This window comes from Corallococcus exercitus (assembly GCF_003611585.1).
Lineage (GTDB): Bacteria > Myxococcota > Myxococcia > Myxococcales > Myxococcaceae > Corallococcus > Corallococcus exercitus.
Map to the genome: position 1 here is coordinate 1 of NZ_RAVW01000012.1, position 51,968 is coordinate 51,968.

The window sequence follows — 51,968 nt, forward strand, 5'->3', positions numbered from 1 at the left end:
CCCGGCGCACCAGCCGGAAGCTGCCCATCTGGGTGCCCACCAGCGGATCCACCTCCTCCGCCGTGCTCAGGGGGACCGGTGCCTCCACGGCCTTGCCCGCGCCGCCTCCCGCCTGCCGGACGAGCGTGTCGCACGACGTCCCCTCGCCATGTCCCCGCCCGCACGCAGTGCACGTGCGCTCATTCCTCGCGACTTCGGCCATACCGCGCCCCCCTGGCCAATACCCCGCCCAATCTGCACATCCCGGAAGCCCGGCATCCACTGCCGCCAAGGGTGGGTGTCTCAAAGTGAGGGGGATCCCCAGCCCCTGGGCCGGGGTGACGGTTGGGCGGCGGACTGCGACGTGTCAGGAAGGTGTCACGCGGATAGGATGCGCGCATGTCCCGCTCGGCCCGACGCATTCCCACCGTGAACCTGTCCCACTACCGCTCCGGCACTCCCGAGGAGCGGGCCCGCTTCGTCCAGGTGTTTGGCGACGCGCTCAAGGAGTTCGGCTTCGTGACCGTGGAAGGTCACGGCGTCGACGACGCGCTCATCCGCCGCACGTACACGGACGTGGAGCGCTTCTTCCAGCTGCCGGAGTCCACCAAGACGCGCTACGCGGTGCCGGAGCGTCCGGGCCAGCGAGGCTTCATGGCGTTCGGCCAGGAGCACGCGAAGAACCGCAAGGTGGGGGACATGAAGGAGTTCTGGCACGTGGGCCGCGAGCTGCCCGTGGGCCACCCCTACCGCGAGGACTACGGTCCCAACGTGTGGCCGGAAGAGGTCCCCACCTTCCGCACGAACACCCTGACGCTCTACCGGGAGCTGGACGACGCGGCGACGGTGATGCTCCAGGCGCTGGCGGACTACCTGGGCATCGCTCGCAACACGTTCAGCGACATGACGGTGGATGGGAACTCCGTGCTGCGGCTCATCCACTACCCGCCCCTGAAGGACCGCTTCATTCCGGGCGGCGTGCGCGCCGCGGAGCACGAGGACATCAACTTCATCACGCTGCTGTGCGAGGGCACGTCGGGCGGCCTGGAGCTGCTCACGCGCGACGGCGAGTGGATCCCCGTGGACACGCTGCGCGGCCAGATTGTCGTGGACTCGGGCGACATGCTCAGCCGCGTGATGAACGGCGTCATTCCGTCCACCACGCACCGGGTGGTGAACCCGCCCAGCACGGAGCAGGACACCGTGCGCTACTCGATGCCCTTCTTCGTGCACCCGTACTCCGACTGCGTGCTGAAGCCGCTGCCGCAGACGGAGACGCCGGACAACCCCGCGCGCCACCCGCCCATCACCGCGGACGCGTTCCTCAAGCAGCGCCTGCGCGAGCTGGGCTTCCTCAAGTAGCCGCCGGGACGACGTGGTGCCGGAACCTGACGGTCCACCGCCGCGAGGCTCGCGCGTCACGGAGGCCGGTGCCATCCTCGCGGTACCGTGGCCACCTCCCTCGACCTGTTCGCCATCCAGCCGCGCGTCACGCTCGACGACTACGCCTCGCCGGGGACCTTCGCCGCGCACCACCGGGCGCTCGCGGCCCGCGTGGACGCGCTGCGCCCCCGGGACGCTTCAGGCCAGCCGCTGAACCCCGCGCTCGCTGTCTGGCCGGAGATGGTGGGCGCGGCGCTGGGGCTGATGGGGCACCTGTCGCGCGTGCGCCGCCGCAAGACGACGAACGGCGCGATGACGCGGGTGGCGCTCGCGGAGTGGCGGGGCATGCTCCGCACGTGGAGCGCCTTCCATCCACCAACGCTGGAGGAGTGCCTCTACGCCACGGTGGCGCCCCGCGTGCACCGGGCCATGTACGAGACCTTCTCCGGCATCGCCCGCGACTACGGGCTGTGGGTGGTGGCTGGCAGCGCGCTGCTGCCCACGAACCGCCTGGGCCCGGATACCCCCGAGTACGAGCCCGCGGGCGCACGCACCTTCAACACCAGCTACACGTTCTCACCGGACGGGCACTGCGTGGGCGTCACGCGCAAGGTGAACCTGGTGCCTACGCAGGAGGACGTGCTGCACCTGAGCCCGGGCCGCCCGGAGGACCTGCCCGTGCTGGACACGCCATTCGGGAAGCTGGGCACGCTCGTCTGCTACGACGGCTTCCGCGAACCGCACACGTCGAACGAGCCGTACTTCGTCCCGTGCGCGCAGTACCTCGATGCGCTGGGCGTGGACGTGCTCGCGCAGCCCTCCGCCAACGCGTGGAACTGGGACGCGCCCTGGGCCTTCAACGCCCCGGGCGAGACGCAATTGCGCCGCGAGCAGTGGTTCAACGAGGGCCTCTTCACGCAGCTGCGCACCCTGAAGCGCGTGCGCTACGCGGTGAACCCGCAGCTCACCGGCGGCTTCTTCGACAACACCTTCGAGGCGCCCTCCCTCATCCTGGAGCGCCGGGGACCGGACGACGTGCACGTGCTCGCCCAGTCCGCAGATCCGCGCGGCGAGGACGTGCTCCACGTCACCGTGCCCCGCTAGCGAGGCCCCGACACGGGCACGAGCCGCGCGTCGTCCTCCAGGACGAACGTGAGCGTGGGGCCGCGCTCCAGCGGCGCCCATCCCAGGCCCCACGCCATCTCGACGACCCGCGCCACCAGCCCGGGGCCCACATCGCGCGTCACGAGTCCGGACATGTCGCCGTCGTTGACGTGGAGCCACGGGTCGTCGTGGCGGACACGGACGTGCAGCACCTGACGGGTGGCCTCGGCCCACACGACCGTGAGCAGCCGCCAGGACGTTCCCTCCGGGCCGTCGTGCCGCCCCCGGAGGCTCCAGCGGTACGAGACCCCGTTCACCGTCAGGAGCCGTCCCACGAGCGACCTACTCGCCCAGCTTCTTCTTGAGCAGCTCGTTGACGAGGCCGGGGTTGCCCTTGCCCTTCATGGCCTTCATCACCTGGCCCACGAAGAAGCCGTACACGCTCTTCTTGCCGGCCTTGTACTTCTCCACCTCGCCCGCGTTCTTCGCGAGGATGTCGTCCACCACCGCTTCGACAGCGCCCACGTCGCTGACCTGCGCGAGGCCCTTCTCCGCGATGATGTCCGCCGGCGCGCGGCCCGTGCGGAACATCTCCCCGAGCACGTCCTTCGCCGCGTTCGCGGACACCGTGCCCTTCTCCACCGTGGCCAGCAGCTCCCCCAGCTGCGCCGGGGTGAAGCGCAGCGCGGACAGCGGCGTGCCCTCTTCCTTCAGCAGGCGGCTCAGCTCGCCCAGGAACCAGTTGGAGAGCTTCTTCGCGTCGGACACGTGCTTCGCGCAGGCCTCGAAGAAGTCCGCCAGCGGGCGCTCGGCGGTGAGGATGCGCGCGTCGTAGGCCGGCAGGCCGTACTCGCTCATGAAGCGCGTGCGCTTGGCGCGCGGCAATTCCGGCAGCGACTGCTTCTGCGCGTCCCTCAGCGCGTCCGACACCAGCAGCAGCGGAAGGTCCGGCTCCGGGAAGTAACGGTAGTCGTGCGCGTCCTCCTTGGAGCGCATGGACCGGGTGACGCCCTTGTTCACGTCCCAGAGGCGCGTCTCCTGGTCCACCTTGCCGCCGGACTCGAGGACGTCCACCTGACGCGCGGCCTCGTACTCGATGGCCTGCTTGAGGAAGCGGAACGAGTTGAGGTTCTTCAATTCGCAGCGCTGCCCGTACGTGGTGGAGCCCTTGGGCATCACCGACACGTTGGCGTCGCAGCGGAAGCTGCCCTCCTCCAGGTTGCCGTCGTTGACGCCCAGGTACACCAGCACGTCGCGCAGCGCCTTGAGGTACTCCACCGCCTCGTCCGCGTCGCGCAGGTCCGGCTCGCTGACGATCTCCATCAGCGGCACGCCCGCGCGGTTGAGATCCACCAGGCTCTGGCCCGCGGACGCGGAGGCGTCGTGCACGCTCTTGCCCGCGTCCTCCTCCAGGTGGATGCGCCGCACGCGCACCGTCTTCTCACCGGAGGGCGTGTCGATGACCAGCTCGCCCCACTCGCAGATGGGCTGGTCGTACTGGGTGATTTGATAGCCCTTGGGCAGGTCCGGGTAGAAGTAGTTCTTCCGGCTCCACACGCTCGTGGGCTTCACCGTGCACCCGAGCGCCAGGCCCGTGCGCACCGCGTACTCCACCACGCGCTGGTTGAGCACCGGCAGCACGCCGGGCATGCCCAGGCACACCGGGCAGGTGTGGTGGTTGGGTTCCGCGCCGAAGGCGGTGGAGCAGCCGCAGAAGATCTTCGACTGCGTGAGCAGCTGCGCGTGGACCTCGAGGCCGATGACCGTCTGGAAGTCGCTCAGGGGCATGGCGGTGTCACCCTTATGCCGTGCCCGCTAGACGGGGGCGGCGCGGCGGAAGAAGTCGTGCTCGCGCTCGAACGCGCGGGCGATGCGCAGCAGGCGGGCCTCGTCGAACGGACGCCCCAGCAGCTGCATGCCGATGGGCAGCCCCGCCTGCGTGAAGCCGCACGGCACGGACAGGCCGGGCAGGCCCGCCAGGTTGCAGGGCAGCGTGTAGACGTCCATCAGGTACATGGACAGCGGGTCGTCCACCTTCGCGCCCAGCTTGAACGCCGGCACCGGCGACGTGGGCGACACGATGGCGTCCACCTGCTGGAACACCTTCGTGAAGTCCTCGCGGATGAGCGTGCGGACCTTCTGCGCGCGCAGGTAGTAGGCGTCGTAGTAGCCGGCGGACAGCGCGTAGGTGCCCAGCATGATGCGGCGCTTCACCTCCGCGCCGAAGCCCTGGCCCCGCGTCTGCGTGTACAGCTCCTTGAGCCCGCGCGCGTCCTTCGCCCGCTGTCCGTAGCGGATGCCGTCGTAGCGCGCCAGGTTGCTGGACGCTTCCGAAGACGCCAGCAGGTAGTACGTCGCCAGCGCGTACTTCGTGTGCGGCAGCGACACGTCCACCAGCGTCGCGCCCAGCTTCTCCAGCTGCTCCAGTGACGCGCGCAGCGTGCCCGCGACCTCCGGATCCATGCCCTCCGCGAAGTACTCGCGCGGCACGCCCAGCTTGAGGCCGCGCACCCCGTCCTCCAGCCCCGTGAGGCAGTCCGGCGTCTCCACGTTCGCGGAGGTGGAGTCGAGCGGATCATGCCGCGCGATGAGCTGGAACAGCGCCGCGGTGTCCCCCACCGTGCGCGCCATGGGGCCCGGCTGATCCAACGACGAGGCGAAGGCGATGACGCCGTAGCGCGACACCCTTCCGTACGTGGGCTTGAGCCCCACGGTGTTGGTGAGCGCCGCGGGCTGGCGGATGGAGCCGCCCGTGTCGGTGCCCAGCGCGCCGAACACCTCGCGCGCCGCCACCGCCGCCGCGGAACCTCCGGACGAGCCGCCCGGCGTGCGCGTCAGGTCCCACGGGTTGTGGGTGGGGAAGTACGCGCTCGACTCGTTGGACGAGCCCATGGCGAACTCGTCCATGTTCAGCTTGCCCACGAGCGGCAGGCCCGCTTCCTTCAGCAGCCGCACCACGGTGGCGTCGTAGGGCGGGACGAAGCCCTCCAGGATGCGCGAGCCGCACGTCGTCTCCACGCCCTCCGTGAGGAAGATGTCCTTGAGCCCCACCGGCACGCCGTCGAGCGCGCTCAGCGGACTGCCCGCCTTGCGGCGCGCGTCGCTGGCCTCGGCGGCCTTGAGCGCCCCGGCCTCGTCCACGCGCAGGAAGGCGCGCACCTTCGGGTCCACCTGGGCAATGCGCTGGAGGCTCGCGCGGGTGGCATCCACCGAGGACACCTCGCGCGAAGCCAGCTTCGCCGCCAGCTCCAGCATCGACAGGTCGGTGAGCGACGACATGGCGGGCTACTCCAAAATCTTCGGGACCGCGAAGGCGGTACCCACCTTCGCCGGCGCGTTGGCGAGCCCTGCTTCCGGGGGCAGCGACGGACGCAGCACGTCCTCGCGCAGCAGCGAGGACGCGAGCGTCGCGTGGGAGGTGGGCTCCACCTGGCTCACGTCGAGCGCTTCCAACTCCGCCACCGCGTCCAGGACCGCGGACAGCTGGGTGGCGTAGCGCTCCTCCTCCTGCGGCGTCAGCGACAGCCGCGCCAGGGTGGCCACGTGCCGGACCTGCTCGAGCGTGAGGGCCATGGGAAGCCTCCTCCTCCGGACTCCGGTGCTACGGGGACGACACGGACGGCGTGCGCTTGAACAGGTTGAGGATGGCGCCCATCACCTTGCCGCTCCCCTCGTGGCCGTGCTGCTTGATGACCTGCTCCAGTTCGCCCGCGTCCAGCCAGACGCCATGGCAGTTGAAGCAGCTCTCCAGCTCCACGTTGCCGTCCTTGAGCGTCTGCAGGTCCATGCCGCACTTGGGGCACTTCATGTAGTGCAGCTGCTTGAGCGCATCGCGCTGCTGGACGGCGGTCTGCTGGGCCTGCTGGAGGGCCAGCTTGCGCTTGGCTTCAATCTCCTCGCGCGCGAAGTAGTCGTCTTCGTTGTGGGAGGGCTTGTCGGGGCTCAGGTCGGACATGTTCTCGGGTTCTCCTTGGCGGCAGGCACCATACCCTCTCGCCACGGGGACGCGCCCGAAATGTAGGCCCTGTCCCGCCCCCTCGGACGCCTGCCGGAAAATTGACCCCGCTCCCTCCCTCCCTATTCTCGCCGGGCGGATTGCTACAGCTCGCTACGCGGCTGGAATCGGGCAGAGGGAACAGGGGTCCATGACAGCGGCAAAGAAGGGTGGCCGGGGGGAGAAGGCGGTGCTCTCCCGGCAGGAGATCGCGACGCGCCGCAAGGCGCTCAACAACAAGAAGATGAAGGCGCCGGGCGCGGCCAGTCCCGCCAAGCGGGCACTCGTGGGCGTCTTCATCCTGGCCGCCTCGTTGCTGGCCTTGCTGGCGGTCGCCACGTTCGACGCGCATGACCGCGTGGGCCCCGGCTTTCACAACGCGGTGGGCCCCATGGGCCACCTCATCGCGGAGGCCCTGCGCGGCGCGCTGGGCGTGTGCGCCTACCTCGTCCCCGCAGGTGGCATCTACACCGCCGTGGTGCTCTTCGTGGGCAACCGCGAGCGGCGCCGCCTGCCGCAGATCATCTCCCTGGCGCTGCTCACCTGCAGCGTGTCCGTGCTCGCGCAGCTCATGTTCGCCAAGGACAAGGGCTGGGCCCACCCGCCTGGCGGCGCGCTGGGCGCGAGCCTGGGCGGCCTGATGGAGGGGATGTTCTCCACCGTCGGCACCATCATCCTCGTCACCGCCATCAGCGCGGCGGCGCTCATCGTCGGCACCCAGTACACGTTCTTCAAGCTGTGCTCGCTGGTGTGGGCCGGCCTCACCGTGCTGGGCCGCCGCGTCTCCGAGGCCGCGCACGTCTTCTGGGAGCAGCAGAAGGTCAACTACGCGGCCCGCCAGGAGCGGCTCGCGCAGGAGAAGGAAGAGGAGGCCGCGTTCCTCGCGGAGCTGGAGGCCGAGGAGGAGGAGCTCTCCGAGGCCGAGCGTCTGGCCGCCGAGGCCGAGGCCGCCGAGGCCGAAGCCCTGGCCGAGGAGGCCGTGCGCCTGGCCCGGCAGAACGAGAAGGAGCAGCTCGCCAACGCGAAGAAGGCGCTCAAGGAGCAGAAGGAGCGGGAGAAGCTGGAGAAGAAGCTCCCCCGCGACGAGACGCCCGAGGAGGAGGACGACGCCTCCGACGAGCAGCCCTCGCTGCCGCCCGAGCGCGCCGAGCGCCGCTCCCCCGGCGCCGACCCGGCCTGGGCCGCGTCCTTCCTCGCGCCCCAGCCGCAGCTGCCCGCCAACGCGGACGCCGCCGAGCCGCCCCGCCGTGCGCGCAAGACGCCGCAGATCGTCACCCCGCCCGCCGCGCCGTCCACGCCGCCCGTCCCCGCCGCGGAGCTGGAGCCCGCCGCGAAGCCCGTGGCCGCGGAGAAGCCCGCAGCCGCCGCGCCGGGCAACGCCCTCATCCCCGCGCCGCCCGCCGCCCTGGCGCGCATGCCGCTCATCGTGGAGCCCAAGGCGCCGCCCAAGCCCACCGCCACGAAGCGTCCGCAGGACCAGTTCGAGTTCGTCGGTGACCGCAAGAGCTTCTCCCTGCCCCCGCTGGACGTGCTGGAGGCGGACAAGAAGGAGCGCTCCGCGCTGGACAAGGACGCGTTCCTCGTCACGGCGGAGAAGCTGCGCGCGAAGCTGGCGGACTTCGGCATCGTGGGCGAGGTGGTGGAGATCCGCCCCGGCCCCGTCGTCACCATGTACGAGTTCCTGCCCGGGCCCGGCATCAAGGTCAGCAAGATCGCCGCGCTCCAGGACGACCTGGCCATGGCCATGGAGGCCATGCGCGTGCGCATCGTCGCCCCCATCCCGGGCAAGGGCGTGGTGGGCATCGAAGTCCCCAACCGCGACCGCGAGACGGTGTTCCTCAAGGAGATCGCGGAACAGGACACGTTCCAGAAGAGCAGCAGCAAGCTCACCATGTGCGTGGGCAAGGACATCGAAGGCATGCCGTACGTCTTCGACCTGGTGAAGGCCCCCCACCTGCTCATCGCGGGTACCACCGGCTCCGGCAAGTCCGTGGCGGTGAACTCGATGATCATGAGCATCCTCCTCAAGGCCACGCCCGAGGAGGTCCGCTTCATCATGGTGGACCCGAAGATGCTGGAGCTCTCCGTGTACGAGGGCATCCCGCACCTGCTGCTCCCCGTCGTCACCGACCCGAAGAAGGCCGCGCTCGCGCTGCGCTGGGCGGTGGAGGAGATGGAGCGCCGCTACCAGATGCTGTCTGAGGCGGGCGTGCGCAACATCGCCGGCTTCAACAAGCTGGTGGAGACGCAGGCGTCGGAGGAGAAGCCCGCCCCCGCGCCCGCCGCGAAGAAGAAGACCAAGCCCAAGAAGATGTTCGTCGTGGACGTGGAGGGCAGCACCGTGCCCGCCCCCGCTTCCGCCAGCGACGGGCTGGGCGTGGCCGCGCCGCGTGAGGACGACGAGGACCTGCGCGAGGCCATCGTCTCCGAGCCCGCCCCCAACCTGGAGGCCGACGGCGAGGAGGACGCGGAGTTCGAGGAGGACGGCGAGGAGTCCACGCCGGTGGAGGCTGCCTCCCCGGAGAAGAAGGAGCTCAAGAAGCTGCCCTACATCGTGGTCATCATCGACGAGCTCGCGGACCTGATGATGGTCGCCAGCCGCGAGGTGGAGACCTACGTCGCGCGCCTCGCGCAGATGGCGCGTGCGGCCGGCATCCACCTGATGGTCGCGACGCAGCGCCCGTCCACGGACGTCGTCACCGGCATCATCAAGGCCAACTTCCCCACGCGCATCAGCTTCATGCTGCGCTCGAAGCCGGACTCGATGACGATTCTCGGAACGGTGGGCGCGGAGGCCCTGCTGGGCATGGGCGACATGCTCATCATGCCTCCCACGAGCGCGCACCTGCAGCGCGTGCACGGCGCCTACGTCTCCGAGCAGGAAATCAAGAAGGCGGTGGACCACCTCAAGGCCCAGGGCAAGCCCGTCTTCGACGAGTCCATCCTCAAGCCGCGCGACGACGAGGGCGAGGGCGGCGGGGGCGAGGAGGACGAGCTGTCCGACGAGCTCTACGACCAGGCGCTCGCGGCGGTCAGCGAGATGCGCTCCGTCTCCATCTCCATGCTCCAGCGCAAGATGCGCATCGGCTACAACCGCGCGGCGCGCATGATCGAGCGCATGGAGCGCGACGGTGTGGTGGGCCCCGCGGACGGCGCCAAGCCCCGCGAGGTCCTGCTGCGCGGCCTGGGCGACATGCCCGGCGCCGGGGCGATGTAGCCCCCGCCACCGCGAAGCCCGGGGAACGGACACCCGTCCCCCGGAGGTTTTCCCCTCGAGGGCGCCCCGGAAACAGCTTCCGGGCGCCCCCGCTCTTCTTCCCGGCCCCCCCGAATGATTGTCGCCATCACCCGCTTCCGCGCGTCCCCCGAAGAGGCCGACGGCTGGGTCCAACGGCTCCAGGAGCGCTCGCGGCGCGTGGACGGCTACGCGGGCTTCCTGGGCCTGGAGGTGCTGCGCTCATTCGAGCGCTCGCCTGAAATCCTGCTCGTCACCCGCTGGAAGGACCGGGACGCCATGCGGGCCTACTTCCAGTCGGAGGACTTCCAGCGGGCGAAGGGGGCCAGCGCGTCCCAGGAGGACGCCACCTTCACGATGTACGAGGTCGTGGCCACCTGAGCTGTTCCCAATCGCCCCCGGGTCGTCTAAGGGCGGTGCACCATGGCTGAACGTCTTGCCCTATTCGCCACCGCCGCGCGCGGCACCGAGGACCTGCTCGCCGAGGAGCTGAAGGAGCTTGGCGCGAAGCGCATCCGCCAGGACCGAGGCGGCGTGCGCTTCATGGCCGCGCTCGACGAGGCCCTCAACGTCTGCCTCTGGTCCCGCATCGCCATGCGAGTCCTCTACCCGCTGGGCGAGTTCGACGCGAAGGGCGCCCAGGGCCTCTACGACGCCGTGGCCAGCGTGCCGTGGGAGGAGCACCTCACCACGAACGTGACGTTTGCGGTGGACGCGAACCTCAAGGACACCGAGCACGCACACTCCGGCTTCGTGGCCCTGAAGGTGAAGGACGCCATCGTGGACCGCCTGCGCGACAAGCTGGGCTCGCGGCCGGACGTGGACACGCGCAACCCGGACGTGTCCGTGGTGGCGCACCTGGTGAAGGAGAAGCTGTCCCTCTCCCTGGACCTGGTCGGAGAGCCGCTGCACCGGCGCGGCTACCGCGTGCGCCCCACCCCCGCGCCCCTGAAGGAGAACCTGGCCGCGGCCCTGCTGCGCGCGGCGGGCTACACCGGCACGGAGGCGCTGGTGGACCCCATGTGCGGCTCGGGCACCCTCGTCATCGAGGGCGGCCTCATCGCGCGCAAGCGCGCCCCCGGCATCAACCGGAGCTTCGCGGTGGAGCGCTGGCCGCACCTGGGCACGCGCGCCAAGGAGCTGCTCGCGGACCTGCGCGCGGACGCGCGGCGCAACGAGCGCAAAGTGGAGGTCCCCATCCTCGGCTTCGACAAGAGCGACGAGGCCCTGGAGGCCGCGGACCGCAACGTGAAGGCGGCGCGGCTGGGAGAGGAGGTCCAGCTCGCGGAGGGCGACGCGACGAAGCTTCCGCCCCTGCCGGAGGGTGGCGGACTCATCCTCACCAACCCGCCCTATGGCGACCGGCTCGGCTCCGGCGGCCAGAAGGGCATGAAGACCTTCTACTTCAAGCTGGGTGACAGCTTGCGCGCGCTGCCGGGCTGGCGCGTCTGGGTGCTGTCCGGCAACCCCGCCTTCGAGAGCGCCTTCCACGCGCGCCCCATGGCCCGGCGCGACGTGTGGAACGGCCCCATCCCCTGCACGCTGCTGGGCTACCGCGCCCCGCCGCTGCCTCCCGGCTCAAAGCCGGTTCTCGGAGCGCCGGGCGAGTCGCTGGAGGTTGCTCCGGTGCGTCCAGAGCATCAGGACGAATAACCCCGCGGTGAGCAGCACGTATTCGCGGGAGCGCGCGGTGAGGAACGCGGTGGCGATGGCGACCACCGCCGCGGACAGCGAGCCCACGGAGCTCACGCGCCACCGGGCCACCACCAGCCCGTAGATGATGGCACCGGCGAGCGCCGCCTGGGGCACCAGCACCACCAGCACGCCCAGCGCGGTGGCCACGCCCTTGCCGCCCTGGAGCTTGAGCCACACCGGGTACACGTGCCCCAGCACCGCGGCCAGGCCCACCAGCGCGTGCGCCCGCGCGTCCCCGGGCATGAAGTGCACGGCCAGCCCCACGGGCAGCACGGCCTTGAGCGCGTCCAGGAGCAGCACCACCGCGCCCAGCTTCTTGCCGGCGACGCGCGTGACGTTGGTGGCGCCGATGTTGCCGCTGCCGCTGGCGCGCACGTCCACCCCGCGCAGCCACCGCGTCAGCAGCACGCCAAAAGGGACGGAGCCGCAGAGGTAGCCCAGCAGGAGGAAGGCGGAGAGCACGGAAGAGGACAGGGTCCCGCCCTTCAGGACAGCAGGTGCGGGAAGCGGGTGTGCACCACGACGTAGGCGTAATTGACCAGCAACACCAGCGGGAAGGCGATGCGCACCCACAGCCACTCGCGCTCGTCCAGCTCCACCTCCGGGATGGGCAGCGCGAAGAGGAAGTGCAGCACCGTCACCACCGCGGCCAACGCGAACAGCAGCGCGCACACGGTGCCCAGCGGGTTGGCCTCCCACGCCCCCGGGATGTTGAAGTGCGCGACGCGGTCCGCCACCCGGGTGAGCCCACAGCCCAGGCAGGGCCAGCCCGTGTGCTCGCGCAGCACACAGCCCCAGAACGGGATGATGCGGGCCACGGGGATGTAGCGCCCCACGAGCAGCCCGCCGAGTCCGACGAGCCCGAGCCATTCGAATGTCCCCAACCGTCGGTTGGGCGCGGGGATGGTGACCTTCATGCGCACCTCGCGCCGAGTGTGCGGGATAGGTCGCGAGGATGGAAGGGGTGCCTTGCCGGCCCCTGGAAACCTGGGCTAAGCGAACGGGCATGCACATGCTCCGCACCGCCCTCGTGATGCTGGTCGCCGCTCCCCTCGTGGCCCTCGCGGCGGACAAGACGCCCGCGCCCGCCAAGGCCAAGGCCGAAGCCGCGTCGAGCGACTGCCACCACCCCGCCGACGCGAAGACGCCCGAGGCCGCCAAGGCCGCGAGCACCGGCTGGACGCTCACCCGCGGAGAGCCCCTCAAGGGCGAGCCCACGGTGAAGCTCGCGGAGCTGCTCGCGAAGCCCCAGGCCCACGACGGCAAGGTCGTGCGCGTGGAGGGCCAGGTGCGCAAGGCGTGTGAGAAGAAGGGCTGCTGGCTGGAGCTGGCCCAGGACGCCAAGAGCCCCGGCGTGCGCGTGACGTTCAAGGACTACGGCTTCTTCGTCCCGCTGGACTCCGCGGGCTCGCAGGCGCGCGTGGAGGGCGTGGTGAAGGTCGCGGAGCTGAGCGACGCCCACGCGAAGCACTACGAGGCCGAAGGCGCCATCGTCCCGCGCGGCACCGACGGCAAGCCCCGCGAGGTGCAGCTCGTGGCCTCCGGCGTCGAACTGCGCCGCTAGCCGCGATGGGTGGACGCAGCTTCAGCATGCGGGGTGTGCAGGGCGCGGCCGACCGGGCCGTGCAGCACGCCCGCGCGTGGCTCCTGGAGACGGAGCCCGGCTCGCGCGTGCACGACGTGCAGTTGGATCCGCGCTTCCAGCACCGGGGCGTGGACCTGCTCTGGGAGCTGCCCTCCGGAGAGGTGCGTGGCATCGAGGTGAAGGGCGACCGGCAGGCCACCCGCCGCCGCTACTTCTTCGAGCTCATCTCCAACCTGGAGAAGGACACCCCCGGCTGCTTCCTCTACAGCGGCGCGGACCTGATGCTGTACGTGTTCCTCACGCAGGGCGAGCTGCACGCGCTGCCCCTGCCCCGGGTGCGAGAGTGGTTCCTCCCCCGCGCGAAGGAGTACGCGCTCAAGCACGCCTTCACCCAGACGGGTGCCATCCGCTACACCACCGTGGGCGCCGTGGTGCCCGTGCGGGACGTGGCGGAAGGCGTGCCCGGCGTCGTCACCGTGAAGCTCAAGCGCCCGGTGCCGGTGACGCCCGGCTCGCCGGACGCGGAGGCTTCGGCGACGGCCTCCGCGGTCAGCGAGCCGCGGGCGCCCGAGGCCCCGGAGTCCCAGGGCCCCCGGCGCACGGGGACCTGAAGCTCCGGCCGATTAGCGGCGGCGCTGGGGCTGCGCGTGCTGGTGCCGGTGCGCCCGGTGGCCCGGGTGCATCTTGTCGTGCAGGGCCTCCAGCCGCTCCTGCGTGCCCATCAGCTCCAGGAGCGCGGACCGGTCGTTCTGCTGCTTGAAGACGTGCTCCAGGCGGGGCACCAGGTCCAGCGCCAGGTGGATGTCGTTGGCCTTCTCCGCCTCCGCCAGCAGGCCGCGGCCCTCGACGGACGCGTCGATCCACGCCTGCAGGTGGATGAGGCCGTCCACCGCCAGCAGGCGCGAGATGGGCGCGCGAGCCGTGTCGTGGATGAGGTTCTTGAGGTCCTGGATGGCCGGCTCGCGCTCGCCCTTCGCGGCGCGCACCACCGCCTGGGAGATGCCGCGCCGGTCGGGCAGCAGGAACTCCTCCACGTCGGCGAAGGCCGTCGCGTCGTCCAGGTGGCCCTGGGCGGCCAGCGACTCCGCCAGGCTGTCGAACAGCTCCGCGTCCTTCTCCGAGAAGGGCGCCAGCGCCTCCTGGAGGAACGGCTGGGGCAGCGCGCCCTTGTCATCCACCGTCAGCTTCGAGCGCAGGGACTTCACGTGCTCGAAGGCGGAGGCCACCGGGGCCTCCTTCGCGCCGTTGAGCTTGTGCACGAGCACCTGCATCAGCGTCGCCAGGCTCTGCGTGAAGTCCTGCGGGGACACGCGGTCCGGCATCCACCGGCGCCACAGCTCCACGGCCGCGGCCACGACGTAGTCCTTGAAGGGGCCGGTGCCCTTCCACTTCCCCGCCCACTGCTGGGCGATGCCGAGCGGATAGGCGGACTCCGCCAGCTTGCGGTAGTCCTCTTCGCCCACGGGGACGCCGTAGTGCCCCAGCGTGCCCAGCAGGGCCTCCGTCGAGTAGTCCTTGAGGCCCGTCTTCTGCCACGACTTTTCCACGCGCTGCGTGCTCACCAGATGCTCTCCGAGGCCATGCGAGTGCCGGCCATCGGCCCCGCTGCCCGTCTTCTAGCGAAAGCGGAGCCCGGCGAATACGGCCTTTGCGGGCCCCGTCAGGCGGCGGACGGCTGGGGCGGCGGGCGACCCGGCACGATGGGCCACACCGTGGGCTGGCGCCGCCCGTCCTCCACGCGGCGGGCCAGGTACGGCTCGCACCCGCGCTCCTGGAAGGCCCGCTTCCACGCGGCGAAGCTGCCCCCCGCGCGCCAGGCGTCCATGGCGGCAAGCCCCGCCTCCGGGCCGCATTGGGCCAGCATGTACTCCACCCAGGCCCAGCGCGCGGACGTGGGCCGCACCTCCGCCCGTCCCCGAAGGCCCTTGCGCAGCCGCTCCAGCTTGTTCTCCACCTCGCGCAGCCCCGCGAAGGGGGCCCCGTCCAGCGGCGTGTTGCGCTTGGCCACGAAGGGCGCGACCCCCAGCGCCACGGGCAGGATGCGCGACAGCTCCGTGGTGAAGCGGATCAACTCGTCGATGTCCGCGTCCTCCTCATGCGGGAGCCCCACCACGTTGTAGACCTTCAGCTGCTTCATACCCGCCGTGCGCGCGAACTGAGCGGCGCGGACGATCTGCTCCTCGGAGTGCTTGCGGTCCACCAGGTCCCGCATCTTCTGGGAAGCCCCGTCCGCGGCCACCGTGAGGTTCGTCGCCCCACCCCGCCGGAGCTGATCCACCAGCTCCTGGGTGAGCCGGTCCGCGCGCAGCGAGGACACCCCCACCTCGCGCCCCGAGTCCACGAGGGTGCGCAAGAGCTCCACGATGCGCGGGTGGTCCGTCACCGCCGCGCCCACCAGCCCCACGCGCTTCGCGTAGTCCGGGATGAGCGACAGGACCCGCTCCGGAGGCACCGTGCGCATGCCGCCATTCGTCGTGCGGCGCATGACACAGTAGTGGCAGCCCCGCGAGCAGCCCCGCTCCGGCTCGATGAGGAACATCGAGCGCAGCTCCGTGTGCGGCGTGATGATCTGCGTGCGCGCCGGCAGCCGGGCGTCCGTCGCCTTCGCCACGTGGTAGCGCGCCCCGCCCCGCCCGGGCACCCGGAAGCCGGGGACCTTCGCCAGGTGCTCCAGCAGCGCCTCGCGCTCCATGGAGGCCGCGGCCTCCAGCAGCACGTGGATCAGGTCCTCCGCCTCGCCCTGGACGAGCACGTCCACGAAGGGCTCCAGCGGATCCGGGTTGGAGAACGTCAGCGGGCCGCCCGCCACCACCAGCGGATGCCTTGCATCCCGCTCCGAGGCAAGAACCGGCAAACCAGACAACTCCAACATCGTGAACAAACCCGTGAGTTCCAACTCATAGGCCACGGAGAATGCAAGCATTTCAAAGCCAGACACCGGTGCCTGGGATTCCCAGGTAAACAATGGCGTCCGTGTTCTCTTGTATGTCTCGACATCATCGGGAAGAAAGACACGCTCGGCGGTCGCGCCCGCGTGCGCATGCACCTCCCGGTAGATGGCCTGGTAGCCCAGCGAGCTCATGCCCACGTGGTAGGGGCTCGGGTAGCAGAGCGCGACCCGGTAGGGCGCCTCCTTGCGGAGCGTCCCCACTTCGTCCGCGAGAAGCGAGCAGACATGCTCGATGAGTTCGTATCGGCCCTCCATGGTCCTCCTGACAGTGGAATCCAGACACTAACAACAGCGCGGCCCCGGACCGCCACTCCCGCGTGGGGGAGGGGCTGCCGGGGCCGCGTTGGCCTTCAGGGTCGGTCGGTGCCGACTAGACTACTTGAACGACGGGATCGCCTTCGCCGGCACGCAGAACCCAAGCTCCGGGTCGCACGTCACCGCGAAGTCCGGGTTGATGCCGGAACCGGTGCCGCACGTGTCGACGAAGTTCTCCTCCACGTTGGGATCCAGGTCCGGGTCGCAGCCCGTCGCCGGCCACAGCGCGCGCATGACGTAGTGCGCGACGCAGCCGTTGCTGGTGTAGGTCACTTCGCCCGTCATCTGCGTGCCCGGCGCGCCAGGGTTCGAGTACACCCGAACGTTGGCGAACTGGTACGTCTTCTGGCTGGGCGAGACCGAGTAGTCCCGCTCGTTCGGCTTGCCCGGGTTGGCCTTGCCCGTGGTCGCGTTGACGCCCGCCGCGTTGAACTCCGGCGCCGAGCAGAAGTCATCCGCGTCCGTCGTCGTGGACAGGTTGCCCGTCGCCTGCAGCCCGTCGAACGTGTTGCTCGCGTCGTACTGGCCCAGGCCCGCGAGCGTCAGGGGGCGGATCACGAGCTTGGCCGTGTTCGCCTTCGGGTCCGCGAACTTCCACACCCCGAGCTGCTCACCGGTGAGCGGCTCGAACCGGCTGCAGTCCGCACCGGTGGGAGCGTCGACCTCATCGTACTTGGCGTACCAGGTCGCGAAGGACGCGTCCTGGACGATGCACCCGGCACTCGGCTGCTCGAAGTCGCAAGCGGTCAGGCTGCCCGCGGCTCCCAGCATCACCACCGTCGAAAGAATGCTCTTGCGCATGTTGCTGATCTTCCTCACGTGGTCAGGTGATTAGAACGTGTACCGGACACCGAAGCGGATCTGCCGCGGGGCCTGGTAACGGTCCGGGTTCTTGTAGTTCTTGTTCACGTCCTCGAACGCCAGGTTGCCCGAGCCGTCCGCGAGCGGAACGCGGCCTTCGCTGTCCGCCGTCGGCAGGTCAGCCGCAGTGCCGGAGGTCTTGGTCTTCGGATCGTAGACCGGGAGGACCTGCGAGAACGTGTAGGAGTCGTCCACGCTCTCCACGCCCTGGAAGTTGAAGAGGTTGAACACGTCCAGGGTGAAGGACACCACGCTGTCCTTGCTCACGCGGTAGTTCACGCCCACGTTGGAGTCGATGCTGTTGATCCACGGGGTGCGACCGCCGCTGCCGCGCGGCAGGATGAACGTCTCATCCTGGCCGTAGCCCGGGTAGGCACCGAGGTAGTTGATCGGCGTACCGGAGTTGCCGCGGTAGGACAGACCGATGCTCGCCGACAGCGCGTTGGAGATGTTGAACTCCTTGGCGCCGAACACCTTGATGGCGTGCGTGCGGTCGAAGGGCAGCAGACCCGTGCGGTTGTTCAGGAGGGCAATCAGGTCGAAGTCCGCGAGGATGTTCGGATCGAGCTGGTTGTTCTCCGGACGGAACAGACCGGGGTAGTTGCCGTACAGGCGGGACCACGTGTAGCTCGCCTGCGCCAGCCAGCCGTCCGTGAACGTGCGGTTCAGGTAGACGGTGACCGCGTCGTAGTCACGCTGCGGGGTCGGGAACTCCTTGGCGAAGCCGCTGCCGGGGTTGCCAAGGAAGTACGTGTTGCCGTCATCGCGGCTCATGTCCTCGATGACCTTGTTCATGTCGCGGTGCGTGTAGCTCGCGCCCAGGCGGGTGTTCGCCAGGAGCTCGTACTCGCCGCCGACCACGAGCTCGTCGGAGGACTGGGGCTGGATGTCCGGATCCACCGGCTCGCTCTGCACCAGACCGCCCGTGTAGAGCTGGTTCGCGTTGGCCGTGCTCTCCGCGCGCGGCGCGATGAACGCGTCGGACGCGCAGTTGCCGCGCTGGCCTTCCAGGGTGGAAGGATCGCAGCCACCGGCCTCCCCCGGCTCCGCCAGGTAGCGACGCGCGCTGAAGCGGCGCTCACCCGGGAAGGCGCGGTCCATCATGTTGAGCGGAACCTGCTCGTAGTACCGGGCGAAGTTGACGAACAGCTTCGCGCGGCCGTTGGCGAACGGATCCACCACGGCGCCGATGCGGGGCGACCACTGGTTGCCCAGCTTCAGGGCCAGGTTGCCGTCGCCGCCGTACATGGACTGCACGTCGTAGCGCACGCCCAGGTTCAGGGTGACGCGGTTCGCGATGGACCAGCTGTCCTGGAGGAAACCACCGATGGTGGTGCCGCTCGTGGAGGACTTCTGCAGGCTCTCGAACACCGGAGTGTCCGGGGCCGTCTGGTAGCCGTAGCGGCGGTTGTCCACCCAGATGCGGCGGCCGTTCACCAGGCTGCTGCTCTCCTGCAGCCACACGCTACCGGAGTAGGCCTTCTTCTGGTCGAAGGTCAGGAACTCCGTGTCCACGCCCGCCTTGAAGACGTGCGTACCGGCCGCGTTGAGCAGGTAGGTCGCCTTGGCGTTGATCTGGTAGCGGTCCAGCGTGGCCTCGGACATGAAGCCGGGGCCGCCGACGAAGTAGTTCGTCGCCGGGCAGCGCAGGGCCTGCTCCGCCGTGGTCGTGCCGCAGTACTCTTCCGCGTTCGGGACGTTCTCGAACTGCGTCAGGGGACGCGTGCGGGTGTACTGCGCCAGGGCGTAGCCCGCCAGGCCGGTGGTGTCGCCGATGGCGGTGCCGTCCGCCGGAGGCGTGCCCGCGGTCTGGTGGAACCAACCGAGGTTGGCGTCGACCAGGACCTTCTTGTCCATGAACGCGCCCGCGTACTTGAGGGCGAGCGCCGTGGTGTTCGCGCGGTTCTCGGTCTGGCCGATGTCCTCGGGACGCGAGTTCTGGGCCGCGGGCAGACCACCCGAGCGGGGGCTGATCTGCAGCTTGCCCAGACCACCCGACACGGTCGGGGTGCCGTTCAGGGCGAACGACACGTTGTGGTCCTGGTTGATGAGGTACGTCAGCTTGCCCATGAACTGGATCGTGCGGGAGTCAGCGAAGTACGTCCGCTCGGAACCCGGGATCTGCTGGACGACGCTGAAGCCGTTCGCATCCTTCGCCACTTCGCCGTCGTCATTCAGCGTGAAGGCGTTGAGGGCGCGGGTGTGCTCGTAGCGCTGGAACGACGGCGCGAAGCCGGCGAAGAACCAGAGCTTGTCCTTGAGGATGGGGCCGCCGAGGGTCGCGCCGAAGTCGCCCAGGTTGCTCAGGGCGTTCAGGCCGGTGACCGTGGTGCCGTCCTCGATGACCAGCTTCCGGTTGCCTTCCAGGGCGCCCGGCGTCCAGTTGGCGAACACGGAGCCGTGGAACTCGTTGGAACCCGACCGGGTCACCGCGTTGATCACACCGCCCGTGGAGCGACCGAACTCCGGCATGTAGCCGCCGGTGATGATGTTCACGTCCTGCACGAACTCGATGCTGAGCGGGCTGGCGTTCACGCCGAAGGCAGGGTCGTTCGTGGACAGGCCGTCCACCACGTAGCCGTTCTCAGGCGAGGTCGTGCCGTTGATGGACACGCCGTACTGGTCGGACTGGGCGCCCGGGGCGAGCTCCGCCAGGGATTCAAAGGAGCGCGTCGCGCCACCCTTGCCCACCGGACGGGCCACCGCGATGCGCTTGATGAACTCCTGATCAACGTTGACGCCCTGGTTCGTCGAACCGACGTCGATCGTCGGCGGCGAGCCAACGACCGTCTCCGAGATCGTGAAGTTCTCGGGGAGCAGTTCGACGTTGACGCGGATGGTGCGGTTGAGCAGCAGCTGGATTTCAGGGCGGGCGAAAGGCTTGAACGACTCCTTCTCGAACCGCAACGTATACGTGCCCGGCGGGAGCTGGGGAATACGGTAGTTACCCTGTGCGTCGGTAACCACGGTCTGCTCGCCCTGCAGGTTGGGCGAGGTGGCGGTGACAACGACATCAGCTGCCGGCTTCTTGTCCTCAGTGTTGATGACAGTGCCGATGATGACGCTGGACTGCGCGAAAGCCGCGGATCCGTACAACAGACCTGCAGCAAGGACGACTCCGGTTTCCCGAAGTACTTGTTTCACTTGCATACCAAACCCCTCCAAGGTGGGCTGCAACCGAAAATGACTCCGGAAAATATCCGAGGTCAAGCAGTTGTCAATAGACCGTTGCTTTTTGGTGACCAGTGGGGCATTGCGCGATCACGTTGGCGGCATCAAACACGGTTGCTTGAACCCGGAACCCTTTTCTGTATGGTGGCCGCCCTTCAATCCGGGCATGGCGGGGACGGGCAGTCCACTGGTGAAGAGGAGTTACGTGCATGTTCGATTCAGTCCTTGACCGCGGGCAAGGACCCAAGTCGCGCTTCGGCGTGGGTGCTGGCGTTTCCACGGTGCTCCACGTCGGCCTGCTGGGTCTTGTGGCCTATCTCTCCACGCGCCCGCCTCCCGTGGAGGAGAAGGAAGTTGAGGTCACGCTGAAGGCGACCATGGCGCCGCCTCCGCCTCCTCCTCCTCCGCCTCCTCCGGCGTCGAAGCCGAAGACGGAGAAGAAGGTCACGCCCAAGAAGCCCAAGGACATGATCGTCCAGCCGAAGGAGATCCCGCAGCAGAAGCCGCAGGAGACCGAAGAGGCGCCCGAGCCCGAGGAAGAGGCGAGCGAGTCCGAGGTCGAGGGTGGCGTCGAAGGCGGCGTCGCGGGCGGTGTGGTGGGTGGCGTGGTCGGCGGTGTGATTGGCGGCGTGGTGGGCGGTCAGTTGGGTGGAACGGGCACGGACGTGCTGGCGTTCGGCCAGGGCATGACGCGTCCCGAGAAGATCGCGGGTCCCGAAGTCAGCTACACGCGTGAGGCCCTCGAGGCGCGCGTGCAGGGTCTGATGATCGTGAAGTGCGTGATCACGACCGAGGGAAAGGTCGAGCGCTGCCGCACGATCAAGCCGCTCCCTCACATGGAACAGGCCGTGATGGACGTGCTCACCGCCTCACGCTACAAGCCGGTCACGTTCCAGGGCAGGCCGGTCGAAGTTCAGTACACGTTCAACTTCAACCTGAAGCTGCCGCGCTGATCCAGCCTGGCAGCCCCGCTTGAGCAGTCCGCCGAACATAACCCCGCGCTCGTGAGGAGGAGCGCTCCACAGCCATGCAATTTACCCTTGCTGACATCTGGCACCACACGGGCCTCTTCGCCCGCTTGATCATCTTCACCCTCGCCATCATGTCGGTGGCGTCGCTGGTCGTCATGGCGGAGCGGATCATCGTCTTCCGCAAGACGCGTTCTGACAGCCGCAACTTCGCCGCCAAGATGGGCGCGATCCTCGCGAAGGGCGACCTGACCACCGCCGCGAACACCAACCTGGGCAAGGACGTGGGCCACCTGGGCCGCGTGATCAACTCCGGCCTGACGGCATACCGGATCAGCCCTGGAAACAAGGACCTGGCGGTTGAGTCCGTGGCCCGCGCCCTGGAGCGCCAGGCGCAGCGCGAGGTGCAGAGCCTCAAGCGCGGCCTGGGCCTGCTGGCCACCGTCGGTTCGACGGCCCCGTTCGTCGGCCTGCTGGGCACCACGATGGGTATCGTGAACGCCTTCCAGCTCATGGCGGCCGCGGGTTCGGGCGGTCTGGCGACCATCTCCGCCGGTATTTCCGAGGCGCTCATCACCACGGCGTTCGGTCTGCTCGTGGCGATCCCCGCCGTGATGGCCTACAACTTCCTGCAGGGCTGGGTGGATGCCCGCTCCGTGGACATCTCCGAGTCCTCCAACGAGTTCCTGGACGTGGTGGCGCGGCACGTGGGCGGCGGTTCGCACGCGGCCTGAGTCGTAGCCCACACCCTGGGACCCCCCACCCATGAGGGTGGCTCGGCTGAGAAGCCGCGCTGCCCCGGGGTGGGAATCCCTTCCCGGACACAGGTGCACGCATGGGAATGTCAGCAGGCCCCAAAGGGGGCATCAAGAGCGAGATCAACGTCACGCCCCTGGTGGACGTGGTGTTGGTGCTCCTCATCATCTTCATGGTCGTGACGCCCATGCTCCAGCGCGGCAAGTCCGTGGAGCTGCCCAAGGCCACGGAGATCGAAAAGGAAGGCAAGGAAGCCGACCCGCTGATCCTCTCCATCACCCCGGACAAGAAGATGTTCGTGGAGAACGATGAGGTCGACGAGAAGGGGCTCCAGGAGAAGATCGCCGCCGAGCTGGTGAAGGATCCAGGCAAGAAGATCCTGCTGAAGGGTGACAACGCCCTGAACGTGGGCGATGTGCGCAAGGTGCTGGACACGGCCCGCAAGGCGAAGGCGAAGCAGATCGCCCTGGGTGTCGAGGAGAAGAAGTAATGTCCCGAGGAACCAAGCAGCGTCAGTGGGTCAAGCCCGCGTCCGCGCCGAACTCGGAGATCAACGTCACGCCGCTGGTGGACGTGGTGCTGGTGCTCCTCATCATCTTCATGGTGGTGACGCCTCTCCTGGAGAAGGACATCCTCGTCCGGGTCCCGGAGACGGAAGTGGAGGAGAACCAGCCGCCGCCGGAGCCGGATGATCAGCAGATCGTCGTGCAGGTGGACAAGGCCGGCGCCTACTCCATCAACACGGAGCAGATCCCCGCGTCGGACTACATCCCCCGCCTCAAGCGGATGCTGAACGCCAAGAAGCCGGACGAGAAGGTCGTCTTCTTCATGGCGGATGACGCGGCGAACTACGGCAAGCTCGTGGTGGCGCTCGACGGCGCCCGTGCCGCGGGAGCGAAGATCCTGGGCATGGCCACCGAGCTTCCCCAGAACGCGGTCATCCAGGGCACGGCGACCACGCCGGACGGTGCGGCACCCGCGCCTGCCCCCACGCCGGCGCCCTGATCCACAGCTTCAGGCAGCGCTGACGCGCGAAGCCTCGTCACTGATTCCATCCGAAGCCCGCTGGCGTTCCGACGCCAGCGGGCTTCTGCTTTTTTCGGGCAACGTGTCCCCGACCGGGACCCGACGTCTGGCGCGATGGATGGCCGCGGGTGGCCGCCCACGAGGACGCAGGGCCGGTATGGGCATTGCTCTCCCCTCCCCCATACGGGTTGGGACGGGGGAGACGATGCTGGCGAGGGTGCGGTCGGGGGCGTTGATGGGCATCGACGCGGTGGTGGTGGAGTGCGAGGTCGACATGGCCCTCGGACTGCCCTACTTCAACGTCGTGGGGTTGCCGGAGGGAGCAGCCCGGGAGTCGAAGGTCCGGGTGGTCTCCGCGCTGAAGAACGCGGGCTTCGACCTTCCGCAGAAGCGGATCACGGTCAATCTGGCGCCGGCGGATCTGCGCAAGGAAGGGGCGGCGTTCGAGCTGCCCATCGCGCTGGGTGTCCTGGCGGCGGCACGGCTGATGGAGGAGGAGCCCCTGGGGCGCTACCTCTTTGGCGGCGAGCTGTCGCTGGACGGCTCCATCAAGCCCATCAAGGGCGTGCTGCCCCTGGCCGTGGCGGCCCGCAACGGCGGCTATCGCGGGATCATGGTGCCGGCCGCGAACGCAGCGGAGGGAGCGTTGGTGGAGGGAATCCAGGTGCTGCCGGTGGCCCACCTGCGCGAGGCGGTGGGGCACCTCACGGGCGAGGCGCCCCTGACGCCGCTGACACGCACGGGGACTGCGCCAGGGGCTCGTCGCCAGGAGGTCGCGGACATGGCCGACGTGCGCGGGCAGCCGGAACTGAAGCTGGCGTTGGAGCTGGCGGCGGCCGGCGGCCACAACCTACTGATGGCCGGACCTCCGGGTTCAGGCAAGACGATGCTGGCTCGGCGGCTGCCGGGCATCCTTCCTGAGATGACGTTCGATGAGGCCCTGGAGGTGACGAAGGTCTACTCCATCCAGGGACTGCTGGGGGACGAACAGGCGCTGGTGCAAGAGCGGCCGTTCCGCTCGCCCCACCACACGCTGTCCGACGCAGGACTGGTGGGTGGAGGCCCCATGGCGCGTCCGGGAGAGTTGTCCCTGGCGCATCATGGGGTGCTGTTCCTCGACGAGCTTCCGGAGTTCCGGAAGAACGTCCTGGAGGTGCTGCGACAGCCCCTGGAGGAAGGGGTCATCCACCTGGCGCGGGCCACTCAGCACATCACCTATCCGTGCCGCGTCATGCTGGTCGCGGCGATGAACCCCTGTCCCTGTGGCTATTTCAACGTCCCGGGGCACAAGTGCACCTGCCGCGAGCACCGCGTCTTCGACTACCACACGCGCATCAGCGGGCCGTTGATGGACCGCATCGACATCACCGTGCAGACGCGGCCGGTGGAGTACCACCAGCTGGCGGCGAAGACGCCGGAGCTGCCGAGCCAGTACTACCGGCAGCGAGTCCAGGCCGCGCGCGAGCGGCAGCGCGTCCGCTTCCAGGACACGCCAGACGTGCACTGCAACGCACAGATGCCATCGCATCTGCTGCGCCGCTTCTGCGTGCTGTCTCCGAGCGCGGAGAAGGATCTGAAAAAGGCGGTTCAGCAACACGGCCTGTCCGCTCGGGCGCACGACCGCATCCTCAAGCTGGCACTGACCCGCGCGGACCTGGAGGACCACGGACGTATCGAGGACGTGGACCTGCGACTCGCCGTCGACTGCCGGATGCTGGACCGCCGGGGCTGGCTGCATACAAATACCCAGGGAGCAGTGGCTTTACCCCTCCCCTCGCCTGTCAGGAACCCGCCTTCCGAGAACGACGGGAGCCACGGCTTCCCGCCCTACAAGAGCTGACCCTTCCCCAGCGGGCAAGGGATGCACGACCCGCTCATCCAGGCGGGGCGCGGGGCCGGTGATGATCCGCGCCGACCTGCCGAACGTCAGGTACGAGTAGGCCCAGTTGAGCAGCACGGCCAGCTTGCTTCGGAAGCCGATGAGGAAGGTGATGTGGATGAAGAGCCAGGCCAGCCAGGCGATGAAGCCGGATTGCTTGACGCGGCGGAAGGCCACGCCCACGGCATGGCCCCTGCCGATGACGGCGTAGGTTCCCCGGTCCCAGTAGCGGAACGGCTGCATGGGCTGGCCCGCGAGCTGGCGGCGGAGGTTGAGCACCGCGTGCTTGCCCTCCTGCATCGCCGCGGGCGCCACTCCTGGGACCGCGCTTCCGTCGTCCTGTTTCACGAGCGCCAGGTCACCCACGACGAAGATGTCGGGATGCCCGGGCACGGTGAGCTCGGGCGTCACCGGGACGCGGCCTGCCCTGTCCAGCGTCACACCCAGCGAGCGGGCCACGGGCGAGGCCTCCACACCCGCGGCCCAGAGCACCGTACGGGCCGCCAGATGTTCAGGGCCCATGTCCACGCCCGCCGCGTCGATGTTCGTCACCCGGGTGCCCGTGCGGACCTCAACGCCGAGCTTCTCCAGCACCCGGCGGGCCTCGCCCGAAAGATTCTCCGGGTAGGTGGGAAGCACGCGGTCCATGCCCTCGATGAGGATGACGCGCGCATCCCGGGGGTCGATGTTCTGGAAGTCACCCGACAATGAATTGCGGCTGATCTCCGCCAGGGCTCCCGCCAGCTCTACGCCCGTGGGGCCCGCGCCAATGATGGCGAAGGTGAGCAGCGCGCGGCGGCGCTCGGGGTCCGGTTCGCGCTCGGCCTGCTCGAAGGCGAGCAGCACACGGCGGCGGATCTCCAGGGCATCCTCGACGGTCTTCAACCCCATCGAGTGCCGCGACCATGCCTCGTTGCCGAAGTACGAGTGCGTCGCTCCGGTGGCCACGATGAGGAAGTCGTACGCCAGCTCGCCGTCCGCCAGGACGACACGCTTGCGCGCGGTGTCCACGCCGGTCACTTCCGCGAGCAGCACCTGGACGTGACTGCGACCAAGCATCGCCCGCAGCGGCGCGGCGATGTCGCTGGGGCTCAGCGTCGCCGTGGCCACCTGGTACAGCAGGGGCTGGAAGAGGTGGTGGTTGTGACGGTCCACCATCGTGACGCGAACCCCTGCCTTACGCAGGTACCGGGCCGCGTAGAGGCCGCCGAAGCCGCCTCCCAGGATGACCACATGGGGAAGGTTCTCACGGGTCGTATTCACGGGATGAGATGTCACGCCGACGTGCCCGGGATTCAATGCAAAGCCTTCCATCCCACCAAGCTGGCCTGTCACGTCCCCCCGTGTCTGCTTATGCGCGGACGCCCTCTCCTTGCGACTTCTCATCCCCCGGGAGACAGCCATGCCGCTCCGCCACTTCGGACGGACCGGGCGGACCTGGACGCCCTTGCAGGCCCATCTCCCCGGAAGCCTGCGCGGCATGACCGTTGCTCTGCCTGCCGCCGAGGCATCCAGCCCGCAGGGCGGCGAGGGAGTCAGACGAGATGAGCAGGCTGACGGAGAAGTTGAAGGCAGTGGCGGCGGCGGTGGCGTCCATCGAGAAGCAGTTCGGCCGGGGCGCGGTGATGACGCTCGGCGCGGACGCACCGGAGCAGAAGGTGGCGGTCATTCCCACGGGCTCGGTGGGATTGGACCGGGCGCTGGGCGTGGGGGGTTATCCGCGAGGACGCGTGGTGGAGCTGTTCGGCAATGAGTCCTCCGGCAAGACGACGCTCACCCTGCATGCCATTGCCCAGGTGCAGGCCGTGGGAGGCGTGGCGGCCTTCATCGACGCGGAGCACGCGCTGGACCTGTCCTACGCGCGCAAGCTGGGGGTGCGCACGGAGGAACTGCTTGTGGCGCAACCGGACACCGGTGAGCAGGCGCTCGAGATCACCGAGCAGCTCGTGCGCTCGGGCGCCGTGGACCTCATCGTGGTGGATTCGGTGGCGGCGCTGGTGCCCCGCGCGGAAATCGAAGGGGAGATGGGGGACGCGCACATGGGCGTCCAGGCGCGGCTGATGAGTCAGGCCCTGCGGAAGCTCACCGGCGCCGTGAGCCGCTCCGGCACCTGCATCATCTTCATCAACCAGATCCGCATGAAGATTGGCGTGATGTTCGGCAACCCGGAGACGACCACGGGCGGCAACGCGCTGAAGTTCTACGCGTCGGTGCGGATGGAGATCCGCCGCACGGGCAACCTCAAGGAGGGCGATGCGGTGGTGGGCTCACGGGCCCGCGTGAAGGTGGTGAAGAACAAGCTGGCGCCACCGTTCCAGGAGGCGGAGTTCGACGTGCTCTACGGCACGGGCATCCACCGCGCCGCCGAGGTGCTGGACCTGGCCGTGGGCGCGGGTGTGGTGGAGAAGTCGGGCAGCCACTTCAGCCTGCGGGGCGAACGCATCGGCCAGGGCCGCGAGCGCGCGTGCGAGTGGTTGCGAGAGCACCCGGACGTCCTGGAGTCTCTCGCCCGGGACCTGGTGGGTGCGGCCACGCCTGCCGTGCCGCCCGCGTCCGCCGAGGCGGCCTAGGGCGCGGCCTGGAGTGCATCCAGCGAGAGGGGGACCTCCCATTGGCGTTGGCCCACGCGCAGCACCAGGTGCCCTTCAGGGCCCTCTTCCAGCAGCTCACCGAACTGGTACTGCGCATCGCGAGAGAAGCGGGCCTTCGCCCTGCCCTGCTTCACGCGGCAGGTGAGGACTCCCTCCGGCGAGAGCTGGAGCGACCCCAGGTCCAGGGCTTCCGCCGTCCGGTCGCTCAGGCGCAGGGACACACGCTCGTCCGACGTGACGTCCACGGTGCGCACTTCGTAGGCCGCGTCCTCCACCTGGACGTAGCACCAGTCCGGGGCGATGCGGAGCTGGTAGCGCCCGTCGTCGTCCAGGACCAGCGAGGCGTTGAAGAGCTCGATGATCTTCGGATGCTCGATGGGCTCGTCGTCGTGCCACCAGCGCAACGCCGCATCCAGGCGGATGCCGCTGTCCTCACGGGTGTGCCAACGCTTGCCAGGAGGGGGCTGACCGGTGGGAGGTTGCATGTCGCCCTTGATGTGCGGGTGGGGCCCGGCGGATTCAAGCCGTCGGGCCCTGGAGCCCTACCAGTTCCGCACGAACTCCGTGTAGCCGCGAAAGGCCACGGCTCCCCAGAAGTTCACCAGAACGCCAAGCGCCAGCACGGTCACCACCGCGCGGTTGCGCAGCGACCATCCACCAATGGCGAAGAGCAGCAACAGATAGGGTGTGTAGTCCAGGCTGAACCGGAAGCCGAACTGCATGTAACCGGTGTTCTGGTAGAACAGGCCCGGCAGCGCGCACACCGCCACGGTCAACCACAAGGGCCAGTGCAGCCGGGGACGCGTGCGGGGGACCATCAGGAACACCAGCAGGGGCAGCGTGAGCAGCAGCGACAGTCCATGCGGGTCGTACGACAACCTCGGCGGAGACAACGACACCTGGGGCAGCTTGAGGAACGCGGCCTGGATGTTGCGCGACAGGTACTCGAGGTTGAAGAGCCCGAAGCGGTCGATGTCCGCGTTCACCCGGTTGTTGTAGAAGTACGAGTGGCCGAACTCCCCCGGCTTGCCGAAGCGGTAGACGTTGTAGGCGGCGGCGAGCAGCGCGAGGGGTCCGGCCCCCGCGCCGAAGAGCACGAGCTTGCGGAGGGCGGGCTTCCACGCGGTCGGAAGGGCCTTGAGCTGGGCCAGCCGGTCCGGGCCGGGGCAGAGCGCCTCCAGGACGAAGAAGAGGCCCGCGAACACCAAGGGCGTGCGGGTAAGCACGGCCATGGAGAAGAAGACGCCCGCGAGCACGGGACGCCGCGCCTTGACGGCGTTGCGCACGTACAGACACGTGAGCGCCACGCCCATCACCTGCGCGCCGAACCAGACCTCGCCCCGGATGGCGCAGTAGAAGAACAGCGTGCCGAAGGCGAGCACCAGCGACAGCACCACGTTGTCGTTGCGGTTGCGCTCCGTCTCCCCTTCCTGCGCGAGGAAGCGCAGCAGCGAGTAGAAGAGCGCCACCGCGAGCGCGCCCACGAAGACGCCGAACGACGTGTCGTTGAACTGGTAGCCGTGCAGCGCGACGAAGGGGAGCATCACGACCGCGGGGAAGGACGGGAAGCTGACGAACCAGCGGTCATCGCGGAGCAGGCGCCCTTCGCACCGCACCTTGTGCCCATCCACCACCCGCACGCAGGCCCAGTCCTCCAGGTTGGGCAACACCTGCGGATCCACGTCGAGCCGTCCCTCCAGCCAGGACTGCGCCTGGTAGATGAAGTGCGGCGCGGCGCTCTGCCGGAAGAAGCGCTGCGAGCTGAAGCTGGACAGCACCGCGAACGCGACCAGGAACAGCATCACCTCCACCCGGTAGGCCGACAGCCACAGGCGTACCGCGCTCCGCACCGGATGAGCCCCTGCTCCGGCTGGAGGCGTGGGGGGATGGGTGGATTCCATCGCGGCCGTGGGGCTGGAGAGCGGCGCGGCGGACTCGGGCGTGGCCGGGATTGGCTGGCTCGCGGTGGCGGGGGCTGGGGACGGCGCTTCCACGGGGGAAGGACGGGGACGCTTTGATTTGGAGCGACTCATGGCGACACGGGGGCGGCGGCGAGCAGGTGCAACCTCAACATCTCCAGCACGTGGGACGCGGCGAACAGACGGACCCGGTCCCGGTCACCCGCGAGCGAGATCCGCTCGCAGCGCGGCGCCATGCCGGGACCGGCCAGGCCGCAGTACACGGTGCCCACGGGGTCGTCGGGCGTGCCTCCGCCGGGCCCCGCGTAGCCCGTGACGGACAGGCCGAACGTGGCGCCGCAGGCGGCGCGGACTCCCTCCGCCATGGCGAGCGCCGTCTGGGACGACACGGCGGTGTGCTTCGCGAGGAGGTCCGGGGGAACGCCCACCCAGGCGGACTTCATCTTCTCCGAGTAGGCGACCGCGCCCCCGATGAAGACCTGGCTGGAGCCGGGGACGGCCGTGAGTTCCTGCGCGACGAGGCCCCCCGTGCAGCTCTCCGCCACCGCCAGCGTGTGGCCGGCGCGCGCGAGCAGGTCCAGGAGGACGGGGGCGTATTCGTTGCCATCCGCGCCGTACACGTGCGTGCCCAGCACCTGCCGGCAGGCGGCCTCCGCGGCGGCGAGCGCGGCGTCGGCCTCCGCCTGCGTGGGGGCTTCGGCCATCAGCTTCAGGTGGTTCTCCGGCGCGTGCGTCCGGAAGCCGAACACCACCCGGGGATGGCTGGGGGCCAGGGGCATCACCTGCTCGTTCAGCACGGACTCCGGGAGGCGCACCGTGCGCAGCAGACGGAAGGCGCGGAACGTACGGTGGGGTTCGGCGGCGAGCCAGGCGCGCACGCGCGGCAGCACCTCGCCGTCCACCAGGGCGCGGTATTCGCGGGGGACGCCCGGCAGAAAGAACAGGTGGGCGCGGCCGAGCTGCTGGATGACCATCGGCGCCGAGCCCTGGGGATTGCGCACCGGCTCGGTGCCCGCGGGGATGCGCGCCATGCGCAGGGCCCCCGGATTGAGGGCCATGCCCCTCGCGGCGTAGCGCTCCTTCAACCAGCCGAGCACCCGTGCGTCCTCTTGCATGGGCACGCCTGCCGCCGCGGCGGCGCACTCCAGCGTGAAGTCGTCCGACGTGGGGCCCAAGCCTCCCGAGACGATGACCACGTCCGCGCGCGCCGAGGCCTCCAGCAGCGCGCCCGTGATGTCCGGCCGCACATCCCCCACCACCGCCACCCGTGCGACCTTCACACCCAGGTCGAAGAGACGGGCTTCCAGGTAGGTGCTGTTGGTGTCCGTGATGAGGCCGGTGACGAGCTCGTCACCGGTGCACAGCAGCTCGACGCGCATGGGCCGGGCATCCTAGCGGCCCCGGGCCGGGAGGGCACGGTCCGCGTCCTGGCTCCCGCGCCTGGCGGCTCAGAGGAACGCGGGACCGTCGTCCGTGGTGGCGTTGGGCTCGGAGTCCTCGTCGTCGTCGTCCTCGTCGAGCCCGGCCGCCACCGCCACCGCGGCGACTGCGCCGACCTTGCGCGAGGCCAGCCGGCTGCGCACGGAGACCGCGGACTCCACCAGCCCCATCAGCAGGTACGCGAAGAAGTACGTCACCAGCACCCAGGCCGGGTGGAACCGCTGGGCGATGAACGCGCCCGTGAGCGCCATGGCCATGAAGACGAGCGCCGACTTCCGGCTGGGACGCGCGTCCTTGAAGGTGCGGTAGCGCACCGTGGACACCATCAGCAGCGACAGGGCGCCCACCGCGACCGCCACCGGCATGCGCGCGCTGTCATGGAGCGCCTCGCCCTGGCTGGCCACGTGGTGGGAGATGATGAGGGAGACGAGCACGCCGGCCGCCAGCGGGATGGGGAGCCCCACGAAGAAGCCGCCACCACCGCCGTGCGGGTTGCGCATGGCGAGCACGTTGAAGCGCGCGAGCCGCATGGCACCGCAGGCCATGAACGCGAAGGAGATGAACAGGCCCCAGAAGCCCATGGGGGCCAACGCCCACTTGTAGACGAGCAGCGCCGGCGCCGCGCCAAAGGACATGACGTCCGCGAGGCTGTCGAGTTGCATGCCGAAGTCGCTCTGCGTCTTCGTCAGCCGGGCCACCCGTCCGTCGAACCCGTCGAAGAACATGGCGAAGAGGATGGCCAGGGCCGCCTGGTACAGCTGCACCGGTTCTGCCTCACCCGAGCACAGGGTGATGGCGTAGAAGCCACAGAAGATGGAAGTGACGGTGAAGAGGTTCGGGAGCACGAACATCAGTTTCCGCAGCTTCATCGTTCCCTCGACTTCCCCAGGTGGTCGGCTGCCCATGTGGCAGAAACGGCGAGGGAACGAACCTTAGCAGGGTTTTATTCGCTCCGGAGTCGGTCCCGGGTCGCATGGGAGGAGAAATGCCGTACGGGCAGTGGGCCCTGTGGGGATTGACCGCGGCGGCTGTCCTGCTGCTGGTGAACGTCGTGTGGGTCCTGCTCGTGCGGCGGTGGTACCGCCTCAAGGGGCCTCTCCCCGAGATGCTGCGCGTGCGTTGCGCGGATGGGTGGGAACTGACCGTGCACGCGCGGCGGGCCCCGGTGCGCCGCTTTGCCGAGCCTGTCCTGTTATGCCACGGGCTGGCGGCCAACCGCTTCACCTTCGACTTCGAGCCACCCTACTCCGTGGCCCACTACCTCACCGAGGCTGGGTTCGACTGCTTCAGCGTGGAGTGGCGTGGCACCGGGCACTCGCAGCGTCCGCCGCGGGGCCGGCGGCCCACGGACTTCACCGTCGACGACCACATCCAGCACGACGGGCCAGCCCTGCTGGAGCTGGCGCTCAAGGAGACCGGCGCGAAGCAGGCCTTCTGGTTGGGCCACTCCCTCGGCGGACTGGTGGGGTACGGCGTGGCGCAGGGCCCCGAGAGCGGGAAGCTGGCGGGCCTGCTCGAGTTGGGGGCGCCGGTGTACCTCAAGTCGGAGCCGTTCCTGCGGACGCTCATCTCGCTGGGCGTGCGGGCCGCGTGGCCCGGGGCAATCCGGCAGTCGTGGGTGAGCGCCAGCGTGGCGCCCTTCCTGGGCTACCTCGCGCTGCCCCTGTCGGACATCGTCGTGAATCCCCGGCACGTCCCGCCACGCGTCCTGCGGCAGCTGTCCGTCAACATGATGGCGGCGATGAGCCGCAAGGTGCTGCTCCAGTTCCAGGACTGGATCTCCCACGACGCGTTCCGCTCCTACGACCGCAAGACGGACTGGCGCGCGGGCATCGCGAAACTCCAGATGCCCGTGCTGGTGATGGGCGGCAGCGCGGACCGGCTCGCCACCGCGGCCAACGTGGAGGCGCAGTACGCGCTGCTCACGTCACCGGATCGCACGCTGCACGTCTTCGGCCGGGACCGCGGGGACAAGATGGATTACGGCCACGGCGACCTCATCTTCGGCACCGGCGCTCCGATGGAGGTCTACCCCGTCATCCGCGAGTGGCTCGAACAGCGCGCCACGCCCCTGCCTCCCACGCCCGCTCAGGGCTGAGGGGGGCTGGAGTCGAGCTGGACGCAGGGGGATTGCAGCCCCTGTTTGTTGCTCGCGTCGACGTGGCGGAGGTGGACTCGCGTCTGGCCCTCGCAGTCGGTGGAGACCAGCTCGCCCGTCGCGTTCTTCGCGGTGAGGTCCGCCACGTGCAACTGGCCCTCTTCGATGGCCAGCAGGACGGAGCCCGAGGTGTCGCGCACGTCGACGCTCCTGGCCTCCAGGGTGGCCCGCGTATCCACCGCCAACGCGGCGAGTCCGCACGCCGAGAGCCGGGCATTCCGGAGCACCGCATGCGCCCGCTGGGTCGCCAGCACGCAGGAGCCCTTCACTCGCTCGACGGTCACGGTGTCGACGTCCGCTTCCACCTGGCGCAGGTGGAGCCCATCCCCCGCGATGCCATCCGCGGTGCTCACGTCCGTGATGACGCCCTCGCGCAGGCGCACGCGTCCCTGCAATGCCACCACGCCGTATTCCCGCGAGCCCTCCAGGCGGAAGCGCCGGACCTCCAGGTCCGAGGCCGTGAGCTGCAAGGCCCCATAGTTGCCCGCGTCCTTCACGACCACGTCCTCCAGGAGGCCGCTCGTCGCCGTGAGCCCCAGGCCGGCGCGCGTGGCGTGCTCCGAGGTGAAGCCGCGCACCGACAACCGGGCCCGGTTCGTCGTCACGCCGTACTCGTGTCCCTGGACCCGCACGTCCACCAGCGTCAGCGTGCCCTCCACCGTGGAGAACGCAGTGCCCGCGCCCCCGGAGGCCCGCGCCCGTTCGACCTCCGCCACGCCGCCCTCCTGGCTCAGCGCCGTCCGGGGCCCATGGAAGGACACCCCCTCCAGACGGACCGTGGCCCCACTGCGGGCCCGGACCGCGCGCTCGTAGGCGCCCACGAATTCACTGTCCCGGAGGATCAGGGAGGGCGTGGGGGTGGCCCCCATCACAGCCTCCACGAGCACTCCGACCGCGACCTGCGCCTGGCTGCCCGCTCCCGCCTCGAAGCGCAGCTCCCTGCCTTCGAGCGGCCCCGCGCCCAGCCGGATCGCCCCCTGGGCCTGATTCCGGAAGGTCACGGCGTCGACCCGCACCGGCCCCCGGGCTTCCAGGCCCCAGCCGCCTCCCTCCACCACCAGGGCTTCCAGGGCGGTGGCCCCCCGGGCCTCCACCACGGTGGCGCCAGGTTCCGTCACGGCCAGGATCGTGGACGGGCCCTGCCCTTTGAGCCGGGTTCCCTCCGGCAGCCGGACGGGCCCCTCGTAGCGGCCGGAGGCCAGGTGCACGAGCAGCGGGCCGGGACGGTTCAGGGCCTCGGCCAGGGCGCGCAAGGGACGCTCCCGGGTGCCGTCTCCGGCCACCGCCGCCCCGTCCACCCAGAGCTCGCCCGTCGCGTCCGGCCGCAGCGTCGGCCGCGAGCAGGCGCACAGCAGGGCCAGGAGCCAGGGCAGGAGTCGGGTGGACACGCGGGCAGGCACTCTAGCCCCTTGATGGCACCCTGCTGGAGCTGGATCAGGACCCACTGCTAAGTGATCGATTTCCCAAAGACTTTCATGCGAAGCCGATCACACGGCGATCACTTCCCCTGATGGGAAAAGTAGGAGTGTGAGGATGTATCAAAAGATGCGATCCTCCCTCTCTCTACAGGGTGTATTTTCAGAGGCCAGTTTTCAGCCGGAGGCCGAATTTCCGGCTCGGGAGCGGGTGGCGCATTGACAGTCGAAACCTCGATTTGTTACCTCCGCCATCCGCTCGTTCAACGCCAGACAACGCAGAGGGAGGGGTGTCATGACCAAGGCAGAGCTCGTGGAGGTGGTGGCTGCGCAGTCGAAGCTCACGAAGAAGCAAGCCGCCCAGATCCTCGACAGCGTCTTCACCAACATCGGCAAGGCGGTGAAGAAGGACACCCGCTTCAGCTACCCCGGGTTCGGCACGTGGTCGCTGCGCTCGCGCAAGGCGCGGAAGATCCGCAACCCGCAGACCAACGAGATGATGAAGCTCAAGGCGTCGAAGACGGTCGGTTTCCGTCCCGCCAAGGAGCTGAAGAACTCGCTGTAGTCGCAGGGCTTTTGAAGGCCCGTCCCCCTCAGGGGCGCGAACCCGTGGCCGGGTGACGCCCCTGGGACGTGAGGACGGGGGACTCCGCAGGCATGCGGGCCACGGGACGCTCCTCGGAGGTGTCCGGGGCCGCCTCTGGGGCGACGAGCGCTTCCAGCGGATCCAGTGAGCTGCCGTCGTGCCAAAGCTCGAAGTGGACGTGGACGCCGGTCGCCAGGCCTGTGTCCCCCGCGAGCCCCACGACGTCGCCCTTCGCCAGTACCTCGCCGGTCGTCACCAGGACCTCGGACAGGTGGCTGTAGCGCGTCACCCACTGGCCGTCGTGCTGGACCTCCACCATCTTGCCGTGGTCGCCGTTCCAGCCGGCACGCAGGACGACGCCCTTCTCCGCGACGCCCACGGGCTGTCCCCGGCGGGCCGCCAGGTCCACGCCCGAGTGGCGGCGGAGCTGGCCGGTGATGGGATGCCAGCGCTCCCCGTAGAGGCTGGTGATGGTGACCGGCTCCACCGGCCAGGCGAGGCGCGGCGGGCCCGAGGGCTCCGTCGGCAACTCCCAGCGGCGCAGCGTGGACGCGCGCACGATGAGACGGCCCACGCGCACCACCACGGCCTCCGCGAGCGGGCCCGGCATGTCACCGTAGAGGCGCGCGTCCTGCTCCAGCTCGGCCTCCATGATGCCCCGGGCACGCGTCAGGTCACGGGTGTCGGTGTGCTCCACCGGCCGGGCCAGGAAGGCGTCCAGGGCCGCGTTCATCGCCTCCCAGTTGCGCACCTGGTCCGCGGGCATGGCGCTGCCGCGCTGGACCTTCCCGCGGTAGGCCTGGGCCTGCTGCGCGAACGCGGTGAGCGCGGCGTCGAGCTCCGGAGAGCGCTCGGGCGCCAGCGGACCCCGGGCGCGCTCCGGTTCGTGGGGGAGGAAGGGCGCCGCGCTGTCGCTGACGAAGCCGCTGTCGCCCGAGGTCGCGTACAGCTCCTCAAAGCTCATCTTCTCGCGCTGCGGCGTGGCGCAGGCGGAGAGGGCCAGCAGGGCGAGGACGGCGGGTCGGCGCACGGCGGAGGGAGCCTACCACGCGCCGGGCCGTCCACCTGTTCCAGGCCGTGGATCATTCCCCCCGGGTGCACAGGTACGTGCGGTCCGCACCTGGCGTGGAGGGGGCTCGTCCCCGGGTCCCAGCGGACCGTCATTCCGCCGACTGGAACTCCCGTCCGCGGCGGCCCTTCGTCGCGCGCGAGCGTGGCGACGGCTCGGAGTTCCCGGACGCGGGTGAGGAGGCGGCGTCAGGTGGCGGACGCGGAGAGAGGCCCAGGCGCCCCATCGGGCCTGGATGCTGGCCATCTGCTCGGCGGCGCACCGCACGAACCTGTCCGACTGTCGGACAGGTTGGGACAACTCGGGGGCCGCCTGCGCTGACGCGTTCGCCCTGACGTTCCCCATCAGGCCTGCCTTGCCAGGCGCCGTGGCCGGGGACTCCCGCTCCAGCGAGCAGCGGAAACCTGTCCGACTGTCGGACAGGTTTGGAAGACCGTGGCCGGGTCAGCTGGCGAGGGCCTGGCGGATGCGCGCCAGGGCGTCGTCGATGTCCGCCTTGGACACGTCCAGGTGGCACACGAGGCGGATGGAGTGCGGACCGGTGGGGTTGGCCAGCACGCCCTGCTTCAGGAGCAGCGCGGAGGCCTCGGCCGCCGGACGCACCAGGTCGGCGAACACCATGTTCGTCTCCACGCGCGACAGGTCCACCTTCACGCCCGGCACCTGGGCCAGGCCTTCCGCCAGCCGGCGCGCGTTGGCGTGGTCCTCGGCCAGGCGCTCCACGTGGTGCTCCAGCGCGTAGAGCGCCGCCGCAGCGAGGATGCCTGCCTGCCGCATGCCTCCGCCCAGCCGCTTGCGCAGCCGCCGCGCCTCGCGGATGACGTCCGCCTTGCCCGCGAGCGCCGAGCCCACCGGCGCGCCCAGCCCCTTCGAGAAGCACACCGCCGTCGAGTCCGTCAGCGACGCCCACGCGGACGCGGGCTTCCCCGCCGCCACCTGCGCGTTGAACAGCCGCGCGCCGTCCAGGTGCACCGCGAGCCCGGCCTTGCGCCCCGCCTCCACCACCGCGCGGAAGCGGTCCACCGGCCACACCGTGCCGCCGCCCCGGTTGTGCGTGTTCTCCAGCGAGAGCAGGCGTGTTCGCGGGTTGTGGATGTTCTCCTCGCGCACCGCCGCCGCGACGGTCTCCGGCTTCAAGATGCCGCGCTCGCCCGGCAGGGGCGCGGGCTGCACGCCCCAGAGCGCCGGCACCGCGCCGCCCTCGTAGTGGAGGATGTGGCTGCCCTCCTCCGTCAACACCTCGTCGCCGGAGCGGCAGTGCACGCCGATGGCGATCTGGTTCGCCTGCGTGCCGGAGGGGACGAAGACGGCGGCCTCCAGACCGAGCCGCTCCGCCACGCGCTCCTCCAGGCGGCGCACCGTGGGGTCCTCGCCGTAGACGTCGTCGCCCACCTCCGCGTCGGCGATGAGCCTGCGCATGGCGGGCGTGGGCTTCGTCACGGTGTCGGAGCGGAAGTCGATGGGCTTCATGGTTCTCCTCGCTGCGGGGAAAAAGGGTGCCCCGCCATGGCGCTTGGGCGGGGCCGCCCCGTGACATACAACGCCCGCGTGGCCCGGCGAGAGACAGTGGCGGAGAAGCGGCAGCGAGCGGTGTCGGTCCTGGACGGTCTGGAAGCAGCCATGCCGGACGCCCGCATCGAGCTGGACTACCGCACGCCGCTGGAGCTGCTGGTCGCCGTCATCCTGTCCGCGCAGTGCACCGACAAGCGCGTCAACCTGGTGACCCCCGCCCTGTTCGCCCGCTTCCCGGACGCCCAGGCCTACGCGCGCGTCGAGCCTACCGACGTGGAGCCCTTCATCCGCACCTGCGGGCTGTACCGCGCGAAGGCGAAGAACATCGTCGCCACGGCGCGCGCGCTGGTCGCGGAGCACGGCGGACAGGTGCCGCTGGTGCGCGACACGCTGGCGGAGTTGCCGGGCGTGGGGCTGAAGACGGCGGGCGTGGTGTGCATCCACCTGGGCGGGGACGCGGCCTTCCCCGTGGACACGCATGTGAAGCGGCTGGCGTACCGGCTGGGCTTCACCACCCACGAAGACCCGGACAAGGTGGAGAAGGACCTGCAGGCACTGCTGCCTCGCGAGCGGTGGACGCTGGGGCATCAGCTGCTGGTGTGGCACGGGCGGCGCACGTGCTTCGCGCGCTCGCCCGCGTGCGGCACCTGCGCGGTGGCGGACCGCTGCCCCAAGAAGGGCGTGCGCGCCACCGCGAAGGGCTAGGCGGACGCCGGAGCGCCCTGCTCCTTCGAGGCCTTGAGCTTCTTCATGCGCTTGCGGATGAACTCGCGCTTGAGCGTGGAGACGTGGTCCACGAAGACGGTGCCGTCCAGGTGGTCCGTCTCATGCTGCACGGCGATGGCGAGGAGGCCGTCACAGCGCAGCGTCTGCTCCTGGCCGTCCTCGTCCAGGTAGCGCACGGTGGCGACGGCGGCGCGGTCCACGTCCTCGGCCTCACCGGGGATGGAGAGGCAGCCTTCCGTGTAGGTCGTCTCCCCTTCGAGCGAGACGAACTCCGGGTTGATCATCGCCAGGGGCTTGGACTCCGGCTGCTGCGGCCGGGTGTCCAGGACGATGATGCGCTGGAGGATGCCCACCTGCGGGGCGGCGAGACCGACGCCCTCGGCGGCGTACATCGTCTCGAACATGTCCTTGATGAGCGCGCGGACCTTGTCGTCCACCTTCGCCACGGGCTTGGCCTTCTGCTTCAGGATGGGGTCGGGCCAGATGAGAATCTCGCGAACCATGGGGGGAACTCTTAACCCCACCGGACCGCGACGGGCAACCGTTCCACCGGGCATCAGTCGAGCAGATTACGGGCGTACTCGCCCCGCAGCCGGTCGTCTCCCAGGGCCCGCGCGGCCTCCGTCAACACCGCGCGAATCTGCTGCGCCCGGTGCTGGAGCGCGGGGTCCGGATGGCCCGCGAAGCGCAGCGGGTGGAACTCGGCGGCGAGCAGTGCGTATGCCCGCTTGACCTCCTCGCTGCCAGCCGAGCGCGCGAGCCCCAGCACGGTGAAGTAGTCCGCGTCCTGGATCTCCTCGAACTTGGCTTCCAGGCGGTGCACGTCCAGCTCCGGTGGCAGGTCGCCCTGGGCGTCCTCGGAGGGTGGGTGCAGGGCGATGAGCCCCAACGCCCGCGCCACCGCGAGCGTCTTGAGCGCGCCGTCCTGCGGCAGCCCCGCGCCCAGGAGCAGCGACTCCAGCGTGCGTTCGCCGTCCACGGCCTGCAGGAGCTGGAGCTCGCGGGCGGAGAGGCCGAAGTCCGTGGGGGCCATGTGCGCATCGCCTCGGGAGACCGTGGCTCGCAGGGAGCCGGCGGCGTCGAGGAGCGATTCGGCGGTGAGCGTGTTGCGCAGCCCTTCCGCGAGCAGGTGCAGCGGCGGGCGCGTGGCGGCGGCGAGCGCGACCTCGTGGGGCGCGGGCTCTGGCACCAGGCGGTAGAGCGTGGACGGTTCGGCGAGCGCGTCCAGGAAGACCTGTTCGGTGTAGCGCTGCACCAGCGGGACGGATTCGGCTTCGCGCACGTAGCCGCGGCCTCGCAGGGCTTCCAGGAGCGTGCCAGTGGTGGCGCTGCGCACGAGCCGGAGCTCAGCTTCCTGGCGCGCGTCGATGAGGCCATCCGCGCGGGCTCGGTCGATGAGGGATTCGCCCTGCGCGGAGGATGCGGCGCCGACCAGGGCTCCGTCGCGCAGCCAGAGGACGCGCAGGGCGTTCATCACCTTGAGCTCGAGGCGCACTTCCATGCGCGCGTCGCACAGGCGCAGGACGAGGCGTGCGAGGCCCTCCTGCGTGAGGCTGCCGCTGCGGGCCACCGCCATCTCCGGACGGCCGGGCGATTCGAGGGGGATGAGGGTCGCGCGCGCCTGGGCCACGGCTTCTTCCGCGTCGCGCTGCGCTCGGGCTTCGAGTTGCTCGCGCTCGCGTTCGGCCTGGAGGCGCTGTTCGACGGCTTCGGCTTCGAGCCGGGTGCGGGCTTCGCGCTCGCGGGTGAGCTCCTCGCGGAGCTGTTCGAGCTGCGCTTGCAGGGTGTCTCGGGCCTGCGTGAGGTCCGTGGCTTCGGTTCGGGCGCGTGCTTCGGCTTCGGTGCGGGCCTGGGTTTCAGCGGCGAGGCGGGCTTCGGCGGCGGTGCGGGCCTGGGCCTCGGTTTCGATGCGGGCTTCGAGGTCCTGGCGGGCGCGGGCTTCGGAGTCGAGGCGGACTTCCAGCACGGTGCGCAGGCGGCCTTCAGACGTGGCCTTGGCGGTGGATTCGGCGGACTTCTGCTCGGCCTGGAGGGCGCGGGATTCCGCGGCGGTGCGGGCCTGGAGCTGCTGCTCGGCGGTCGCCTCCGCTTCGGTGCGGGCCTGTTCGGCCTGCGCCAGCTCCTGCGTGAGCTGCGCGATGCGCGCCTCGGCTTCGGTGCGGGCCTGGGCGAGGGCCTCTGCTTCGGCCTGGGCCTGCTTGAGCTGGCCAGCGGTCTTCGCCGCCTCGGCCTGAACCTGCGTGAATTGATCCGCGCGGTCGCCCGAGTCGGACTGGAGCTGCTGGAGCTGCTCCGCGCGAGCCTCTGCTTCGGCCCGTGCCTGCTTCAATTGCTCGGCGGTCTGCTTCGCTTCGGCCTGGGCCTGCTTGAGTTTCTCCTCGCGGGCCTCTGCTTCGGCCTGGGCCTGCTTGAGTTTCTCCTCGCGGGCCTCTGCTTCGGCCTGGGCCTGCTCCAGCTGCCTGGCGCGCGTCTCCGCCTCGGCCTGAGCCTGGGCGAGCAGTTCCTCGTGGGCCTCTGTTTCCACCTGGGACTGCTTGAGCTGTTCTTCGCGCGCCGATGCCTCGGCCTCAAGCCGCTTGAGCTTTTCCTCGCGAGCCTCTGCCTCGGCCTCAAGCTGCTTGAGCTTTTCCTCGCGAGCCTCTGTCTCTGCCTGATCTTGCGTCAGCCGCTTGGCGCGAGCGTCCGCTTCGGCTTGAGCCTGAGTGAGTAGCTCCTCGCGGGCTGCTGCTTCGGCCTCAAGCTGCTTGAGCTTTTCCTCGCGGGCCGCTGCTTCGGCCTCAAGCTGCTTGAGCCTTTCCTCGCGGGCCTCTGCTTCGACCTGCGCTTGCTTCAGTTGCTCAGCGCGCGTCTCCGCTTCGGCCTGCGCCTGGGTGAGCAGTTCCTCGCGGGCCGCTGCTTCGGCCTGCGCCTGCTTCAGTTGCTCGGCGCGCGTCTCCGCTTCCGCCTGCGCATGGGTGAGCAGTTCCTCGCGGGCCGCGGCTTCAGCCCTCGCCTGCTTCAACTGCTCGGCGGTCTTCTTCGCTTCGGACTGAGCGTGCTTCAGCTGTTCGGTGTGCGTCTCCGCGTCGGCCTGGACCTGGCTGAATTGATCCGCTTGCGTCTCCGCTTCGGTCCTTGCTTGCTTCAACTGCTCGGCGGTCTTCCTGGCTTCGACCTGGAGCTGCTTGAGCTGCTCGGCGTTGACGTCGCGGGCTTGTTCGGCTTCGGTGGCTCGCGCTTCGGCGCGCTTCACGGCCTCCGACAGTTCCTTCACGCGGGCTTCGGTCCGCGCCAGGGCCTGCGTCAGCTGCTCCACGTGGGCTTCCGCCTGGAGCAGGGCTTCGGCGGGCTGCGCGGCCTTGGCTTCGGCTCGCTGGCGGGCCTGCTTGAGCTGCTCCATCCGCGCGTTGGCCTGGCTCAGGGTCTCCGCGAACCGTGCCTCGGTCTGCTTCGTCGCCGCTTCGGCCTCTTCCGCTCGGGCCTGGGCTTCGGCCAGGGCCTCCTCGGCCTTCGCGGCCCGGGCTTCCGCCTCGGCCACGCGTTCGGCGTTTCGTTCCGCGGTGGCTTCAGCGGCCGCGCGGGCCTCTTCTGCTTGCGTGGCGCGGCTTTCGGCCTGGCTCACCGACTGGGTGGACTGCCTTGCCTTGGCTTCGCCCTGAAGCAGCACCTGCGCCAGTTGCTGCGCCCGGGCCTCCACCTGCGCCAGGGCCTGCGCGGACTGCTTCGCCTTCGCCTCGGATTGCGCCAGCGCCTGCGTGGCCTGCTGGGCCCGCGCCTCCGCCTGGGCCAGCGCCTGCGCGGACTGCTTCGACCTCGCTTCGGACTCGGCCAGCGACTGGGCCAGCTGGTGCGCTCGCACCTCCACCAGCGCCAGCGCCTGCGCGGAGTGCTTCACCTTCGCTTCGGCGGCGGTCCGGGCCTTCGCCTCTGCCTCGGCGCGAGCCTCTGCCTCGGCACGCCGGGCCTCCAGGTCCGAACGGATTGCGGCGGCCTCACCGTCGCGGCTCTCTGTCCGCTCGGAGTCGGATTCCTCTCGCTGACTCGCGGCCTCGCGGGCCCGGGCTTCGGCCGCGAGCCGGGCTTCGATCTCGGCCTCCAGCCGCGCTTCCACGTCCGTGCGCGCGGCCTGCTCCAGCTCGGCGCGGGCTTCGGCCTCTTCGCGCGTCTGGGCTTCCTGGCGGGCTCGGAGCTCGGCCTCCTCGCGCGCCTGGACCTCCGTGGCGATGCGCTTCTCGAGCTCGGCAAGCTCGAGCCTCACCATCTCCGCGAGGGCTTCGGCTTCACGACGGGCGCGTTCCTCGGCATCCGCCCGGGACTCGGCATCCACGCGGCTTCCGGCCTCGGAGGCGAGCCGGGCTTCGACCTCCGCGAGGGCCTGCGTCGCCGACACGGCCCGGACTTCCGAGTCCGCGTGGGCCTCCGACGCCTGCTTCAGCAGGGACTCGGCACGCGCGCGGGCGTGGACCTCCTCTACGGCCCGCACCTCCACGGCGCTCCGGGCCTCGACCTCCGCGTTCGCTTCGAGAAGGGCGTCTTCCCGCGCTCGCGCTTCGCCCGCCACGCGCTCTTCCAGCTCGACGCGGAGCGACTGCTCGGATTCGGCCAGGGCTTCCGCTTCCGCGGCGCGGGTCTCCGCCTCCTCGATGGCGGCGTAGGCCAGCGCGAGTTCCTCACGCAGCGATTCCAGCTCCGCGGCCAGGTCCGACGGCGGCTCGACCGCGTCCTTGTGCACTGGAGCGGGGGCCTCCTGTTCCTGGGTGCGCGTCTTGTTCGCCCGTTGCAGGCCGCCTGGCACCAACATCGGCGACGACGGTGCCTGGACCTCCAGCCGAGCCGTGGGCTCCGACGTGGCACCTTCGCTCAGACGCACGGAGGAGCCGTCTGGCTTCACGGCATCGTCCGCTTCGGCCGTGTCGCCCGGGTGCGCGGGGGTACCGGCACCAGGGGCGCGTGCGTCGTTCAGCCGCGACGAGGAGCCCCTGGCACTGGCCGTATCGCCTGCACTGGGCGGATTCTCCGGACGCGTGGCGGTGCTGCTTGCCACCGCACCGCCCACTCCGGACTTGTCGCTCAGAGCCGCGGTGCCGCCACCCGCGCCGGCCACATCGCTCGGGCCCGCGACCACGCCCACGCCCACGCCCACAGGGGACTTGCTCGACGAGCGCAGCGGCACACGGGCCGCGACACGCAGCGGTCGCTCGGTGGTCACTCGGGGCGCCGCGCTGTCCGGGGTTCCGTCATTGCGCGACGCCGTTGCTTCGTCCGGACGTGATGCCTTCGCTTCGTCCGGACGTGATGCCTTCGCTTCGTCCGGACGTGATGCCTTCGCTTCGTCCGGACGCGATCCCTTCGCTTCTCCCCCCGGACGCGCGCCGTCACCGCCCGCAGGATCCGACCACTGGAGGGGCTTGGAACCCTCGTCCTTCGCGTCCTCGACGGTCTCGGAGTCGAACCAGTCCGCGCCCACCGACTTCGCGGCGGCATCGGAGGACTCCTCGTCCCGCTCGCGCGCATCCGCGGAGGCCTTGAGCTCCTGCTCCAGCACGTCCCAGTTCGACAGGCCCGCCGCCGCCAGCTCCTCCTCGGTCGGCTCCGAAGAAGAAGACGCGGCCTCTTCCGAATCCGCCCCGGCCGCGACAGCCGCGGCGGCAGCCCGCTCCTCCGCCGCCACGTCCGCCGCGACCGAACCGAAGTCCGTCTCGTCGGAGTCCCCCACGCCGCCCGGCGAAGGACGCGCCTCCAGCTCCGGATCCGGCTCCAGCTCCTTCCAGGCCAGCGGCGCCGCGCCCTCCGGCTCCGCTGCCTTCGCGGCCCCTCCGTCCTCGTCCGACTCGACGTCGAAGAACCCCTCGTCGCCCAGCTTCGGCGCGGCCTTCACCGGCTTCAGTCCCGGCGGGGTGAGCCGCTCCTCACGGAACGCGAGCCGACCCTCCGGCGGCGTTTCTTCCGCGCCCTCCTCGTTCGGGAACGGGAAGCGCAGCGTGGTGCGCGCTTCCGGCGAACGGCCCTCGGCCGCCGCTTCCGCGTTCGGCGGCTCCGCGTCCCACTCGTCGCCGATGTTCGCGTCCGGATCCTGCTCGCCCCACGCCTCCCCGGAGTCGCCCTCCCCCGCCGGCCACTCGGACTTCGTGCCCACCGAGAGCGCCGAGTCGATGGACGCCATCGCCTCCGACTCCACCTCCAGGTGCGCCTCTTCCAGCGCGGCGTTCATCGCCAGGTGGGTGCTGCGCTCGCGCTGCTGGTGAACGGCGTGCGCGCTGCGCTCCTCGCGCGTCATCGCCGCCACTTCCCAGTCCGTCTGGTTCAGCGGCGCCAGGTCGCCGAACAGCGCGTTGGCCAGCGCGGGGTCTCCGCCCACCGCGTGCGGCGCCGTCGCATGCCACGCCTCGTCCGTCCCCGGGCCGCTCCCCTTCGCCGGCTCCTGCAGCGTGCGGTTCTCCACCACGCGCCAGCCGTCCGCCTCCGCCGGGGCGCGGATCAACGTGTCCACCAGCGTCACGAAGCTGGGACCGTCCAGGGGCAGCGGCGCCACCGGAGCGCTGAAGCCCTCGATGGCCTCGCTCAGCAGCAGCACCCGGGCCTTGTGGCCCTCCGGGTGCTGCACCAGCTCCTCCAGCACCACGCGCCCGCGGCCGCTCTCCACGCCCGGCGCGAGCACGATGAGCTCCGGCAGGTGATGCCCGAAGGCGATGAGCGCGTCCGCGGCGGAGGTGGCGAGAATGACCTCGTGCCCTTCGCGGGACAGCAGTCGCCGGACGGCGGCGATGGTGGCGATGTCGTCGTGTACGAGGAGGACCGAGGCGCCCATGGGGGAGCCGGGGAGTCTACAGCATGGCCCCGGGATCCACGTCGATGACGACCTTCACCCCATTCGGAACATCCGGCAACGCCGCCTCCAGGCGGGCGAGCAATGGGGCGAGCGCAGAATGCGTCGGCGCCTTCAAGAGCAGCTGCCAGCGCGTCTTGCCCCGGATTCGGGCAATCGGGGCCAGGGCCGGCCCCAACAGGCGCACCCCCGCCGAGGCCGGCGGCATGTGGCGCCCCACCAGGTTCCCCAGGAAGCGGGCCACACCCGCGGTCTGCTCGGGGTGCTCGCCCTCCAGCCGGACGGCCGCCATGCGCGCGAAGGGCGGATAGGCCAGCGCCTTGCGCCACTCCAGCTCCTGCTTGGAGAACCCGTCGAAGTCGTGCGCCAGCACCCGCTTCACCGGCTCCGCGTCCGGGTTGTAGGTCTGCACCAGCACCCGGCCCGGGTCCTTGCCGCGACCCGCGCGCCCCGCCACCTGGGTCAGCAGGTGGAAGGTCCGCTCGGCGGCCCGGAAGTCCGGGATGGCCAGGGACGTGTCCGCCATCACCACGCACACCAGCGTCACGCCCGGGAAGTCGTGCCCCTTGGCCACCATCTGCGTGCCCACCAGCACGTCCAGCTCCCGCCGCGCGAACGACGCCAGCAGCTCCGTCAGCTTCTCCGCGCTCGTCGCGGAGTCCCGGTCCAGCCGCGCCACGCGTGCGTGCGGCATCCGCTCCAGGACCTCCGCCTCCACTCGCTCCGTGCCGATGCCCAGCTTGAGCAGCGGGCCGGTGCACTCGCGGCAGCGGTCCGGCACCGGGAACGCCACGCCGCAGTAGTGGCACACCACCCGGTTCTGCGACCGGTGGTGCGTCATGCACACGTCGCAGTCGTGGCACTTGAGCGACAGGCCGCACACCTCGCACAGCAGGATGGTGCTGTGGCCGCGGCGGTTGAGGAACAGGATGACCTGCTGCCCCTTGGCCACCGTCTCCTCCATGGCCTGGAGCATCTGCGGGCTCAGGATGGGCGCCTCTTCCGTCACCTGGCCCTCGCGCGGACGCTCCACGCGCAGGTCCACCAGGCTGATGGACGGCATGGGCCGGTCATCCACGCGGTTCTTCAGCTCGACGAGCTTGTAGCGGCCGGAGCGCGTGTTCTGGAGCGTCTCCAGCGACGGCGTGGCGGAGCCCAGCACCACCACCGCACCGGCCTGCTTGCCGCGCACCACGGCCAGGTCGCGGGCCTGGTAGCGCAGCTTCTCGTCCTGCTTGAAGGACGGGTCGTGCTCCTCGTCCACGACGATGAGCCCCAGGTGCTCCACCGGTGCGAACACCGCCGAGCGCACGCCCACGGCGATCTTCACCGTGCCCTTGCGCAGCGCCTGCCAGTGGAACAGCCGCTCGCGGTCCTTCAGCCCCGAGTGCAGCACCGCCACGTCACCACCGAAGCGGCTGCGGAAGCGCCCCACCAGCTGCGGCGTCAGCGCGATTTCGGGCACCAGCACCAGGCTGCCCAGGCCGCGCGCGAGCGTGTGCTCCACCGCGCGCAGGTACACCTCCGTCTTGCCGCTGCCGGTGACGCCGTGCAGGAGGTACGGCTGGAAGCCGCCCACGTCGACGGCGCCCTGGAGCTCCTTCACCGCCAGGGCCTGCTCCGGGGTGAGGCGGTCCGGGCGGTTCTGCACCAGCCCCTCGCGCACGCCGGCCTGCAGCGTCACCTCCACCCACTTCACGAACTTGCGCGTCGCCAGCTTCTTCAGCGTCTCGCGAGCACCGGGGATGGCGTGCGTCACCTCGTCCAGCGGCGCGCGTCCGCCCACCGCCAGGAGGTACTGGAGCACGGCGGCCTGGGCCGGGGCGCGGGCCAGCTGCGGCGGCACCTCCGTGACGAGCGCCTCCACGAAGAACTGGATGTCCGGCTTCGCTTCCTTCTCATCCACCGCGGTGGAGAGGCCCGGCGGCAGCGCGCCGCGGATCACCTCGCCCAGCGGATAGCGGTAGTGCTCGGCGGTGAAGCGCAGGAGCGCGATGAGGTCCTTGGGCAGGGACGGCGAGTCCTCCAGCACGCGCTGGATGGGCTTGAGCCGCACGCCGCCTTCCACCGGCGCGTTCGCGGGCCCCAGGTAGAAGCCCAGCGCCATGCCCCGGCCAAAGGGCACCAGCACGCGCTGCCCCGGGGCCAGCTTGTCCCCGAGCGCCTCCGGCACCAGGTAGGTGAACTCCCCGCGCACGGGACGGCCCACGGCGACGGACGCAAGTTGGGCAGGGGTGGCGCTCACGACGGGGCGCACTGTAGCGGCGGGCTCCCGCTGCGACAGTTCCCGTCCCACTTCCGTACGCCGCGTCCGCAAGGGGATGGCACCCCGAGAGGGGGCCTCCCCCGGTCCCTGCGGAAAACCACCCAGCGCGAAGTGCTCTTGCTCCATGACCGACCTCTTGCCGCCAAGTCCCGCCCGCCACCGTCCTGCACCCGGGATCCACTGTGCCCGGAGCGTCTGACATCCCCGGTCCCCGGAAGCACGAAGGGCCCCTCCCGGCCCCAGGAAATCGGGGGGCGGAAGAGGCCCGGCGTCGCCTGTGAGAGGCGCGGAAGGAAGGAGGCGTGCGTGCGGCTACTTGCCGAAGGCCTTCTTCACGGACGGGCGGCTGGACACGCGCTCCCACCAGGCCATCACGTTCTTGTGCGGGGCGACGAGGTCCTTCTCGCCCACGGCGAAGAGGTACTCCATGTACGGCGCCCAGGTGACCTCCGCGAGCGTGAAGTCATTGCCCGCGAGGTACGGCCGCTTCGCCAGCGCCGCGTCGATGACCTCCAGGGGGTGCTTCACGCCCTCGCGGCCCTGGGCGATGTTCTGCTCGTTGTTGGTGCCCCGGAAGCGCTCCATGACGACCTTCATGGCCGGGCCGGAGAAGTAGGACTGCTCCACGCCCATGAACTGCTCCATCAGCGCATAGCCCTTGGGGTCCGCGGGCGTCAGCTGGGTGCCCGGCAGGGTGCGGTCCAGGAAGCGGCTGATGGCGCGCGACTCGTACATCATGAAGCCGTCGTCCAGCTCCAGCACGGGCACCACGCCAAAGGGCTGGCGGGCCAGGTGCGCGGGCGTCTTCTGCTCGCCCTTCATCAGGTCGATGTTGATGAACTCGACCTCGCGGCCCTTCTCCGCCAGGACGGTGAGGACCTTGCGGGTACACGTGCTCATCGGGTTGCCATAGAGCTTCATGCGAATCGCCTCCGCGCCACGGGGCCGGGAAAATCCCGGTCCTGGAACGGGCGGGACTTTCACCGTGAGTCCCGCCCATCGCAAGCGATTCGGAACGGCCGCTACTTGAAGAGCGTGTCCGACACGGCCGAGCGGTTGTCCGCCTTGAGGGCGGTGAAGCGCAGCACGCGCTGGCCGGCCTTCCACACCTCCACCGTGCGGGGCATCCAGTCCCCGGTGGACGGAGAGGCGTAGTCCACGAAGCGCACGTCCCAGGCCGCCCCGGACGCGTCCGTGTAGCGCAGGCGCGCGGGCCGGAAGGCGTCCTTGTAGACCCAGAACTGGGGCTTGCCCTCCGCCGGGTCACCCAGGACATAGGCCACCTCGCCGCCGAAGCGCGCGAGCGACGTGACCTTCGTGTTGACGCCCAGCCCCTGGAGGTACGCCTCCTGGGCGAGCTTGGTGTCCTGCACGCTGCCCGCGTCCTGCGCGAGGATGGCGCACACCTGGGCCACGAGCACGGAGACGGCGGGCATTTCCTTGCCCTCCACGCGCTTCTTGCCGGACACCTGCACGGTGGCGGCCTTGAGGCTGCTGTCGGGCGAGCTCGCGTCGAAGCGGCAGCGGCCCGGAATCTTCACGGACAGCACGCCGTCCCCCTGGAGCTCCGGGCGGTCGGTGGGGACGTTGAGGGCGGCCCCGGCCTCCGCCACGCCCGAGGAGGAGAAGATGACGGAGCCCTCCACGCGGAAGGCGGACAGGTGCTTCTCCTCCCGCGCGGTGGCCATGCGCCGGAGGATGGAGCCACCGGGCAGCACGTAGGCCCCGGCGGCGAGGGAAACGAGGACGGCGGATACGGCGATGAGACGCTTCACGGCTTCTCCGTCTTGACGACCTCGCGCAGGTACTCCATGAGGCCTCCGCGCAGGTCGGGGCGCTTGAGCGCATAGGCGATGTTCGCCTTGAGGTAACCCACCTTGTCACCGGCGTCGTAGCGCTGGCCCTGGAACTTGTAGCCCAGCAGACCTTCGGTCTTCTGGAGCGTGGCCAGGCCGTCCGTGAGCTGGATTTCGCCGCCCACGCCCGTGGTCTGCTTCTCCAGGATGGGGAAGATGGACGGGGGCAGCACGTAGCGGCCAATCACGGCCAGGTTCGACGGCGCGGTGCCCTTCTTGGGCTTCTCCACCACGTGGTCGATTTGAATGACGCCGTTGCCCAGGTCCTTGCCGGCGGCGATGCCGTACAGGTGCGTCTCGCTGTCGGGGACCTCCATCAGCGCGATGACGGCCTTCTGGTGCTGCTGGTAGATGCGCGCGAGCTGGCCGATGCCGGGCTCCTCCGGCGAGTCGATCATGTCGTCGCCCAAGAGGACGCCGAAGGGCTCGTTGCCGATGACGCTCCTGGCGCACAGCACCGCGTGGCCCAGGCCCAGCGGCTCCTTCTGGCGGACGCTGACGATGCGGACCAGGTTCGCGATGGCGCGCAGCTTGTCGGCTTCCGCCGTCTTGCCGCGGGCGCGCATCGTGGTCTCCAGCTCGAAGCCGATGTCGAAGTGGTCCTCGATGGCGGACTTGCCGCGGCCGTTGATGACGACCACGTCCTCGATGCCCGCGGCGACGGCCTCCTCCACGATGTACTGGAGGGTGGGCGTGTCGACGATGGGCAGCATTTCCTTGGGCACGGCCTTGGTGGCCGGGAGGAAACGGGTGCCCAGGCCGGCCGCGGGAATGACGCACTTGCGAATGAGCTTCGCTGCCTTCGTGTCGGTGGAGGACATGGGGCGGGGAATCTATTGGTGGCCCAGAACCCCAGCAAGCCGGATAGATTCCCCGGCGCCATGCCGCTCCGTGCCATCGTTGCCGCGCTCTCCTTGACGCTGTCCGTGGTCCCCTTCGCCGCCCGGGCCGCCACCAGCGAACCCGCCGAGGAGCTGCGCAACGTCGCCAGTGCCCGGGCCCTGGGCATGGGCAGCGCCTACCGGGCCACCGGCCTGGGGGCGGATTCACTCCTGGGCAACCCGGCGGCGATGGCGCTGTTCCCGGCCTACCGCATCGAGGGCACGGGCGCGTACGACCCGCGCAACAAGGAAGGCTACCTGGGCATCAGCCTGGCGGACTCCAGCAGCGGCCGGCTGGCGCTGGGCGTGGACTACCACTGGCTGTCCCTGGGGCGCGGCGGGGCGCGGACGAACTCGAACCTGAGCACCCTGGGCGCGGCGCTGCCGCTGAGCCAGTCGCTGCTCATCGGCCTGTCGGGGCACTACCTGCGGCTGAATGGCCAGTCGCGCTTCGCCAACTCCATCACGCTGGACGCGGGCCTGCTCGTGCGGCTGAGCGAGCAGCTGACGCTGGGCGTGTCGGGGCACAACCTCATCGACACGGAGAACGTGGAGCTGACGCGCTACTTCTCCGCGCACGCGGCCTACGTGGGGCCGGCGGTGGTGGTGGCGTTCGACATGCGCGCGGACTTCGAGACGCGCGACTCGACGGTGCTCACGTACAACACCGGCGCGGAGTACATCCTGGACCAGACGGTTCCGCTGCGCGTGGGCTACACGTACGACGGCTTCCAGAAGGTGTCGCGCCTGACGGTGGGCGCGGGCTTCATGTCGCCCGGAGGCGGCGGCGTGGACCTGGCGTACCAGCACGACCTGGGCGGGCTGAACGGGCGCGTGCTGGCGCTCACGCTGCGGATCCTCGCGAACTGAAGCGTCAGCGGCCGGTGCGGCCGGCTTCGGCGGCGTCCCGCAGCGCGAGGTAGCGCTCGGAGGCGGCGAAGCGGACCAGCTCCTCCAGCTCCGAGTCGTGGGGGCGGCGGGCGCGCAGGGCGGTGAGCGCGGGCCCGGGGCCTCCGCAGGCGACGAGCCCCGCGCGGTTGGCGGAGTCGCGCGCGGCGGCCACCAGCAGGCTCGCGTCGAAGTCGCGGGTGCCGGGCTCCATCAGGAGGGCGGCGCGCTCCAGGCCCCTGGGGGACAGGGACTCGCGCACCACGCGGGCGTCGTCGCCGGCGTCCTTGGGGTTCTTGAGGACGGAGGACAGCAGCGCCAGCGCGCGCAGCAGGTGGTCCTTGCGCAGGGCGCGCAGGGCGAGCAGGTCCGGCGACAGGGAGAACAGCGCGCGGCCGGCGTGGAAGCGCAGCTCCGCGTTCGTGGGGGGCTGCTGCACGAGGAGCCGGCCCACGACGAGGCGCGGGGCGGAGGTGTGCAGCGGGGTGATGTTGGCGGTGTCGTCGTCGCCCGCGACGAGCTCCGGCAGCGGCACGCCCAGGAGGCGCGCGGTGGTGTGCAGCGCGTCCAGGATGGCGGTGGCGCCCGGGCCCGCGGACGCGCGCAGGGGCTCCGAGGTGCTGGCGATGCGCGCGGGTGACGGGAACAGCCGGCACAGCGCGATGCCCACGCACGCGAGCAGCTCACCGGACGGGGTGCGCAGGCCCGGGTGGCGCAGGCCGGCGCGCTCCTGGTTGGAGAGGGGGCCGCGCTGGACGCGGGGCGCGGGGACGTCGCGGCCTTCCAGGGCGTCCGCGAGCTCGCGCATGAGCGCGGCGCGGGTGACGTCGCCGCGCTGGTCGAAGTGGTCCACGAGGCCGCGGTAGGGCTTCGGGTCCAGCGGACGCTCGCGCACGAGCTTGAAGACGATGGGCTCCGCGGAGGTGGCCTCGGCGGGGGGCGCGGCGTCCGGGAG

General features: G+C 70.1%; 43 protein-coding genes and 1 pseudogene. 17 read left to right on the plus strand and 27 right to left on the minus strand.

The window, feature by feature from the left end; translation table 11 throughout:
• On the minus strand, positions 1-202 hold a 202-nt coding region (locus D7W79_RS02745; RefSeq protein ID WP_147441777.1), incomplete at its 3' end, for a hypothetical protein.
• A 176-nt stretch (positions 203-378) separates the two neighbouring features.
• On the opposite strand from D7W79_RS02745, the gene D7W79_RS02750 reads away from it, so the two are divergent.
• On the plus strand, positions 379-1,341 hold the full coding sequence (locus D7W79_RS02750) for an isopenicillin N synthase family dioxygenase (RefSeq protein ID WP_120523765.1): 963 nt from the start codon (positions 379-381) through the stop codon (positions 1,339-1,341).
• Between the two features lie 87 nt (positions 1,342-1,428).
• The gene (locus tag D7W79_RS02755) at positions 1,429-2,466 is read left to right on the plus strand and encodes a carbon-nitrogen hydrolase family protein (RefSeq protein WP_120523766.1); all 1,038 of its coding nucleotides are present in this window, start codon (positions 1,429-1,431) and stop codon (positions 2,464-2,466) included.
• On the opposite strand, the gene D7W79_RS02760 is transcribed toward D7W79_RS02755, so the two are convergent.
• Genes D7W79_RS02760 through D7W79_RS02780 form a run of 5 tightly spaced genes read right to left on the minus strand, consistent with a single transcriptional unit; the run spans position 2,463 to position 6,421 of the window.
• Positions 2,463-2,801 (minus strand): hypothetical protein, encoded by a 339-nt coding sequence (locus tag D7W79_RS02760; protein ID WP_120523767.1) that lies wholly within the window; start codon positions 2,799-2,801, stop codon positions 2,463-2,465. The two genes, D7W79_RS02755 and D7W79_RS02760, sit on opposite strands and share 4 nt — an antisense overlap.
• 7 nt (positions 2,802-2,808) lie before the next feature.
• The gene (gene gatB / locus D7W79_RS02765; protein ID WP_120523768.1) at positions 2,809-4,254 is read right to left on the minus strand and encodes an Asp-tRNA(Asn)/Glu-tRNA(Gln) amidotransferase subunit GatB; all 1,446 of its coding nucleotides are present in this window, start codon (positions 4,252-4,254) and stop codon (positions 2,809-2,811) included.
• A gap of 27 nt (positions 4,255-4,281) precedes the next feature.
• The gene (gene gatA, locus D7W79_RS02770; RefSeq protein WP_120523769.1) at positions 4,282-5,745 is read right to left on the minus strand and encodes an Asp-tRNA(Asn)/Glu-tRNA(Gln) amidotransferase subunit GatA; all 1,464 of its coding nucleotides are present in this window, start codon (positions 5,743-5,745) and stop codon (positions 4,282-4,284) included.
• Between the two features lie 6 nt (positions 5,746-5,751).
• Positions 5,752-6,039, minus strand: a complete 288-nt coding sequence (gene gatC, locus D7W79_RS02775) for an Asp-tRNA(Asn)/Glu-tRNA(Gln) amidotransferase subunit GatC (RefSeq protein WP_120523770.1) — start codon at positions 6,037-6,039, stop codon at positions 5,752-5,754.
• Between the two features lie 28 nt (positions 6,040-6,067).
• On the minus strand, positions 6,068-6,421 hold the full coding sequence (locus D7W79_RS02780) for a TFIIB-type zinc ribbon-containing protein (protein WP_120523771.1): 354 nt from the start codon (positions 6,419-6,421) through the stop codon (positions 6,068-6,070).
• Positions 6,422-6,611: 190 nt separating this feature from the next.
• Between D7W79_RS02780 and D7W79_RS02785 the strand changes: the two genes are divergently transcribed.
• From D7W79_RS02785 to D7W79_RS02795, 3 genes are all read left to right on the plus strand, one after another.
• Positions 6,612-9,677, plus strand: a complete 3,066-nt coding sequence (locus D7W79_RS02785) for an FtsK/SpoIIIE family DNA translocase (RefSeq protein ID WP_208729621.1) — start codon at positions 6,612-6,614, stop codon at positions 9,675-9,677.
• A gap of 114 nt (positions 9,678-9,791) precedes the next feature.
• Complete coding sequence (locus tag D7W79_RS02790) at positions 9,792-10,076, plus strand: antibiotic biosynthesis monooxygenase family protein (RefSeq protein ID WP_120523772.1); 285 nt, start codon at positions 9,792-9,794, stop codon at positions 10,074-10,076.
• A gap of 42 nt (positions 10,077-10,118) precedes the next feature.
• Positions 10,119-11,348, plus strand: a complete 1,230-nt coding sequence (locus D7W79_RS02795; protein WP_120523773.1) for a THUMP domain-containing class I SAM-dependent RNA methyltransferase — start codon at positions 10,119-10,121, stop codon at positions 11,346-11,348.
• Here the strand turns inward: D7W79_RS02795 and plsY are convergent.
• Together plsY and D7W79_RS02805 are read right to left on the minus strand one after the other, a co-directional pair.
• Entirely contained in the window at positions 11,274-11,852 is a 579-nt protein-coding gene (gene plsY, locus D7W79_RS02800; RefSeq protein ID WP_120523774.1) for a glycerol-3-phosphate 1-O-acyltransferase PlsY, read from the minus strand. The genes D7W79_RS02795 and plsY overlap by 75 nt on opposite strands.
• Before the next feature lie 23 nt (positions 11,853-11,875).
• Entirely contained in the window at positions 11,876-12,307 is a 432-nt protein-coding gene (locus D7W79_RS02805) for a DUF2752 domain-containing protein (RefSeq protein WP_120523775.1), read from the minus strand.
• Between the two features lie 89 nt (positions 12,308-12,396).
• On the opposite strand from D7W79_RS02805, the gene D7W79_RS02810 reads away from it, so the two are divergent.
• On the plus strand, positions 12,397-12,954 hold the full coding sequence (locus tag D7W79_RS02810; RefSeq protein WP_171436860.1) for a DUF4920 domain-containing protein: 558 nt from the start codon (positions 12,397-12,399) through the stop codon (positions 12,952-12,954).
• Between the two features lie 26 nt (positions 12,955-12,980).
• Positions 12,981-13,586: a hypothetical protein gene (locus tag D7W79_RS02815; RefSeq protein ID WP_244221558.1), complete on the plus strand. Its 606-nt coding sequence runs from the start codon at positions 12,981-12,983 to the stop codon at positions 13,584-13,586.
• 12 nt (positions 13,587-13,598) lie between these two features.
• On the opposite strand, the gene D7W79_RS02820 is transcribed toward D7W79_RS02815, so the two are convergent.
• The 4 genes from D7W79_RS02820 to D7W79_RS02835 all read right to left on the minus strand — a co-directional run bounded on the left by D7W79_RS02820 (position 13,599) and on the right by D7W79_RS02835 (position 20,251).
• Complete coding sequence (locus tag D7W79_RS02820; protein WP_171436858.1) at positions 13,599-14,537, minus strand: hypothetical protein; 939 nt, start codon at positions 14,535-14,537, stop codon at positions 13,599-13,601.
• Positions 14,538-14,635: 98 nt separating this feature from the next.
• Entirely contained in the window at positions 14,636-16,180 is a 1,545-nt protein-coding gene (locus D7W79_RS02825) for a radical SAM protein (protein ID WP_120523778.1), read from the minus strand.
• Between the two features lie 120 nt (positions 16,181-16,300).
• Positions 16,301-17,041 carry a hypothetical protein gene (locus D7W79_RS02830; protein ID WP_120523779.1) on the minus strand — a complete coding sequence of 247 codons (741 nt, stop codon included), beginning with the start codon at positions 17,039-17,041 and terminating at the stop codon, positions 16,301-16,303.
• A gap of 30 nt (positions 17,042-17,071) precedes the next feature.
• On the minus strand, positions 17,072-20,251 hold the full coding sequence (locus tag D7W79_RS02835) for a TonB-dependent receptor (RefSeq protein WP_120523780.1): 3,180 nt from the start codon (positions 20,249-20,251) through the stop codon (positions 17,072-17,074).
• 230 nt (positions 20,252-20,481) lie between these two features.
• Here D7W79_RS02835 and D7W79_RS02840 point away from each other — a divergent pair, with 230 nt between their 5' ends.
• The 5 genes from D7W79_RS02840 to D7W79_RS02860 all read left to right on the plus strand — a co-directional run bounded on the left by D7W79_RS02840 (position 20,482) and on the right by D7W79_RS02860 (position 24,862).
• Complete coding sequence (locus D7W79_RS02840; protein ID WP_120523781.1) at positions 20,482-21,225, plus strand: energy transducer TonB; 744 nt, start codon at positions 20,482-20,484, stop codon at positions 21,223-21,225.
• A gap of 74 nt (positions 21,226-21,299) precedes the next feature.
• Positions 21,300-21,974 (plus strand): MotA/TolQ/ExbB proton channel family protein, encoded by a 675-nt coding sequence (locus D7W79_RS02845; protein ID WP_120523782.1) that lies wholly within the window; start codon positions 21,300-21,302, stop codon positions 21,972-21,974.
• Positions 21,975-22,075: 101 nt separating this feature from the next.
• Positions 22,076-22,486, plus strand: a complete 411-nt coding sequence (locus D7W79_RS02850) for an ExbD/TolR family protein (RefSeq protein WP_120523783.1) — start codon at positions 22,076-22,078, stop codon at positions 22,484-22,486.
• Positions 22,486-23,001, plus strand: a complete 516-nt coding sequence (locus D7W79_RS02855; RefSeq protein ID WP_120523784.1) for an ExbD/TolR family protein — start codon at positions 22,486-22,488, stop codon at positions 22,999-23,001. The genes D7W79_RS02850 and D7W79_RS02855 overlap by 1 nt, the downstream gene beginning before the upstream one ends.
• 226 nt (positions 23,002-23,227) lie before the next feature.
• Positions 23,228-24,862 carry a YifB family Mg chelatase-like AAA ATPase gene (locus tag D7W79_RS02860; RefSeq protein WP_120523785.1) on the plus strand — a complete coding sequence of 545 codons (1,635 nt, stop codon included), beginning with the start codon at positions 23,228-23,230 and terminating at the stop codon, positions 24,860-24,862.
• Here the strand turns inward: D7W79_RS02860 and D7W79_RS02865 are convergent.
• Positions 24,785-26,164 (minus strand): NAD(P)/FAD-dependent oxidoreductase, encoded by a 1,380-nt coding sequence (locus D7W79_RS02865; RefSeq protein WP_120523786.1) that lies wholly within the window; start codon positions 26,162-26,164, stop codon positions 24,785-24,787. The genes D7W79_RS02860 and D7W79_RS02865 overlap by 78 nt on opposite strands.
• A 281-nt stretch (positions 26,165-26,445) precedes the next feature.
• On the opposite strand from D7W79_RS02865, the gene recA reads away from it, so the two are divergent.
• Positions 26,446-27,471, plus strand: a complete 1,026-nt coding sequence (gene recA, locus D7W79_RS02870) for a recombinase RecA (protein ID WP_120523787.1) — start codon at positions 26,446-26,448, stop codon at positions 27,469-27,471.
• On the opposite strand, the gene D7W79_RS02875 is transcribed toward recA, so the two are convergent.
• From D7W79_RS02875 to pssA, 4 genes are all read right to left on the minus strand, one after another.
• Entirely contained in the window at positions 27,468-27,977 is a 510-nt protein-coding gene (locus tag D7W79_RS02875) for a DUF1285 domain-containing protein (RefSeq protein ID WP_208729622.1), read from the minus strand. The two genes, recA and D7W79_RS02875, sit on opposite strands and share 4 nt — an antisense overlap.
• A 57-nt stretch (positions 27,978-28,034) precedes the next feature.
• Positions 28,035-29,525 carry a hypothetical protein gene (locus tag D7W79_RS02880; protein WP_120523789.1) on the minus strand — a complete coding sequence of 497 codons (1,491 nt, stop codon included), beginning with the start codon at positions 29,523-29,525 and terminating at the stop codon, positions 28,035-28,037.
• The gene (locus D7W79_RS02885; protein ID WP_120523790.1) at positions 29,522-30,790 is read right to left on the minus strand and encodes a CinA family nicotinamide mononucleotide deamidase-related protein; all 1,269 of its coding nucleotides are present in this window, start codon (positions 30,788-30,790) and stop codon (positions 29,522-29,524) included. Before D7W79_RS02885 ends, D7W79_RS02880 begins: the two co-directional genes overlap by 4 nt.
• Positions 30,791-30,859: 69 nt before the next feature.
• Positions 30,860-31,720 (minus strand): CDP-diacylglycerol--serine O-phosphatidyltransferase, encoded by an 861-nt coding sequence (gene pssA / locus D7W79_RS02890; RefSeq protein ID WP_120523791.1) that lies wholly within the window; start codon positions 31,718-31,720, stop codon positions 30,860-30,862.
• 116 nt (positions 31,721-31,836) lie between these two features.
• On the opposite strand from pssA, the gene D7W79_RS02895 reads away from it, so the two are divergent.
• Entirely contained in the window at positions 31,837-32,949 is a 1,113-nt protein-coding gene (locus tag D7W79_RS02895; RefSeq protein WP_120523792.1) for an alpha/beta fold hydrolase, read from the plus strand.
• On the opposite strand, the gene D7W79_RS02900 is transcribed toward D7W79_RS02895, so the two are convergent.
• Positions 32,940-34,397 (minus strand): hypothetical protein, encoded by a 1,458-nt coding sequence (locus D7W79_RS02900; protein ID WP_120523793.1) that lies wholly within the window; start codon positions 34,395-34,397, stop codon positions 32,940-32,942. The genes D7W79_RS02895 and D7W79_RS02900 overlap by 10 nt on opposite strands.
• 322 nt (positions 34,398-34,719) lie before the next feature.
• Here D7W79_RS02900 and D7W79_RS02905 point away from each other — a divergent pair, with 322 nt between their 5' ends.
• Positions 34,720-34,989: an HU family DNA-binding protein gene (locus tag D7W79_RS02905; RefSeq protein WP_014394187.1), complete on the plus strand. Its 270-nt coding sequence runs from the start codon at positions 34,720-34,722 to the stop codon at positions 34,987-34,989.
• A 28-nt stretch (positions 34,990-35,017) separates the two neighbouring features.
• Here the strand turns inward: D7W79_RS02905 and D7W79_RS02910 are convergent, their stop codons facing one another.
• Together D7W79_RS02910 and ltaE are read right to left on the minus strand one after the other, a co-directional pair.
• Entirely contained in the window at positions 35,018-36,040 is a 1,023-nt protein-coding gene (locus D7W79_RS02910; RefSeq protein WP_120523794.1) for a M23 family metallopeptidase, read from the minus strand.
• A 483-nt stretch (positions 36,041-36,523) separates the two neighbouring features.
• Positions 36,524-37,549: a low-specificity L-threonine aldolase gene (ltaE, locus tag D7W79_RS02915; RefSeq protein WP_120523795.1), complete on the minus strand. Its 1,026-nt coding sequence runs from the start codon at positions 37,547-37,549 to the stop codon at positions 36,524-36,526.
• 36 nt (positions 37,550-37,585) lie between these two features.
• Here ltaE and nth point away from each other — a divergent pair, with 36 nt between their 5' ends.
• Positions 37,586-38,296, plus strand: a complete 711-nt coding sequence (gene nth / locus D7W79_RS02920) for an endonuclease III (protein WP_120523796.1) — start codon at positions 37,586-37,588, stop codon at positions 38,294-38,296.
• Here nth and def read toward each other — a convergent pair.
• From def to galU, 6 genes are all read right to left on the minus strand, one after another.
• Complete coding sequence (gene def, locus D7W79_RS02925; RefSeq protein ID WP_120523797.1) at positions 38,293-38,820, minus strand: peptide deformylase; 528 nt, start codon at positions 38,818-38,820, stop codon at positions 38,293-38,295. The two genes, nth and def, sit on opposite strands and share 4 nt — an antisense overlap.
• A gap of 53 nt (positions 38,821-38,873) precedes the next feature.
• The gene (locus D7W79_RS02930; protein ID WP_120523798.1) at positions 38,874-45,104 is read right to left on the minus strand and encodes a response regulator receiver protein; all 6,231 of its coding nucleotides are present in this window, start codon (positions 45,102-45,104) and stop codon (positions 38,874-38,876) included.
• Positions 45,105-45,120: 16 nt separating this feature from the next.
• Positions 45,121-47,514 (minus strand): replication restart helicase PriA, encoded by a 2,394-nt coding sequence (priA, locus tag D7W79_RS02935; RefSeq protein ID WP_120523799.1) that lies wholly within the window; start codon positions 47,512-47,514, stop codon positions 45,121-45,123.
• Between the two features lie 186 nt (positions 47,515-47,700).
• Entirely contained in the window at positions 47,701-48,309 is a 609-nt protein-coding gene (locus D7W79_RS02940; RefSeq protein WP_120523800.1) for a glutathione S-transferase family protein, read from the minus strand.
• A gap of 101 nt (positions 48,310-48,410) precedes the next feature.
• Complete coding sequence (locus D7W79_RS02945) at positions 48,411-49,163, minus strand: hypothetical protein (protein ID WP_120523801.1); 753 nt, start codon at positions 49,161-49,163, stop codon at positions 48,411-48,413.
• Entirely contained in the window at positions 49,160-50,065 is a 906-nt protein-coding gene (gene galU, locus D7W79_RS02950; protein WP_120523802.1) for a UTP--glucose-1-phosphate uridylyltransferase GalU, read from the minus strand. Before galU ends, D7W79_RS02945 begins: the two co-directional genes overlap by 4 nt.
• Positions 50,066-50,125: 60 nt before the next feature.
• On the opposite strand from galU, the gene D7W79_RS02955 reads away from it, so the two are divergent.
• Positions 50,126-50,995, plus strand: coding sequence for a PorV/PorQ family protein (locus D7W79_RS02955; RefSeq protein ID WP_120523803.1), 870 nt, complete (start codon positions 50,126-50,128; stop codon positions 50,993-50,995).
• Between the two features lie 4 nt (positions 50,996-50,999).
• Here the strand turns inward: D7W79_RS02955 and D7W79_RS43485 are convergent.
• Positions 51,000-51,968, minus strand: a pseudogene (locus tag D7W79_RS43485) (hypothetical protein); the annotation flags it as partial.

What these genes read in the sequence shown, in the direction of transcription:
- D7W79_RS02845 (WP_120523782.1), top strand. Translation starts at nt 21,300, where the DNA reads ATGCAATTTACCCTTGCTGACATCTGGCACCACACGGGCCTCTTCGCC.
- D7W79_RS02930 (WP_120523798.1), bottom strand. Translation starts at nt 45,104, where the DNA reads ATGGGCGCCTCGGTCCTCCTCGTACACGACGACATCGCCACCATCGCC.
- D7W79_RS02835 (WP_120523780.1), bottom strand. Translation starts at nt 20,251, where the DNA reads ATGCAAGTGAAACAAGTACTTCGGGAAACCGGAGTCGTCCTTGCTGCA.
- D7W79_RS02780 (WP_120523771.1), bottom strand. Translation starts at nt 6,421, where the DNA reads ATGTCCGACCTGAGCCCCGACAAGCCCTCCCACAACGAAGACGACTAC.
- galU (WP_120523802.1), bottom strand. Translation starts at nt 50,065, where the DNA reads ATGTCCTCCACCGACACGAAGGCAGCGAAGCTCATTCGCAAGTGCGTC.
- D7W79_RS02905 (WP_014394187.1), top strand. Translation starts at nt 34,720, where the DNA reads ATGACCAAGGCAGAGCTCGTGGAGGTGGTGGCTGCGCAGTCGAAGCTC.
- D7W79_RS02810 (WP_171436860.1), top strand. Translation starts at nt 12,397, where the DNA reads ATGCACATGCTCCGCACCGCCCTCGTGATGCTGGTCGCCGCTCCCCTC.
- D7W79_RS02875 (WP_208729622.1), bottom strand. Translation starts at nt 27,977, where the DNA reads ATGCAACCTCCCACCGGTCAGCCCCCTCCTGGCAAGCGTTGGCACACC.
- priA (WP_120523799.1), bottom strand. Translation starts at nt 47,514, where the DNA reads ATGGAGCAAGAGCACTTCGCGCTGGGTGGTTTTCCGCAGGGACCGGGG.
- D7W79_RS02885 (WP_120523790.1), bottom strand. Translation starts at nt 30,790, where the DNA reads ATGCGCGTCGAGCTGCTGTGCACCGGTGACGAGCTCGTCACCGGCCTC.
- nth (WP_120523796.1), top strand. Translation starts at nt 37,586, where the DNA reads ATGGCGCTTGGGCGGGGCCGCCCCGTGACATACAACGCCCGCGTGGCC.
- D7W79_RS02880 (WP_120523789.1), bottom strand. Translation starts at nt 29,525, where the DNA reads ATGAGTCGCTCCAAATCAAAGCGTCCCCGTCCTTCCCCCGTGGAAGCG.
- D7W79_RS02825 (WP_120523778.1), bottom strand. Translation starts at nt 16,180, where the DNA reads ATGGAGGGCCGATACGAACTCATCGAGCATGTCTGCTCGCTTCTCGCG.
- D7W79_RS02795 (WP_120523773.1), top strand. Translation starts at nt 10,119, where the DNA reads ATGGCTGAACGTCTTGCCCTATTCGCCACCGCCGCGCGCGGCACCGAG.
- D7W79_RS02850 (WP_120523783.1), top strand. Translation starts at nt 22,076, where the DNA reads ATGGGAATGTCAGCAGGCCCCAAAGGGGGCATCAAGAGCGAGATCAAC.
- D7W79_RS02895 (WP_120523792.1), top strand. Translation starts at nt 31,837, where the DNA reads ATGCCGTACGGGCAGTGGGCCCTGTGGGGATTGACCGCGGCGGCTGTC.
- D7W79_RS02785 (WP_208729621.1), top strand. Translation starts at nt 6,612, where the DNA reads ATGACAGCGGCAAAGAAGGGTGGCCGGGGGGAGAAGGCGGTGCTCTCC.
- gatC (WP_120523770.1), bottom strand. Translation starts at nt 6,039, where the DNA reads ATGGCCCTCACGCTCGAGCAGGTCCGGCACGTGGCCACCCTGGCGCGG.
- D7W79_RS02815 (WP_244221558.1), top strand. Translation starts at nt 12,981, where the DNA reads ATGCGGGGTGTGCAGGGCGCGGCCGACCGGGCCGTGCAGCACGCCCGC.
- D7W79_RS02940 (WP_120523800.1), bottom strand. Translation starts at nt 48,309, where the DNA reads ATGAAGCTCTATGGCAACCCGATGAGCACGTGTACCCGCAAGGTCCTC.
- def (WP_120523797.1), bottom strand. Translation starts at nt 38,820, where the DNA reads ATGGTTCGCGAGATTCTCATCTGGCCCGACCCCATCCTGAAGCAGAAG.
- ltaE (WP_120523795.1), bottom strand. Translation starts at nt 37,549, where the DNA reads ATGAAGCCCATCGACTTCCGCTCCGACACCGTGACGAAGCCCACGCCC.
- D7W79_RS02805 (WP_120523775.1), bottom strand. Translation starts at nt 12,307, where the DNA reads ATGAAGGTCACCATCCCCGCGCCCAACCGACGGTTGGGGACATTCGAA.
- D7W79_RS02955 (WP_120523803.1), top strand. Translation starts at nt 50,126, where the DNA reads ATGCCGCTCCGTGCCATCGTTGCCGCGCTCTCCTTGACGCTGTCCGTG.
- pssA (WP_120523791.1), bottom strand. Translation starts at nt 31,720, where the DNA reads ATGAAGCTGCGGAAACTGATGTTCGTGCTCCCGAACCTCTTCACCGTC.
- recA (WP_120523787.1), top strand. Translation starts at nt 26,446, where the DNA reads ATGAGCAGGCTGACGGAGAAGTTGAAGGCAGTGGCGGCGGCGGTGGCG.
- gatA (WP_120523769.1), bottom strand. Translation starts at nt 5,745, where the DNA reads ATGTCGTCGCTCACCGACCTGTCGATGCTGGAGCTGGCGGCGAAGCTG.
- D7W79_RS02840 (WP_120523781.1), top strand. Translation starts at nt 20,482, where the DNA reads ATGTTCGATTCAGTCCTTGACCGCGGGCAAGGACCCAAGTCGCGCTTC.
- gatB (WP_120523768.1), bottom strand. Translation starts at nt 4,254, where the DNA reads ATGCCCCTGAGCGACTTCCAGACGGTCATCGGCCTCGAGGTCCACGCG.
- D7W79_RS02860 (WP_120523785.1), top strand. Translation starts at nt 23,228, where the DNA reads ATGCTGGCGAGGGTGCGGTCGGGGGCGTTGATGGGCATCGACGCGGTG.
- D7W79_RS02855 (WP_120523784.1), top strand. Translation starts at nt 22,486, where the DNA reads ATGTCCCGAGGAACCAAGCAGCGTCAGTGGGTCAAGCCCGCGTCCGCG.
- D7W79_RS02750 (WP_120523765.1), top strand. Translation starts at nt 379, where the DNA reads ATGTCCCGCTCGGCCCGACGCATTCCCACCGTGAACCTGTCCCACTAC.
- D7W79_RS02830 (WP_120523779.1), bottom strand. Translation starts at nt 17,041, where the DNA reads ATGCGCAAGAGCATTCTTTCGACGGTGGTGATGCTGGGAGCCGCGGGC.
- D7W79_RS02790 (WP_120523772.1), top strand. Translation starts at nt 9,792, where the DNA reads ATGATTGTCGCCATCACCCGCTTCCGCGCGTCCCCCGAAGAGGCCGAC.